Source organism: Streptomyces sp. NPDC002125 (genome assembly GCF_053593715.1).
In genome coordinates, this window is sequence record NZ_JBSFDD010000003.1 from 113,994 (window position 1) to 171,664 (window position 57,671).

The 57,671-nt window shown below is 71.3% G+C and carries 47 protein-coding genes and 4 tRNA genes (2 of these 51 cut by a window edge); 27 read left to right on the forward strand and 24 right to left on the reverse strand.

Annotated features, from left to right (window positions below; genetic code table 11):
• The 7 genes from ACWCQM_RS06340 to ACWCQM_RS06370 all read right to left on the reverse strand — a co-directional run.
• Positions 1 to 1,218, reverse strand: the 5' portion of a protein-coding gene (locus ACWCQM_RS06340) for an MFS transporter (RefSeq protein ID WP_450914164.1). It extends 303 nt beyond the left edge of the window; only the first 1,218 of its 1,521 coding nucleotides appear in the window; it begins with the start codon at positions 1,216 to 1,218; its stop codon lies off the left edge, out of view.
• A gap of 183 nt (positions 1,219 to 1,401) precedes the next feature.
• Positions 1,402 to 3,567 carry an ArnT family glycosyltransferase gene (locus tag ACWCQM_RS06345; protein ID WP_450914165.1) on the reverse strand — a complete coding sequence of 722 codons (2,166 nt, stop codon included), beginning with the start codon at positions 3,565 to 3,567 and terminating at the stop codon, positions 1,402 to 1,404.
• Positions 3,564 to 4,868, reverse strand: a complete 1,305-nt coding sequence (locus ACWCQM_RS06350; protein ID WP_450914166.1) for a glycosyltransferase — start codon at positions 4,866 to 4,868, stop codon at positions 3,564 to 3,566. Before ACWCQM_RS06350 ends, ACWCQM_RS06345 begins: the two co-directional genes overlap by 4 nt.
• Before the next feature lie 26 nt (positions 4,869 to 4,894).
• The gene (locus ACWCQM_RS06355) at positions 4,895 to 6,649 is read right to left on the reverse strand and encodes a HAMP domain-containing sensor histidine kinase (protein ID WP_450914167.1); all 1,755 of its coding nucleotides are present in this window, start codon (positions 6,647 to 6,649) and stop codon (positions 4,895 to 4,897) included.
• Between the two features lie 4 nt (positions 6,650 to 6,653).
• Positions 6,654 to 7,391 carry a response regulator transcription factor gene (locus ACWCQM_RS06360; protein ID WP_450914168.1) on the reverse strand — a complete coding sequence of 246 codons (738 nt, stop codon included), beginning with the start codon at positions 7,389 to 7,391 and terminating at the stop codon, positions 6,654 to 6,656.
• An 80-nt stretch (positions 7,392 to 7,471) separates the two neighbouring features.
• Positions 7,472 to 8,359, reverse strand: coding sequence for an amidohydrolase family protein (locus ACWCQM_RS06365; RefSeq protein ID WP_450914169.1), 888 nt, complete (start codon positions 8,357 to 8,359; stop codon positions 7,472 to 7,474).
• A 54-nt stretch (positions 8,360 to 8,413) separates the two neighbouring features.
• Positions 8,414 to 9,301: a DUF2797 domain-containing protein gene (locus ACWCQM_RS06370; protein ID WP_450914170.1), complete on the reverse strand. Its 888-nt coding sequence runs from the start codon at positions 9,299 to 9,301 to the stop codon at positions 8,414 to 8,416.
• 165 nt (positions 9,302 to 9,466) lie between these two features.
• Between ACWCQM_RS06370 and ACWCQM_RS06375 the strand changes: the two genes are divergently transcribed.
• From ACWCQM_RS06375 to ACWCQM_RS06400, 6 genes are all read left to right on the forward strand, one after another.
• Complete coding sequence (locus ACWCQM_RS06375; RefSeq protein ID WP_450914171.1) at positions 9,467 to 10,207, forward strand: LppU/SCO3897 family protein; 741 nt, start codon at positions 9,467 to 9,469, stop codon at positions 10,205 to 10,207.
• Between the two features lie 106 nt (positions 10,208 to 10,313).
• A complete protein-coding gene (locus ACWCQM_RS06380; RefSeq protein WP_450914172.1) occupies positions 10,314 to 10,700 on the forward strand; it encodes a hypothetical protein in 387 nt (128 codons plus the stop codon).
• A 99-nt stretch (positions 10,701 to 10,799) separates the two neighbouring features.
• The gene (gene sigJ / locus ACWCQM_RS06385; RefSeq protein ID WP_450914173.1) at positions 10,800 to 11,744 is read left to right on the forward strand and encodes an RNA polymerase sigma factor SigJ; all 945 of its coding nucleotides are present in this window, start codon (positions 10,800 to 10,802) and stop codon (positions 11,742 to 11,744) included.
• A 106-nt stretch (positions 11,745 to 11,850) separates the two neighbouring features.
• Entirely contained in the window at positions 11,851 to 13,047 is a 1,197-nt protein-coding gene (locus ACWCQM_RS06390; protein ID WP_450914174.1) for an NAD(P)/FAD-dependent oxidoreductase, read from the forward strand.
• A gap of 243 nt (positions 13,048 to 13,290) precedes the next feature.
• Positions 13,291 to 13,452 (forward strand): hypothetical protein, encoded by a 162-nt coding sequence (locus ACWCQM_RS06395; RefSeq protein WP_267074644.1) that lies wholly within the window; start codon positions 13,291 to 13,293, stop codon positions 13,450 to 13,452.
• 149 nt (positions 13,453 to 13,601) lie between these two features.
• Positions 13,602 to 14,066 carry a hypothetical protein gene (locus ACWCQM_RS06400; protein ID WP_450914175.1) on the forward strand — a complete coding sequence of 155 codons (465 nt, stop codon included), beginning with the start codon at positions 13,602 to 13,604 and terminating at the stop codon, positions 14,064 to 14,066.
• Positions 14,067 to 14,213: 147 nt separating this feature from the next.
• Here the strand turns inward: ACWCQM_RS06400 and ACWCQM_RS06405 are convergent.
• Together ACWCQM_RS06405 and ACWCQM_RS06410 are read right to left on the reverse strand one after the other, a co-directional pair.
• A tRNA-Arg gene (locus ACWCQM_RS06405) sits at positions 14,214 to 14,286 on the reverse strand.
• Positions 14,287 to 14,493: 207 nt separating this feature from the next.
• Positions 14,494 to 14,584: transfer RNA gene (locus tag ACWCQM_RS06410), tRNA-Ser, on the reverse strand.
• Positions 14,585 to 14,950: 366 nt separating this feature from the next.
• Here ACWCQM_RS06410 and ACWCQM_RS06415 point away from each other — a divergent pair.
• Entirely contained in the window at positions 14,951 to 15,421 is a 471-nt protein-coding gene (locus ACWCQM_RS06415; protein ID WP_450914176.1) for an SSI family serine proteinase inhibitor, read from the forward strand.
• 413 nt (positions 15,422 to 15,834) lie between these two features.
• The gene (locus tag ACWCQM_RS06420) at positions 15,835 to 20,037 is read left to right on the forward strand and encodes a PAS domain-containing protein (protein WP_450914177.1); all 4,203 of its coding nucleotides are present in this window, start codon (positions 15,835 to 15,837) and stop codon (positions 20,035 to 20,037) included.
• Between the two features lie 232 nt (positions 20,038 to 20,269).
• On the opposite strand, the gene ACWCQM_RS06425 is transcribed toward ACWCQM_RS06420, so the two are convergent.
• The 3 genes from ACWCQM_RS06425 to ACWCQM_RS06435 form a co-directional block, all read right to left on the reverse strand.
• Positions 20,270 to 21,916 (reverse strand): long-chain fatty acid--CoA ligase, encoded by a 1,647-nt coding sequence (locus ACWCQM_RS06425; RefSeq protein ID WP_450914178.1) that lies wholly within the window; start codon positions 21,914 to 21,916, stop codon positions 20,270 to 20,272.
• A gap of 236 nt (positions 21,917 to 22,152) precedes the next feature.
• Positions 22,153 to 22,707, reverse strand: a complete 555-nt coding sequence (locus ACWCQM_RS06430) for a SigE family RNA polymerase sigma factor (protein WP_450914179.1) — start codon at positions 22,705 to 22,707, stop codon at positions 22,153 to 22,155.
• Positions 22,708 to 23,073: 366 nt separating this feature from the next.
• Positions 23,074 to 23,385 (reverse strand): hypothetical protein, encoded by a 312-nt coding sequence (locus ACWCQM_RS06435; protein ID WP_450914180.1) that lies wholly within the window; start codon positions 23,383 to 23,385, stop codon positions 23,074 to 23,076.
• 419 nt (positions 23,386 to 23,804) lie between these two features.
• Here ACWCQM_RS06435 and ACWCQM_RS06440 point away from each other — a divergent pair, with 419 nt between their 5' ends.
• The gene (locus ACWCQM_RS06440; RefSeq protein ID WP_450914181.1) at positions 23,805 to 24,686 is read left to right on the forward strand and encodes a bifunctional DNA primase/polymerase; all 882 of its coding nucleotides are present in this window, start codon (positions 23,805 to 23,807) and stop codon (positions 24,684 to 24,686) included.
• A gap of 103 nt (positions 24,687 to 24,789) precedes the next feature.
• Here ACWCQM_RS06440 and ACWCQM_RS06445 read toward each other — a convergent pair.
• Together ACWCQM_RS06445 and ACWCQM_RS06450 are read right to left on the reverse strand one after the other, a co-directional pair.
• Positions 24,790 to 24,876, reverse strand: a tRNA-Ser gene (locus ACWCQM_RS06445).
• Positions 24,877 to 24,937: 61 nt separating this feature from the next.
• The gene (locus ACWCQM_RS06450; RefSeq protein WP_450914182.1) at positions 24,938 to 26,401 is read right to left on the reverse strand and encodes a S1C family serine protease; all 1,464 of its coding nucleotides are present in this window, start codon (positions 26,399 to 26,401) and stop codon (positions 24,938 to 24,940) included.
• 197 nt (positions 26,402 to 26,598) lie between these two features.
• On the opposite strand from ACWCQM_RS06450, the gene ACWCQM_RS06455 reads away from it, so the two are divergent.
• From ACWCQM_RS06455 to ACWCQM_RS06465, 3 genes are all read left to right on the forward strand, one after another.
• Positions 26,599 to 27,426, forward strand: a complete 828-nt coding sequence (locus ACWCQM_RS06455; protein WP_450914183.1) for a glycerophosphodiester phosphodiesterase — start codon at positions 26,599 to 26,601, stop codon at positions 27,424 to 27,426.
• A gap of 140 nt (positions 27,427 to 27,566) precedes the next feature.
• Positions 27,567 to 28,172, forward strand: a complete 606-nt coding sequence (locus ACWCQM_RS06460; protein ID WP_450914184.1) for an ATP-binding protein — start codon at positions 27,567 to 27,569, stop codon at positions 28,170 to 28,172.
• A gap of 125 nt (positions 28,173 to 28,297) precedes the next feature.
• The gene (locus ACWCQM_RS06465) at positions 28,298 to 29,263 is read left to right on the forward strand and encodes a DUF5926 family protein (RefSeq protein WP_450914185.1); all 966 of its coding nucleotides are present in this window, start codon (positions 28,298 to 28,300) and stop codon (positions 29,261 to 29,263) included.
• A gap of 810 nt (positions 29,264 to 30,073) precedes the next feature.
• Here the strand turns inward: ACWCQM_RS06465 and ACWCQM_RS06470 are convergent.
• Positions 30,074 to 30,757: a bifunctional DNA primase/polymerase gene (locus ACWCQM_RS06470; protein ID WP_450914186.1), complete on the reverse strand. Its 684-nt coding sequence runs from the start codon at positions 30,755 to 30,757 to the stop codon at positions 30,074 to 30,076.
• A gap of 600 nt (positions 30,758 to 31,357) precedes the next feature.
• Between ACWCQM_RS06470 and ACWCQM_RS06475 the strand changes: the two genes are divergently transcribed.
• Together ACWCQM_RS06475 and ACWCQM_RS06480 are read left to right on the forward strand one after the other, a co-directional pair.
• On the forward strand, positions 31,358 to 32,782 hold the full coding sequence (locus ACWCQM_RS06475; protein WP_450914187.1) for a PP2C family protein-serine/threonine phosphatase: 1,425 nt from the start codon (positions 31,358 to 31,360) through the stop codon (positions 32,780 to 32,782).
• A 98-nt stretch (positions 32,783 to 32,880) separates the two neighbouring features.
• Positions 32,881 to 34,344, forward strand: a complete 1,464-nt coding sequence (locus ACWCQM_RS06480) for an aminopeptidase P family protein (protein ID WP_450914188.1) — start codon at positions 32,881 to 32,883, stop codon at positions 34,342 to 34,344.
• A 48-nt stretch (positions 34,345 to 34,392) separates the two neighbouring features.
• Here ACWCQM_RS06480 and ACWCQM_RS06485 read toward each other — a convergent pair whose 3' ends face one another.
• Positions 34,393 to 34,983 (reverse strand): ATP-binding protein, encoded by a 591-nt coding sequence (locus ACWCQM_RS06485; RefSeq protein ID WP_450914189.1) that lies wholly within the window; start codon positions 34,981 to 34,983, stop codon positions 34,393 to 34,395.
• 259 nt (positions 34,984 to 35,242) lie between these two features.
• Between ACWCQM_RS06485 and ACWCQM_RS06490 the strand changes: the two genes are divergently transcribed.
• From ACWCQM_RS06490 to ACWCQM_RS06530, 9 genes are all read left to right on the forward strand, one after another.
• Positions 35,243 to 36,046 (forward strand): hypothetical protein, encoded by an 804-nt coding sequence (locus ACWCQM_RS06490; RefSeq protein WP_450914190.1) that lies wholly within the window; start codon positions 35,243 to 35,245, stop codon positions 36,044 to 36,046.
• Positions 36,047 to 36,148: 102 nt separating this feature from the next.
• Positions 36,149 to 36,886 (forward strand): YcnI family copper-binding membrane protein, encoded by a 738-nt coding sequence (locus ACWCQM_RS06495; protein ID WP_450914191.1) that lies wholly within the window; start codon positions 36,149 to 36,151, stop codon positions 36,884 to 36,886.
• Positions 36,887 to 36,924: 38 nt separating this feature from the next.
• Positions 36,925 to 37,581 (forward strand): SCO family protein, encoded by a 657-nt coding sequence (locus ACWCQM_RS06500; RefSeq protein WP_450914192.1) that lies wholly within the window; start codon positions 36,925 to 36,927, stop codon positions 37,579 to 37,581.
• Positions 37,578 to 38,024, forward strand: coding sequence for a copper chaperone PCu(A)C (locus tag ACWCQM_RS06505; RefSeq protein ID WP_450914193.1), 447 nt, complete (start codon positions 37,578 to 37,580; stop codon positions 38,022 to 38,024). Before ACWCQM_RS06500 ends, ACWCQM_RS06505 begins: the two co-directional genes overlap by 4 nt.
• Positions 38,025 to 38,038: 14 nt before the next feature.
• On the forward strand, positions 38,039 to 40,042 hold the full coding sequence (locus ACWCQM_RS06510) for a copper resistance CopC/CopD family protein (RefSeq protein WP_450914194.1): 2,004 nt from the start codon (positions 38,039 to 38,041) through the stop codon (positions 40,040 to 40,042).
• Positions 40,043 to 40,047: 5 nt separating this feature from the next.
• Complete coding sequence (gene efeB, locus ACWCQM_RS06515; protein ID WP_450914195.1) at positions 40,048 to 41,382, forward strand: iron uptake transporter deferrochelatase/peroxidase subunit; 1,335 nt, start codon at positions 40,048 to 40,050, stop codon at positions 41,380 to 41,382.
• A 158-nt stretch (positions 41,383 to 41,540) separates the two neighbouring features.
• Positions 41,541 to 42,476: a prephenate dehydratase gene (gene pheA, locus ACWCQM_RS06520; protein ID WP_450914196.1), complete on the forward strand. Its 936-nt coding sequence runs from the start codon at positions 41,541 to 41,543 to the stop codon at positions 42,474 to 42,476.
• Positions 42,477 to 43,181: 705 nt separating this feature from the next.
• Positions 43,182 to 44,459, forward strand: a complete 1,278-nt coding sequence (gene serS, locus ACWCQM_RS06525) for a serine--tRNA ligase (protein ID WP_450914197.1) — start codon at positions 43,182 to 43,184, stop codon at positions 44,457 to 44,459.
• A complete protein-coding gene (locus ACWCQM_RS06530; RefSeq protein ID WP_450914198.1) occupies positions 44,456 to 45,271 on the forward strand; it encodes an HAD family hydrolase in 816 nt (271 codons plus the stop codon). The genes serS and ACWCQM_RS06530 overlap by 4 nt, the downstream gene beginning before the upstream one ends.
• 205 nt (positions 45,272 to 45,476) lie before the next feature.
• Here ACWCQM_RS06530 and ACWCQM_RS06535 read toward each other — a convergent pair.
• From ACWCQM_RS06535 to ACWCQM_RS06560, 6 genes are all read right to left on the reverse strand, one after another.
• A tRNA-Ser gene (locus ACWCQM_RS06535) sits at positions 45,477 to 45,563 on the reverse strand.
• 259 nt (positions 45,564 to 45,822) lie between these two features.
• The gene (locus ACWCQM_RS06540) at positions 45,823 to 46,515 is read right to left on the reverse strand and encodes a hypothetical protein (RefSeq protein WP_450914199.1); all 693 of its coding nucleotides are present in this window, start codon (positions 46,513 to 46,515) and stop codon (positions 45,823 to 45,825) included.
• A gap of 295 nt (positions 46,516 to 46,810) precedes the next feature.
• Complete coding sequence (locus ACWCQM_RS06545; protein WP_450914200.1) at positions 46,811 to 47,530, reverse strand: ABC transporter permease; 720 nt, start codon at positions 47,528 to 47,530, stop codon at positions 46,811 to 46,813.
• Positions 47,531 to 47,560: 30 nt separating this feature from the next.
• Positions 47,561 to 48,472: an ABC transporter ATP-binding protein gene (locus ACWCQM_RS06550; protein ID WP_450914201.1), complete on the reverse strand. Its 912-nt coding sequence runs from the start codon at positions 48,470 to 48,472 to the stop codon at positions 47,561 to 47,563.
• Positions 48,469 to 49,377, reverse strand: coding sequence for an ABC transporter permease (locus ACWCQM_RS06555; RefSeq protein ID WP_450914202.1), 909 nt, complete (start codon positions 49,375 to 49,377; stop codon positions 48,469 to 48,471). Before ACWCQM_RS06555 ends, ACWCQM_RS06550 begins: the two co-directional genes overlap by 4 nt.
• On the reverse strand, positions 49,367 to 50,380 hold the full coding sequence (locus ACWCQM_RS06560) for an ABC transporter ATP-binding protein (RefSeq protein WP_450914492.1): 1,014 nt from the start codon (positions 50,378 to 50,380) through the stop codon (positions 49,367 to 49,369). The genes ACWCQM_RS06555 and ACWCQM_RS06560 overlap by 11 nt, the downstream gene beginning before the upstream one ends.
• A 390-nt stretch (positions 50,381 to 50,770) precedes the next feature.
• On the opposite strand from ACWCQM_RS06560, the gene ACWCQM_RS06565 reads away from it, so the two are divergent.
• Positions 50,771 to 52,549: an SDR family oxidoreductase gene (locus ACWCQM_RS06565; RefSeq protein WP_450914203.1), complete on the forward strand. Its 1,779-nt coding sequence runs from the start codon at positions 50,771 to 50,773 to the stop codon at positions 52,547 to 52,549.
• Between the two features lie 352 nt (positions 52,550 to 52,901).
• On the forward strand, positions 52,902 to 53,441 hold the full coding sequence (locus ACWCQM_RS06570; protein WP_450914204.1) for an RNA 2'-phosphotransferase: 540 nt from the start codon (positions 52,902 to 52,904) through the stop codon (positions 53,439 to 53,441).
• 36 nt (positions 53,442 to 53,477) lie between these two features.
• On the opposite strand, the gene ACWCQM_RS06575 is transcribed toward ACWCQM_RS06570, so the two are convergent.
• Positions 53,478 to 53,768 carry a hypothetical protein gene (locus ACWCQM_RS06575; RefSeq protein WP_450914205.1) on the reverse strand — a complete coding sequence of 97 codons (291 nt, stop codon included), beginning with the start codon at positions 53,766 to 53,768 and terminating at the stop codon, positions 53,478 to 53,480.
• A 196-nt stretch (positions 53,769 to 53,964) separates the two neighbouring features.
• On the opposite strand from ACWCQM_RS06575, the gene ACWCQM_RS06580 reads away from it, so the two are divergent.
• Positions 53,965 to 54,876 carry an LLM class flavin-dependent oxidoreductase gene (locus ACWCQM_RS06580; protein WP_450914206.1) on the forward strand — a complete coding sequence of 304 codons (912 nt, stop codon included), beginning with the start codon at positions 53,965 to 53,967 and terminating at the stop codon, positions 54,874 to 54,876.
• A gap of 223 nt (positions 54,877 to 55,099) precedes the next feature.
• Positions 55,100 to 55,942 carry a Cof-type HAD-IIB family hydrolase gene (locus ACWCQM_RS06585; protein ID WP_450914207.1) on the forward strand — a complete coding sequence of 281 codons (843 nt, stop codon included), beginning with the start codon at positions 55,100 to 55,102 and terminating at the stop codon, positions 55,940 to 55,942.
• Positions 55,943 to 56,046: 104 nt separating this feature from the next.
• Here the strand turns inward: ACWCQM_RS06585 and ACWCQM_RS06590 are convergent, their stop codons facing one another.
• A protein-coding gene (locus tag ACWCQM_RS06590; RefSeq protein WP_450914208.1) for a sensor histidine kinase crosses the window boundary here: on the reverse strand, positions 56,047 to 57,671 show its 3' portion. Its footprint extends 82 nt past the window's final position; the window shows 1,625 of its 1,707 coding nt (coding positions 83–1,707); its start codon lies beyond the right edge, outside the window; its stop codon occupies positions 56,047 to 56,049.

Consider the following 57,671-nt stretch of genomic DNA (forward strand, 5'->3'; position numbering starts at 1 on the left):
CCCGGCTCCCACTCCCGCCTTCTCCCGGGGGATGGCGCTCATGATCGCGTTGGCCATCGCGGGCATGGCGAGCGCGACGCCCGCTCCCATGACGACCAGGCCGAGCAGCATTCCGCCGTATCCCCGGCCGCCCAGCAGCGCGATCGCGGCGAGGCCCGCGGCCAGCAGGCTCATCCCGGTGGCGATAGTGGCGGGCGTGCCCGTCCGCCCGACGATCCGGGCGCCGATTCCCGTGAGGTTGAGCGCGACGACGGTCAGGGCGAGCGGCGCGGTGCGCAGTCCGGCCTCCAGCGGCTCGTAGCCGAGCACGAACTGAAGATGCTGGGTGAGCAGGAAGAGTGAACCGGTCATCCCGAAGGCGACGAGGATCGCACCCGCGACCGCGCCGGTGAACCGCTGGTTGCGGAAGAAGTGCATGTCCAGCATCGGGTGGGGAACGTGCAGCTCCCACAGGACGAACCCGGTGAGCACCGCGACCCCCGCGAAGGCCGTCAGCAGGACCTGGCCGGAGCCCCAGCCGTGCTCAGGGCCGGAGATGATCGCGTACACCACGGCGGCCATGCCGATGGTGGAGAGCAGCGCCCCGAACAGGTCGGGGCGGTCACCGCTGGGGTTCCTGGACTCCGGGACGAGCCGGACGACGGCGATCAGGCCGACGACCGCGACCGGGATGTTGATCAGGAAGATCGCACCCCACCAGAAGTGGTCGAGCATCGCGCCGCCGAGCAGCGGACCGGCGGCGAAGCCCAGGGAGTTGACGGTGGACCAGATCCCGATCGCCTTCACGCGCTCGGTGTCGTCGAAGATCTGGACCACCACGGACAGCGTGGTCGTGATCAGCAGCGCGCCTCCGACGCCCATGCCCGCGCGGGCGGCGATCAGCTGCCCCGAGGACTGCGAGAGTCCGGCCGCGAGCGAACCGACGCCGAACACCACGAGGCCCGCGACCAGCATCTTCTTGCGGCCGTAGCGGTCCGACGCGCTGCCCGCGGTGAGCAGCAGGCCCGCCTGGACGAGGGAGTACGCGTTGATCATCCACTGCACATCGGCGGTGGAGGCGTCGAGTTCGGCGGTGAGCGAGGGGATCGCGACGTTCAGGACGGTGTTGTCGAGCAGCACGGTGAGCTGGGCGAGACAGATGACTCCGAGGATCAGCCAGCGCTGCGCATGGCCGCCCCCGGGGGCGAGGTCCTTCTGCTCGGCGGCGGTCGCGGTCATGCGGGCTCCTGGTTCCAGTGCGCTTGTACGGTGTACAGGACTGTTCCCGTACACCGTATGGCACTTCCTGTACGCCGTACAACATCTTTGAAGCGGCGCCGGCACCGGGCACGGCAGAGGGCGGTGGTCCGGGGTTCGCCCCGGGCCACCGCCCTCTCGTCGCCGTGGGACGACGTCCGCTCCCTACGCGGCGCTCGTCGGCTGGGTGAGGTCGTAGAAGGTCGCGCTCCCGACCGTGACCTCCTTGAAGTTCTCCTCCACCCACGAGGAGATCTGGGACGAGGTGCCCTCGCCGCCCATCCCGCCGCCCATGCCGCCGGAGATGAAGTAGTGGATCTTCTCCTCCTCCACGTACTTCTTGAACTGCGCGAGCGTCGGGGACGGGTCGCTGCCGTTGAATCCGCCGATCGCCATCACGGGGTCACCCGTGGCGAGCTGGTAACTCGCGGCGTTCTGCGAACCGATGGCCGCCGCGGCCCAGGTGTAGGCGTCGGCGTTCTGCTTCAAGAGGGTCTTGGCCTCGGAGTCGACGGAGGCGCCGTTGAGCAGACCGCCCATGCCTCCGCCGCCGCCCATGCCTCCGCCGCCGCCCATGCCGCCTTCGCCCGTGCCGCCGCCGGGCATACCGCCCTGCTTGCCGCCCGGGGCCTGGCCCTGACCGCCGCCCGGGGCCTGGCCCTGGCCGGGTGTCCCGCCGCCGGGGAAGCCACCGCCCTGGGAGTTGCCCGGCGCCTGGCCGCCGCCCTGCTGCGTGCCCTGGCCGGGAGGCTGCATGCCGCCGCCGGGGCCACCCTCCCTACCGCCACCACCGCCGGGACCGCCCATGCCCCCGCTCGACGGCCCCGCTGTGACGATCGAACCCTGGTGCCCGGTGTTCAGCGTGCTGACCGTGTACGCCGCCGGCCCGGCCAGCGAGGCCGCGAGGCCCAGCCCCAGCACTCCGAGCGCCAGCGCGCGCCCCAGCCGTGCGGCGAGCAGCAGCCCCGCCGCGGCCAGCAGACCGCCGATCAGGACGGCCCAGCGCAGCCAGGGGAAGTAGTCGGGCGTGCGCCCCAGCAGGACGTACGACCAGACAGCCGTCACCGCGACGGTCGCGCCGAGCGTGGCACCCGCCCACCACGTGGCCCGCTCCTCCCACAGGACCGTGGCACCCATGCCCACCAGCGCCGCGATGTAAGGCGCCAGCGCCACCGTGTAGTACTGGTGGAAGATGCCGGCCATGAAGCTGAAGACGAGCGCCGTCATCAGCAGCGAACCGCCCCAGGCGAGGAACGCCGCGCGGGCCGTGTCGGTCCGCTTGGCCCGCCGGGTCAGCCAGACCGCGGCGACCAGCAGGATCAGCGCGGCGGGCAGCAGCCACGAGATCTGGCTGCCGATCTCGGAATTGAACATCCGGCCGATGCCGGTCTCACCCCAGCCGCCGCCCTGGCCACCGCCTCCGCCGACGCTGCCGGTCTCCTCGCCGTTGATCCGGCCGAGTCCGTTGTATCCGAAGGTGAGTTCCAGGAAGGAGTTGTTCTGCGAGCCACCGATGTACGGGCGCGAGGAGGCGGGCCACAGCTCGACGATCGCGACCCACCAGCCACCGGAGACGATCATCGCCAGCGCGGCCAGGCCGATCTGCCCGAACCTCTTCCGCACGGAGACCGGCGCGAACACCGCGTACAGCACGGCGAGCGGCGGCAGGATCAGGAACGCCTGGAGGGTCTTCGAGAGGAACGCGAGGCCCACCGCGACGCCCGCCCAGACCAGCCACTTCGTACGGCCGCCCTCCAGGGCGCGCAGCACGCAGTACACGGTGACGGTCATCAGGAGCGCGAGCAGCGCGTCCGGGTTGTTGAAGCGGAACATCAGCGCGGCGACCGGGGTCAGCGCGAAGACCGCCGTCGTGATGAGCCCTGCGGCGGCGCTGAAGCGGCGGCGCACGGACGCGTACAGGACGCCCGCCGTGGCGACGCCCATGAGCACCTGGGGCGCGAGGATCGCCCAGGAGCTCAGGCCGAACATCCGCACCGACAGGGCCATCGGCCAGAGCGTGGCCGGGGGCTTGTCGACGGTGATCGCGTTCGCGGAGTCCAGCGAGCCGAAGAAGAAGGCCTTCCAGCTCTGGCTGCCGGCCTGGACGGCCGCGGAGTAGAAGGAGTTGGCATAACCGGAGGCGCTCAGATTCCACAGGTACGCGAGCGCGATGACCAGCAGCATGCCGAGGAAGGCGGGCCGCGCCCACCGCGGGTCCTCGGGCCTGCCCCTCAGGACGCGCCGCAGCGGCGGCTCCCGGCGGCCCGCGGCGTGCGCGGGCGGGGCCGGGGGCGGGGCCTGGAGAGGGTCGGAGTGCGTGGCGGCGGTCATCGGACGTTCCTCAGTTCGTGTGCGGAACCCTTGCGGGCGTCCCGGTGGTCGGAGCGCCGGTCGGGGAAGACCCAGGCGCGGAAGAGCAGGAACCGCAGCACCGTCGCCGCGAGGTTGGCCGCGATCAGCACGGCGAGCTCGGTGCCGTGCGAAGCCGCTCCGGACGCCGTGCCCAGCGCGGCGAGCGAGCCGCTGGTGAGGGCCAGGCCGATCGCGAAGACGACGAGCCCCTGGGCCTGGTGGCGCACCGCGCCGCCCCGGCCGCGTACCCCGAAGGTGAGCCTCCGGTTCGCCGCCGTGTTGGCGACGGCGGAGACCAGGAGGGCCGCGCCGTTGGCGATCTGAGGGCCGGCTCCGAGCCGGAAGAGGGAGTACAGGGCGAGGTAGACCAGGGTCGAGAGCGCGCCCACGACGCAGAAGCCGACCAGCTGCCTGGCGAGTCCGCGCGGCACCCCGGGCACGGCCCGGTCGCGCGGGTCGTCCCCGAAGGGCCGCGCCAGCCGGTCGAGCGGCAGCGCCCCGGTGGCCAGGGCCCTGCCCACCCGCCAGACGCCCTTGAGGTCGTCGGTCGCGGTCCTCACGATGTGCACGGTGGAGTCGGGGTCGTCGACCCAGTCGACCGGCACCTCGTGGATGCGCAGTCCGGCACGCTCGGCGAGCACCAGCATCTCGGTGTCGAAGAACCAGCCGGTGTCCTCGACCATCGGCAGCAGGCGCTGCGCGACCTCGCGCCGTATGGCCTTGAAGCCGCACTGGGCGTCGCTGAACCGGGCGGACAGCGAGGAGCGCAGGATGAGGTTGTAGGCCCGCGAGATGAACTCCCGCTTCGATCCCCGCACCACCCGCGAACTCCGGGCCAGGCGCGAGCCGATGGCCAGGTCCGAGTGGCCCGAGATCAGCGGGGCGACCAGCGGCAGAAGCGCGTTGAGGTCGGTCGAGAGGTCGACGTCCATGTAGGCGAGGACCGGGGAGTCCGAGTGGGACCAGACGGTCCGCAGGGCCCGCCCCCGGCCCTTCTCCTCCAGCCGGTACGAACGCACCTCGGGGATCAGGGCCGCGAGCCGGGCCGCGACCTCGGGCGTCCGGTCGGTGCTCGCGTTGTCCGCGACGGTGATCCGGAAGCCGTAGGGGAACATGCGCGCCAGGTGGTCGTGCAGGCGCAGTACACACGTTTCGAGGTCCTTCTCCTCGTTGTAGACGGGGACCACCACGTCGAGTACGGGAGCGCCGGCAGCGCCGACCGCTGCGGCCAGGAGATGTTCCCGGGCCGGCAGGGTGCTCCAAGGAGTGTCGGTTCGCATGACACAGACACTCGCCAACCCCGCTGTCACATCCGTGTGCTGAGCCTGTGGTCCGTCTGTGAGTGCGCGGCGTGGGCACCCCCGAGGCTGTTTTCCCAGGTCACAGGGGTGCCATGGGCAACATTCCCCCAGCTTCCGAAGGCGTCGGCACGGCTGTCCGCCGGCTCTTCCACGGCCTCGCCCCCGTAGACCGCGTCCGCGGGCAGATGGACGGCGAACACCGTGTTGCCGGGAACCGAACGCACCTCGGCCAGTCCGCCGTGGGCGGTGACGACCGCCTGCACGATGGCGAGGCCGAGCCCCGTCGATCCGGCGTGCCGGGAGCGCGAGGCGTCGCCGCGGGCGAACCGCTCGAAGACACGCGGCTGAAGCTCGGGCGGAATGCCCGGCCCGTTGTCCTGGACCTCCAGGGTCACCCAGGGCACCTCCCGCCGCGCCTGGCGCAGCCGGACCGTGACGGTGGTCCCGGGCGGTGTGTGCGTACGGGCGTTGGCCAGGAGGTTGACCAGCACCTGCTGGATCCGGGTGGCGTCCGCCCGTACCGTCGTGGGCACTTCGGGCAGTTCGAGCCGCCAGTGGTGGGTCGCCCCGGACGCTCCGTCGGGGGCGCGGTCGGGGGCGCGGTCGGGGGCGCGGTCGGGGGCGCGGTCGGGGGCGCGGTCGGGGGCGCGGTCGGGGGCGCGGTCCGCGACCCGGGCGTCGCTCACCGCGTCGATGACCAGAGGTGAGAGATCGGTGCTCTCGTACGAGAGCGGCCGTCCGGCGTCGAGCCGGGCCAGGAGCAGCAGATCCTCGACCATGCCCGTCATCCGCTCCGCCTCGGACTCGATGCGCCCCAGGGCGTGCCGGGTGTCGGGGCCGGCGTTCTCCCGTCCGCGCCGGGTCAGTTCGGCGTATCCACGGATCGAGGCCAGCGGCGTACGCAGCTCATGGCTGGCGTCCGCGACGAACTGCCGGACGCGCATCTCGCTCTTCTGCCGCGCGTCCAGGGCCGAACCGACATGGCCCAGCATCCTGTTGAGGGCCGCGCCGACCTGGCCGACCTCCGTGCGCGGATCGGCCTCGGTGTCGGGGACCCGCTCGAAGAGGGCGACCTCACCGCTGTGCAGGGGGAGTTCGGAGACCCGGGTCGCGGTTGCGGCCACCCTGCGCAGCGGACGCAGGGCGACACCGACCATCGCGGCACCGGCGATCCCGGCGGCGATGAGCCCGGCCGCCGTCACACAGACCTCCACGAGGATCAGGGTGTTGAGGGCTCCGGTCACCTCGGCGGTGGGGATGCCGACGAGGAACGTCGTGCCGTTGCCGGCCGAGACCGCCTCCACGCGGTAGCCGCCCAGTCCGGGCAGCTCGACGTCGCGCGCCCCGCCGTCCACCGTGGCCCCGGCCGACTCCAGGGCACTCTCCTGGGCGTCGGTCAGGGACTCCGCGCTCTGCCGGGCACCCGGCCCGCCGTCCTTGAGGTACTTCGACTCGGTGACGGCACCGTCCACGGCGACGGCACCGACCGTCTTGAACGGCTGGCCGCCCATGCCGATGAAGTCCAGCGGATCGTCGTCCCTGAGGGCGCCGGGGGCGAGCCCGGCCTCGGCCGGAGCCCCGATCTTCGCCCTCATGGCGATGTCGTGGAGCTGGTTGTCCAGCTTCCCGTACATGTACTCGTGGAAGGCGATGGCGGTGACCGAACCGATCACGGCCGCGACCACCGCGATGAGCGTCACCGCGTACACGACGAGCCGGGTCCGCAACGTCCAGGGGCGGCGCGTGCTCCTCCCGCTCACGGAGTCACTCACCCGGCTTGATGAGATACCCCGCCCCGCGCCGGGTGTGGATCATCGGGGAGCGCCCCGCGTCGATCTTCTTGCGCAGGTAGGAGATGTACAGCTCGACGACGTTGGCCTGGCCGCCGAAGTCGTAGTTCCAGACCCGGTCGAGTATCTGCGCCTTGCTCAGCACCCGGCGCGGGTTGCGCATCAGGAAGCGAAGCAGCTCGAACTCGGTCGCCGTGAGGTGGATCGAGTCGTCGCCCCGGCTCACCTCGTGGCTGTCCTCGTCGAGCACCAGGTCACCGACGACCAGCGTCGACTCGCTGCGCACCGAGGCCGTGCCGGAGCGGCGGATCAGCCCGCGCAGCCGTGCCACGACCTCCTCCAGGCTGAACGGCTTGGTGACGTAGTCGTCGCCGCCCGCCGTGAGCCCGGCGATCCGGTCCTCCACGGAGTCCCGCGCGGTCAGGAACAGCACCGGCACATCGGAGAGCTCGCGCCGCAGCCTGCCGAGCACGGCGAGCCCGTCCATGTCGGGGAGCATCACGTCGAGGACCACCGCGTCCGGGCGGAAGTCCCGCGCCGTACGGAGCGCGCCGGCACCGTCCCCGGCGCTGCGCACCTCCCACCCCTCGTACCGCAGGGCCATGGAGAGCAGCTCGGCGAGCGGAGCCTCGTCGTCCACGACCAGGACGCGCACGGGGTTGCGGTCCGGCCTGAGCAGTTCGGTGCGCCCCTGGGGCGAGGTCATCGTCATGGCTCAACCCTGTGAGACGGCCGTGAGAGAGGCCTTTCCCTTACCTGTGAATTTCCTGAGAAACGCCCTTCTCCGGCGTCTCACCCCACCCGGAACAGCTCACTCGCGTTCCCGTGGCAGACCGCCCGCAGCCACGCGTCGCCCAGCCCCAGCCGCTCCAGGGCGCGCAGCTGGTGGACGTACGGGTACGGAATGTTCGGGAAGTCCGTACCGAGGAGAATCCGGTCCCCCAGATCCGCGAGTCGCCCGCGCTCACCGGCCGGGAACGGTGCGAGGTCCTCGGTGAAGTCCGTGAAGGCCATGGTCGTGTCGAGGCGCACGCCGGGGTACGCCTCCGCCAGCGCCAGGAACTCCGCGTACTCCGGCATCCCCATGTGCGCCACCACGAGCCGCAGCCGGGGATGCCGGGACAGCAGCCGGGCGATCGGCTCCGGCCCCGTGTGGGCGCCCGGCGCCGGACCGGAACCGCAGTGCGTCACCACGGGGACCCCGGCCTCGGCCAGCAGCCCCCACACGGGGTCCAGAAGCGGATCGTTCGGGTCGTACGCCCCCACCTGGAGGTGCGCCTTGAAGACGCGCGCCCCCGCCTCGACGGCCTCGCGCACATACGCCTGGGCGCCCTCCTCCGGGAAGAAGGTCGCGGTGTGCAGACAGTCCGGCACCCGGTCCGCGAACCCGGCCGCCCAGCCGTTCAGCCACGCGGCCATGCCGGGCTTGTGCGGATAGATCATCGAGGTGAACCGGAGCACGCCGAACGAACGCAGCAGGGCGAGCCGGTCGTCCTCGTCCTTCCGGTAGGCGATCGGCCACTCCATGCCGGTCAGCGGGCCCACCGAGTCGAAGTACGCCCACACCTTGCTGAGCACCCGCTCCGGCATGAAGTGCGTGTGCACGTCGATGATCCCGGGCAGCCCGATCCCTTTCCAGAACCGCACGACATCGTCGCGGTCGCGGTCGTCGCCGCTCATCCACCCCTCCTGCCTCGTGGTCCGGGAACGCTCCCGGCGGTCCGGGCGACGATCTCAGAACAGCCCGTCCTGCACGCCACCGGCCCCCACGGCCGCGACCGGCACGCTGATCCCCTCCCGCGCCCCGGCGGCCACCAGGTCCCAGCCGGTGATGAGCCGGGTGTCCAGCACGACGACCTCGCCGTCCACCGTCTCCAGGTGCAGATCGGGCCCGGCCGCCGCCACCAGCCGCCCGGACACCACCCCCGTGTCGGCCAGCCCGGTCACCACCCGCGCCGCCGGACGCGCGTCGTCGAGCCCGAACACCCCGGCGTGGTCGACCGCGTGGAAGGGCAGCCGCTCCAGCGCCTCCGGCCATCCGGCCCCCTCCAGGGCCGCGGCCCGCCCGTACAGCCCCTCGATCTCGGCGGCCCTTTCCGCCGCCCCGGGCAGCTCCGCCCGCACCGCCCGCTTGCGCGCGTACGGGATGCGGTCGGGCACCCCGAGCGCCGAGCGCAGCAGCTCCTCCGTGCGCCGCGCGGCCATCAGCGGACCACGCCCCAGCCAGCTGAACACCACGGCCCCCTGCTCCCGCAGCCGCGCCGCGTCCCGGGCCTCGCCGGTGATCCCGACCTTGACCATCCCCGGACCGAACCAGGCCAGATAGACGCGGTACGTGCGCGGGTCGTCGGCGATCGTGTCGGCGGCCACCGAGTGCGCCCGGTCCAGCCGCGCGCACTCCGCGCACCGCGCCCCCGTGCTCCGCACCGGCACCACGGCCCCCACCGGACACGCGTTGCCGCGCGCCCCCACGCAGTGCCGCTCCCCCTCCGCGCGGAACCCGAGCTCCGTCCCGTACGCCAGCACGCTCACCCGTCCCCGCCCGGCGCCCTCGCTCCGCGCCCACCTCAGCACGGGCCCGTCCTGCGGCCAGCTCAGCCCGGCGCACCTCCAGCCACCCATGTCGTTCTCCTCCGCGGATGTCAGCGGCGGGGGCCCGCCGTTCGCGCGGATGGACGGTGGTCCGTGATCGCGCTCTGTCCCGGCCAGCGTAGAACTCCAGCATTTCTAGAGTGAAATTCTAGAAAAGCCATCCAATTCAGCGCACCACAGGTCCACACTGACCCCGTGTCCTTACCGGAGATCACCCTGTCGCTCACGCCGAGGCAGGCGGCCGACGGCGCTGTCGTCACCGTTCCCCTGCCGACCGGCGACGCCCGTATCCGCATCCCGCCGACGACGGACGGCGATCTCGTCCGGGCCCAGGTCGACGGCGTGGAGGTGATCCTGCGCATCCGGGTCTCCGGGCCGTCGAACGCCGTCAGATGGCTGGCCGTGCTCGGAGTCGCCGCCGCGTTCGTGGCCGCGGTGGTACTGCTCAACGGGGTCGACGACGCGAGCAGCGACGTGGCCACCCCGTCGTCGGGCTCGTCGGCGTACGCGTCCGAAGACCCGTTCAGCGAAGACCCGTACACCGAGGACCCGTACACCGAGGACCCGTACACGGAGGAGCCTTCCGCCGAGGTGACCGACGACACGGAGGACCCGTACACCGAAGACCCGTACACCGAGGACCCGTACGACACCGGGGCCGAGGAGCCCGACCCCTACGAGTCCGGGACCTGCCTCAACGGCACGCTGCCCGACTCCACGACCGCGCAGGAGGTCAGTGGCGTCGACGAGGTCTCCTGCTCGGCCTCCGACGCCCACTACCAGGTGATCCAGACGATCCCCGGCACCTCGGACATGAGCAGCTGCAATTCCAACTCCCGTACGCAGTACGCGTTCTCGTACCGCTACACCCTCAACGGCGCGACCCTCAACGAATACGTGTACTGCCTGGTCGGCCTCGGCTCGTACGCACGCTGACGCGTCCGGGAGCGCTGCCGCGCGGCGATTCCTGCCTGAAGTACTCAGACACGGTCGAGTACATGAGCTCCGGCCCGCCGCGCGGCCGGCCGGAATGCTTTGACCCATGCGAACACGACTTCGAAACGCCGCCCACCAGCCGTGGGCGATCCTGGTGACCGCCCTCACGACGCTCGCGCTGTGGGCCGTCTGGCTGGGCTGGGACCAGCACCGCGACACGCACCCCGACGGCTCCACCACGGGTCCGTACGAGGCATGGCAGGTGATCGGACTCGTGCTGACCCTGCTGGTCCCGCTGTACTGGGCGGCGTCCCGGCAGAACATCGCGGGCTCCGTGCTGGGCATCACGGCCGGCCTGGGCCTCGCCTCCTTCTACGACTGGTCGGACGACGCCAGCGGTCTCTTCGCCGTCGGCGTGGTCATGCTCATGGTGGCGAGCCTCGTCACGACCACCGGCGTCTCCGTCGGCGTCGCCGCCGTGAAGCGACGGTAGAAGGACGGGGCGCGTGACGGGCTCACCACCAGGCCCGCCGGCACGGCACCGGCTCACCACCAGGCCCGCCGGCACGGCACGGGAGCTAAAATCCGGTCCATGGCTCTGACCATGAACGACATGGACCGGTTCAAGGCATCCATGCCCCGCCTGGAAGCCATCGCCTACCGCCTCCTCGGCTCCGCGAGCGACGCCGAGGACGCCGTGCAGGACACGTTCCTGCGCTGGCAGGCCGCCGACATCGACCGCATCGAGGTCCCCGAGGCCTGGCTGACGAAGGTCCTCACGAACCTCTGCCTCAACCAGCTCACCTCGGCCCGCGCCCGGCGCGAGAGCTACGTGGGCCAGTGGCTGCCCGAGCCGCTGCTGGAGGGCGACCCGATGCTCGGCCCCGCCGACACCGCCGAGCAGCGCGAATCCGTCTCGTACGCGGTCCTCACCCTCATGGAGCGGCTCTCCCCCAACGAGCGGGTGGTGTACGTGCTGCGGGAGGCCTTCGACTACCCGCACCGCCAGATCGCGGAGATCCTCGACATCACCGACGCCTCCAGCCAGCAGATCCTCCACCGCGCCAAGAAGCACGTCACCGAGGGGAAGGCCCGCACCGAGATCGACGAGGCCGCTGCCCGGCGGATCGTCGAGGAGTTCCTCGCGGCGGCCACCAGCGGCCGGACCGAGCCGCTCGTACGGCTGCTCACCGCGGACGCCATCGCGATCGGCGACGGCGGCGGGAAGGTCCCTGCCCGCGCCAAGGCGTTCGAGGGCGCACGCGCGGTCGCCACGTTCATGCGCGGCCTGTTCAAGCCGAGCAAGGCCAAGCGCGCCCTCACCGGCGGCCCCGCCGACATGTACGCCACGACCGCCAACGGCGCCCCCGCCGTGGTGGCCGTCGTCGACGGCAGGGTCATCGGCATCGTCTGCCTGGAGGTCACCGCCGACGGCATCTCCGCGTTCCGCAGCCAGGTCAATCCCGACAAGCTCGAACGCGCGACCGCGCTGTGGGCAGCGTCGGAACACGGAGAACCCCTGCTCAGCGCCTTCTGACGACTGCGCGACGTGCCCGTGTGACCTGCTTCACATCCCGTACCTGTCAGGAATCGGCGGGCTGCCCGGTTCAAGGGGCACAACCGCGCGAGACAGGAGCAGGGACATGCCGCACCGCATCATCGTCCTCGGAGCCGGATACACCGGAGCCATCGCCGCAGGCCGCCTCGCCAGGCGGCTGCACAGCGACGACGTCTCCATCACCCTCGTCAACGCAGAGCCCGACTTCGTCGAGCGGGTCAGGATGCACCAACTGGCGGTCGGCCAGGACCTCGTGCCCCGGCCCTTCAGCGAGATGTTCGCGGGCACCGGCGTCGAGCTGCGGCTCGCGAAGGTCACCGGTATCGACGCCGACCGCAGGACGGTCGCCGTCGACGGCACGGACGGCGCCGAGGTCCTGGAGTACGACAGCCTCGTGTACGCCCTCGGCAGCGGCTGGAACGCACAGGGCGTCCCCGGCACCGAGGAGCACGCCCACGAGATCGCCGGCCGCCCCGGAGCACTCCGGCTGCGCGAGCGCCTGGCCGGTCTGGACGCCGGGCAGACCGTGCTCGTCGTCGGCGGCGGCCTCACCGGCCTCGAGGCCGCGACCGAGATCGCCGAGGCCCGCCCGGACCTCGACATCGCCCTCGCCGCCCGCGGCGGACTCGGCGACTGGCTCTCGCCCAAGGGCCGCGCGCACGTGCGGAAGGTCTTCGGCAAGCTCGGCATCACCGCGCACGAGCACACCGAGGTCACCCGCGTCGAGCCCGACCACGTCACCACCGCCGACGGCACATCGCTCCCGGCCGCGGTCACCCTGTGGACCACTGGCTTCGCGGTCCACCCGATCGCGGAGGCCACCACCCTGGAGGTCTCCGGGACGGGCAGGATCGTGGTCGACTCGACCATGCGCTCGGTCTCGCACCCCGACGTCTACGCCATCGGCGACGCGGCCCTGGCCATGGGCCCCGGCGACAAGCCCCTGCGGATGTCGTGCGCCTCGGGCGTCCCCGCCGCCTGGCAGGCCGCCGACGCCCTCGCGGCACGCCTGACCACGGGGAAGACCCCCACCACAGCGCCCCGCTACTTCAACCAGTGCATCTCGCTGGGCCGCAGGGAGGGCCTGATCCAGTACGTCACGGCCGACGACCGCGCCGTCCGGGCAGCCCTGACAGGCCGGCTCGCCGCCGTCTACAAGGAACTGATCTGCAAGGGCGCGGCCTGGAGCGTCGCCAACCCCCTGCTCGGCCTCCCGGCCCGCCGCCGCCGGATCGCACAGGACCAGCCCCGCGAGACCACCCCCGCGGAGGCGGCGGCCTGACCGTGCGGGCCTCCACCCATGAGGACCGGCAACGCGGCCCCGGTACCCGGCAGATGGGCTGCCACCCGGGCCGGGGCCTCGGTGCCCCGCCCGAGCACGGCCGAACGGGCCACCCGGTCCGGGCCGGACACCGCCGCGCACTCGGACCGGACGCGGCCGAGCGCGCGGCCTCCGGCCTGATGTGCACTCGGCCTGGCGCGATCCGGGGTCTCCCTCTGTACGGACGGCCGCTAAGGTCGCGGCATGGGGGGACTGGACGTCAAACTGCGGCTGAAGCCGTGCAAGTGGTGCAAGCGGCCGATCAAGCAGGGCCGCTGGTGGCGCCCGAAGCGGTACTGCAACCGATGGCACCAGGTGAAGTACCGGGTCGTGGACCTGGTCAACAACGTGCTGGACGGTCTCTAGGCGCTCAGCCCTACGGTCTCTCGGCACCCCGGCCTTCTGATCCGTATCGCCGGATGTGACCGCGGGGTGGCGGTGGTCGAGCCGAACCTCCCGACCGCCGGCCATGAGCCCCTGGTCACCGGAGACCGCGGACTCATAGTCTCCGGGCCATGGAATGGACAGCGTTGGTTGCCACAGTGGTGGGTGCGGTCATCGGAGTGGGCAGCACGCTCGCTACCGACCGCGTGCGTTGGCGCCGGGACACGGGCGAGCACGACAGAGAGACCCTGCGCACGGTCTCCGCCCAATTCCTGGAGGCCCTGACCGAGGCGCGCGATGCGATAAGCGATGCCAGCCGCTCGGGGCACTTGCCTCCGGATGAGCGGGCCGAGCTCGCTCGCGCCAGCACCCTGGCGCACGGTGTGCACGCGAAGCAGTACCAACTGGAGCTGCTGGCCGCGCCGGACGTGGCCCAGTCCGCCAGGGACACCGCCCACCAGTTACTCCTTTACCGAGACACGGTGGTCGCCGGACATGTGCGTGATGATCCCGAGTGCGCACAAGTACGGCGCGACTTCCGGGAGGCGCGCCAGAAGCTCATGACCGCCATGCGTTCTTCCCTGAGCCGCCCCTGAGCACCTTCGACCCCGCGCCTGGCGAGCCGCCCGACGCGATGGGCGGCACCGGCTGCCACGGCTGCTGTACGTCGCTGCTGCACGCCGCCGCTGTACGGACAACGCGAGAGGCCCCCAGGATGTCTCCTGGGGGCCTCTCGCCTGCTGTGCACTCGGCAGGATTCGAACCTGCAACCTTCTGATCCGTAGTCAGATGCTCTATCCGTTAAGCTACGAGTGCGTGTTCCTCGGCCTGGGCCTCGGTCCCGCCCCCCGGGTTTTTCTCCCCGGTCGGCGTTGCGAGAACAACATTACATGACCTGCGCCGTGACGCGAAATCCATTAGCCATACGACCCCTGACCTGCGAAAACACACCTCAGGCGCTGGTTTCCCGCCCCCTGGGACGACCGAAGCCCCGTGCCGGGGGCACGGGGCTTCGGGATCTTGCGGAGGCGGAGGGATTTGAACCCTCGATGGGCTTTAAGACCCAAACCGCATTAGCAGTGCGGCGCCATAGACCGGACTAGGCGACGCCTCCAGCACACCTCGCGCGAGCGCGAGTGGTGCGTGCAGATGATGACACAGACGAGCGTGCTGTCACCAATCGCCGCCCACGGTACTAGGCAGGTGGGCGGCGAGGCAAAGCGCCCTGCGGCGGGCCGCGCGAACGCCGGCGGCCACGTGAACGGCCGGCGGGCCGCGCACACGGACGGGCCCCGCGAGCGGCCCGCCGTTCCGGTCGGCCCTCCATGAGTTGCGCAACGTGCGGGCGCAAGGAGCGTTAGAGAAGGCGAGGGCTCCGCCCTCGGTCCGTCACCCCGTGTGCCCGGCGCGCGTGCTCCCCCGACGCGTACCGGAGCAGACCGGCGTGCCCCAAGGCGCGCCAGAACAACAGGAGCCCCGCATGCTGCGCCGTCTCACCCTCACCGCCGTCGCGTCCCTCGCCGCGCTGTCCGCCGTCGCGCCCGCCGCCACGGCCGCGGCCCCCCTCGTACCGCTGCCTCCCCTCCCCCTGCTCCAGGGCGACTGGCCGACGGCGCAGGACACGCGGACCAAGCTGACCGTGACGGTCTCGGAGTCGGGCAACCCGGCGGCCGACGGCACCTTCGAGCTGGAGTGCGGACCGGCGGGCGGCAGCCACCCTGCCGCGCAGCGCGCCTGCGACCTGCTGGACGAGGCCGCGGAGTCGGGTGACAACCCCTTCGTGGCGACGGACCGCAACGCCATGTGCACCCAGCAGGCCGGCGGACCGGCCGCCGCCCTGGTCCAGGGCACCTGGCAGGGGGAGACCGTCGACGCGCGGTTCAGCCGGGCCAACGGCTGCGAGATCTCGCGCTGGAACAAGCTCGTGCCGGTGCTCCCCTCCGCGAGGTAGCCGGTCCGGCCATCCGCCAGGCAGCCGGTCCGGCCATCCGCGAGGCAGCCGGTCCGACTCCGCCGTGTAGCCGGTTCGGCGGGGCGTGCGCCGGGACTTCGGTCTGGCCCGGACGGCGCGTACGGGGGCGCATACGGATTTGCCCCAGGTACGTACCTGCCGGGTTCCAGGCGTAGTTCGGGCATTTCCAGGCATACGCCTGAATGCATCGGCGCACGTCACAGGGGGCGCTCGCGGTCACAGCACGGGCCACCGGCGTACACCGTGTGCACAGAACCTTGGTGAGAGCTCCCCCTCATCCGCCGCCCGACATGCGCTCCCTGCCTTTAGACTCCTCCAGTGACAGCCTGAGGCCCGAGGGGCAGGATGGGGCCCGCTGTCGGCAAGGTGGGTATTCAGGGAGGAAGCGTCTCGTGAGCAGCAGGCCATCCCGAGGCGCTGCTCGCCTCGCAGCCATACTCGACGCCCTTCCGGACGGGCTCCTGCTCGTCAACTGCAACGGCACGGTCGTCAACGCCAACACCATCGCCCTCGAAATGTTCGAGACCCCGGGCACCGCGCTCGTGGGCCGCGGGCTGCTGGATCTGCTCCCGGAGTTCGACTCCAGGCTGATCCCGGGGTCGATGCGCAGGCCGGACGCTGCGGACGAGCAGGGCAGGACCAAGCCGACGCGGATGACCGCGCGCCGTACCGACGGCACCGAGTATCCCGTCGAGGTCACCAGCGCGGCCCTGGACAGCGGCCAGGCCGGGTACAACGACATCCACTCCAGCTACACCGGCGACGAGCTGCTGATGCTCGTCGTACGGGATCTCTCCGGCACCGTCGACACCGAGGCCGAGCTGGCCCGTTCGCAGCGGCAGACCGAGATGATCCTGCGGGCCGCCTCCGAGGGCGTCGTCGGCACGGACACGGAGGGCCGGGTCGTCCTGGTGAACCCCGCCGCCGCCCAGATCCTCGGCTTCCGGGCCAGCGACCTCGGCGGCAAGGAGCTCCACCCGCTGATCCTGCACTCGCGTGCGGAGGGCGAGCCGTTCCCGTACGAGGAGTCCCCGCTCGCCGACACCCTGAAGTCCGGCCGCAAGCACCGGGTGCGGGGACAGGTGCTCTGGTCCAAGAGCGGTGCCCAGGTGCCGGTCGACCTGACGACCGCGCCGGTACGCGACGGGGACCAGCTGGTCGGCGCCGTCATGACGTTCACCGACCGCAGGCCCTACGAGGAACTGACCGAGCAGCACACCGGCGAGGTCTCCCGGCTGACCGAACGCCACGCCGCGGAGATCGCCGAGCTCACCGAGGCCCACCGCGCCGAGGTCACCCGGCTCACCGAGAAGCACGCGGCCGAGACGGCCGACCGCACCGAGCGGTACGCCTCCGAGCTGGAGGAGAAGACGGAGCGCCTCGCCGATCTCGGCGAGCGGCACGCCCAGCTGACCGCCGTTCTCGGCGAGTCCCTGCGCGGGCCGCTGGAGGAGCTGCGCGGCGAACTCTCGACCCTCGCGGCCGACCCGGCCGGCCAGCTGTGGCCCGAGGCCAACCAGATCCTGCACCACCTCGCCGCGGGCTACGCGCGTATGACGACGCTCGTCGACAACGTCCTCAGCTACCAGCGCCTGGACAGCGGGAGCGAGGAGCTCGTCAAACACCCGGTGCTGCTCGACTCGGTGGTGACCGCCGGTATCGACGGCGCGGTCGAGCTGATCGGTCCCGGCCGCGCCCAGTTCGCGGTGCACGCGCCGCCGATCGAGGCCGAGGTCGACGCGGGACGGCTGATCACGGCGCTCGCCCATCTCGTCGCCGACGTCGCCGGTGTCGACTCGACCGGCAAGGCCCGGCTGATGCCGGGCGGCGGTTACGTCGACTCGACGGTCGTGGTGGCCGCCGCGCAGCGGGGTGACGTCGTGCGCATCGAGGTGCGCGGGCCCTTCGCCGGGGGTGACCCGGTGCATGTGCCGATCGTGCGCGGGATCGTACGGGCGCACGGCGGGGTGCTCCAGACCCACGAGATGCCGGGCATGAGCGGCAGCGCGTACGTCCTGGAGGTGCCGATCGGTACGGGTTCCGGGACGATCGCTCCGGTGCCCGTGCCGGAGGCCGTACCCGAGCCGGCGCCGGAGACGGTGGCCGAGTCGGCCGCCGCGCCGGTGGCCGGGGAACCCGTCGTGCCGGTGGCCGAGGAGCCCGTCGTGCCGGAGGCCGCGCCCCAGCCCGCGCAGGGCGGCCGGCGCAGGGCGCGCAGGGCGTCGACGGACGCGTTCCTGGACAGCCCCCTGGACCCGGCCTCGGCGGCCGGGGACACCGCGGCGGCGGAGCCGACCGGGCGTCGCAGGGCTCGCAGGGAGACCCCGGCACCCCAGGAACCGCAGCAGGAGCAGCAGCGCGAGCTGGAGCTGACCCCGCCTCAGCGCGGCGAGGGGTCGGGCCGCAGGCGCGGCAGGCCCAGCCCCGCCGAGACGGGCGCCCCGGCCGACCAGCCCCGGCAGGCCCTGGCGCTTCCCGCGGCGGGCCAGGCCCCCTCCGAGGGTTCGGTCGTCACGGCGGCCGAGGGTGCGCAGGGCGGCGGCCGTCCCCAGCGCGGGCAGACGGTGCCGCCCCAGGGCGTGCCGCAGAACGCCGCGCGGACCGGGCGTCAGGGCGGCGGCCAGCCCGCGCTGCCCGCGCTCGCCTCGTCCGAGGCCCAGGCGGAGCAGCCGGGGCAGGAGCAGCCGGCTCAGCAGCCCGGCGGCCGGCGCGCCCGCCGGGCCCTGGCCGCGGCGCAGGAGCGCGCAGCGGCGGCCGAGAACACCGGGCCCCGTACGGCGTTCGCGCTGCCGCCCGCCGCCGCCGACCGGATTCCGCCGGTGGCCCCGGGGTCGCCCGTCGTGGCCCCGTCCCCCGACACGCCTCCGGTCCCGGGCTCGCCCGTCGTGGCCCCGTCCCCCGTCACGCCTCCGGTCCCGGGCACCGCCCAGCAGGCCGCGCCTGGCCCCCAGCACGTCCCGGCGAGTCCTCAGCAGATCCCGACGGGTCCTCAGCACCTCGCGCCCGAGGGCGGTCCCCGGCATCACGCGGCCGATGACGGTTCGCTGCCCGAGCGCCACGACGCCGTGCGGACCGCGCCGGACGCGGACCACACTCCGCCGCAGCCGCACCCTCTGCCGTCCGGCCGCCGCAGGGGACGGCCCGCCGACGTACCGGAGCCGCAGGCCGGGCCGGGGCACCCCGTGCCCGGGCAGCCGCTGCCCGCGGTTCCTCCGCAGCCCGACTGGGCGCAGTCGGGCACCTCGGGGCAGGGTCTGGCCGCGCTGGTGCACGAGGACGACGTGGCTCCGGACGAGTCCTGGGCGGGCCCCGGCAGCACCACGCACACCACGGGCACGGCCGCCCCCGCCGGCCCCTCCGGTCCCGTACCGACGCCGGACGCGCACCCGGCCGACGCCGACGTGCCCTCCCCCGCACCGGACGCGCGGCGCCAGCCGCTGCCGGCCGAGGCGCCGATGCCCGCGTCCTCGGACTCGACCCAGGGCCGTGCCTTCAGCGTCCGGACACTGGGGCAGGGCGTGCCCTTCGCGCAGCACCTCGCACATCAGCAGAACCAGACGCTCGGCGGTGCCGGGCGGCGCCGTAAGCTCGCCGCCCCGCCGGAGGCCGAGCGTCAGACCCCTGCCGCGGCGGCTCCCGTACCGCCGCAGCCCGTCACGGGTCCTGTCCCGCCGCAGCCCGGTGGCACCCAGGGGAGCACCGTGCAGGGCTCCGGCTCGGGCCGGCTGATGTCCGCTCCCGCGTCCGAGGGGCGCTCGTACGCCATAGGAGCGCCCGACGAGGGCGCGGAGGGTCCGGAGCCGCTGGACGGCCCCGGTGGTGCCGTCGAGGTCGCCAACCGTCCGCAGCCGCAGCCCGTCGACGACGAACTGCCCCCGGAGCCCCTGGACAACCCGCGCAGGCTGCTCGTCTGGCCCGCCCCCGACGTCTCCACCCAGCAGGCGCTGAGCGACCGCGGCTACCGTCCGGTGATCGTGCACTCGCGCGAGGAGGTCGACGCCCAGATCGCGGCGTTCCCCGCCGCCCTGTTCGTGGACCCGCTGACCGGGCCGATCACCCGTACGGCGCTGCAGTCGCTGCGTCAGGCCGCGGTGGCGGCCGAGGTCCCGGTGCTCGTGACGGCGGGTCTGGGGCAGGCGACCCGGGAAGCGGCGTACGGCGCCGACCCGGCCGTGCTCCTCAAGGCGCTCGCTCCGCGCGACAGCGACCAGCATCCGCCACGGGTCCTCGTGATCGAGGAGCACGAGGAGATCGCGCTGGCCCTCACCGAGACGCTGGAGCGGCGCGGCATGCAGGTCGCACGGGCTTCCGGCGACACGGAGGCCGTCGATCTCGCGACGCGGATGCGGCCGAACCTGGTCGTGATGGACCTGATGCAGGTGCGCCGCCGCCGCGCCGGGATCATCGACTGGCTGCGTGCGAACGGCGCGCTGAACCACACTCCGCTGGTCGTCTACACCTCGGCCGGGATGGAGGAGTCGGACCTTCCCATGCTCGCCTCGGGCGAAACGGTGCTCTTCCTCGCCGAGCGCTCGACGAGCGACGAGGTGCAGTCCCGGATCGTGGATCTCCTGGCGAAGATAGGGACGAACTGACGGCAGGACGTCACCGGACGCCTTCGACAAGGGCGGTACGGGCTCTTCGCGTACGACGAGCGCGGTACGGGCTCTTCGCGTACGACGAGCGCGGTACGGGCTCTTCCGACACGACGAGCGCGGACGGGCTCTTCCGACACGACGAGCGCGGACGGGCTCTTCCGACACGACGAGGGCGGTACGGGAAGATCCGTACCGCCCTCGTCGTGTGCGGCGCCCGAAAGCGCCCGGTTCAGAGCTGGGTGACGTCGAGCTCGCCGTCCGCGTACTGCTTGCGGATCACCTTCTTGTCGAACTTGCCCACGCTCGTCTTCGGCACGGCGGGGACGATCGTCCAGCGCTCGGGCAGCTGCCACTTGGCGACGGACTGGGCGAGGAAGGTCCTCAGCGCGCCGTAGTCGGCGGTGGCACCCTCCTTGAGCACGACGGTCGCGAGGGGGCGCTCGCCCCACTTCTCGTCGGGGACGGCCACAACCGCGGCCTCGGCCACATCGGGGTGCGCCATGATCGCGTTCTCCAGGTCGACGCTGGAGATCCACTCGCCGCCGGACTTGATGACGTCCTTGGCCCGGTCGGTGAGCGTGAGGAAACCGTCGGGGCTGATGACACCGACGTCGCCGGTCTTCAGCCAGCCGTCCTCGCTGAACTTGTCCTCGGGGCGCAGCTCCCCACCGTCCGCGCCGCCGTAGTACGCGGCGGCGATCCAGGGGCCCCGGACCTCCAGCTCACCCGCGGACTCGCCGTCCCACGGCAGGTGTTCGCCTCCGGGGCCGGCCAGCCGCGCCTCGACACCGGCCGGGAAACGGCCCTGGGTGACGCGGTAGGGCCACTCCTCCTCGGCGGTCAGTCCGGCGGGCGGGTTGGACATCGTGCCGAGCGGCGAGGTCTCCGTCATGCCCCAGGCGTGGCAGAGGCGGACACCCAGCTTGTCGTACGCCTCCATCAGGGAGGGCGGACACGCGGCGCCGCCGATGGTGACGTTGGCCATCGAGGTGAGGTCGCGCGGCTTGGCGGTGACCTCGGCGAGCAGCCCCTGCCAGATGGTGGGGACGGCGGCGGCGTGGGTCGGGCGCTCCCGCTCGATCATGTCGGCGAGCGGGGCGGGCTGGAGGAAGCGGTCGGGCATCAGCATGTTGATGCCGGTCATGAACGTCGCGTGGGGCAGCCCCCAGGCGTTCACATGGAACTGGGGCACGACGACCAGGGTCGTGTCCTTGTCGGTCAGCGCCATCGACTCGGCCATGTTGACCTGCATGGAGTGCAGATAGATCGAGCGGTGGGAGTAGACGACGCCCTTGGGGTCGCCCGTGGTCCCGGAGGTGTAGCACATGGCCGCCGCCTGGCGTTCGTCCAGCTCGGGCCAGTCGTAGGAGGTGGGGCGGCCCGCGATCAGCTCCTCGTACTCGTGCACCCGGGGCGCGACGCCTTCGAGCGCGGAGCGGTCGCCGGGGCCGGCCACCACCACGTGCTCGATGGAGGGGAGGTGGGGGAGCAGCGGCGCGAGCAGCGGCAGCAGCGAACCGTTGACGAGGACGACCTTGTCGTCGGCGTGGCCGACGATCCAGATCAGCTGCTCGGCGGGGAGCCGCAGATTGAGCGTGTGCAGCACGGCGCCCATGGAGGGGATCGCCAGATACGCCTCGACGTGCTCAGCGTTGTTCCACATGAGGGTGGCGACCCTCTGATCGCCGTCGATCCCCAGCTCGTCGTGCAGGGCGTGCGCGAGTTGAGCGGCACGCCTGCCGATCTCCGCGAAGGTTCGCCGGTGCGGCTCCGGTTCGCCGGTCCAGGTCGTCACCTGCGACTTCCCGTGGATGGTCATCCCATGGTTCAGGATGCGGGTCACAGTCAGCGGTACGTCCTGCATGGTGCTCAGCACGGCGTCCTCCCGGTGGGCGCTACGTGGCAGTAAGGGTGCGCTGATTCTGCTCACATACCACGCGGTATGTCACTACTTCCGGGAGTACGAATCAGCGTCGGCCGCCAGAAACCGGGCTTCGGAGCGGCCTTCGAAGAGCCACTGAAGGGCTGCGGAGGGCTCGGAACGGGCGTCACCGGGCGCCGGGGGGGCATCATCGGGCGCCGTGGGGCGTCTTGGGGGGCGTCATGCGCGTCTCAGCGGACCGGGCTGAGCTCCGGGTCCTCGCGGAGTTTCCCGAGCGCCCGCGACACGGCGCTCTTCACCGTACCGACGGAGACCCCCAGCACCTCGGCCGTCTGCGCCTCGCTGAGGTCCTCGTAATACCTCAGGACGACCATGGCGCGCTGGCGGTCGGGGAGCTTGAGCACGGCCCGCCACATCGCGTCGTGCAGCGTCTGCTGCTCTGCGGGATCGGGCGCCGGCGCGGCCTCTTTCTCCGGCAGCTCCTCGCAGGCGAACTCGTCGACCTTGCGCTTGCGCCACTGGGAGGTGCGGGTGTTCACCAGGGCGCGGCGGACGTATCCGTCCAGGGCCCGGTGGTCCTCGATCCGCTCCCAGGCGACGTACGTCTTGGTGAGAGCGGTCTGCAGCAGATCCTCGGCATCGCTCGGATTCGCGGTGAGGGAGCGGGCGGTACGCAGCAGCACGGGCCCCCGCGCCCGTACGTACGACGAGAACGACGGATAGCGGCGGTGTCCGGCGGCAGCAGCGGCCGCCCTGGAGGCGCCGGTGCAGACTGGCGTGGTCATGGCTCCACGCTAGGAGCGGACACGGACGAGGGGATCGGCCCCAGGTCCCGAAGCCACGTCCGCCTCAGGGTGTAGGGGTGGGGCGGTCCTCACCTCCTGAAGGTGGAGGGGCGACACACCCTCCTTCAGGGTCCCCGGCCCCGGACCTCAGGGTCCGCACCTCCGGGACACCCCTCCCACCTCCTGGGTCAGGCCCCGGAGCCGGGCCCCTCATCCCCTGGGACTACTCCCGCCCGTACGGAAGTTCCCGGGCTGCCCGGCTCGGGGCGCTCGGCCCCGGGCACCCCGGGCTGTCCACCTCCGCACGGAAGCGGCCCGTGTGCCGGCGACGGGACTCCCGCCGGCGCACGGGCCAACCCCCTCAGGTCACCAGAGCGGCGAGAAGGTCACCGAGTAGATGCGGGTCGACTGGTCGATCACTGTGAAGGCCGAGCCGTTCACCTGGGCCGAATTGCTGTGGTTCGACGCGCCGAAGCCGACGGCCTGCTGCTGCGACGTGGATGAATTGCCGGAGTTGTTCCCACCGACACCGCCGGACCCGATGGTCGCCACCGCCGCGTTCGATCCGTCGTTGGCGAACGAACCGTTGTCCGCCACCGCGATCCCTCCGAACAGCGCGACGGTGAGAGGCAGAGCGGCAACGGCGGCGAGAGTGCGAGCGGTACGGGTACTTGCCATGTCAATTTCCTCCAGGAACCGTGAATGCGGCTTGATACGGCTGGTTCCGAAGCAGTTGGCCGACCGCCTCGGTGCTGGTCACGACGTCGCGGAAGCAGAACTGCCCAGCGCATCCCGGGCGAATCGCCCGTGATCCGCGATTCCCCCGTAGGTATGAGGAACACCTGATAAACCCCTCGGACCCGCAGAAGCGTTCCACCGGAAGCCACACGGAGCCGCCGGGTGAGGAGCCCTCAGCTTCCGGCCGAGGATTCACCGATTCAGGCCAGGAGCCGCCCAATTCCGCCCGGGGAACCGCCCAATTCCGGCCGAGGAGCCACCCGGTTCCGGCCGGGAGGGCGCCGGAACCGCCGACAGGGCCCCAGGAGGACCCCGGGAATCCCCTTCCCTTCTTCGAACGCATGTACGAAACTGAGCGTATGGCCATCACCGACCGGCAGACCGCCACCCTGGCCCTGGCGCACGCGCTCTCCGCCGCCGAGCGCGGGCTCCCCGTCTTCCCGCTGTCCGCCACCAAGCTCCCCGCCCTGCGCTCGCCCCACCACGACGAGGACCCACCCGTGCAGTGCCGGGGCGCCTGCGGGCTCCCCGGCCACGGTGTCCACGACGCCACCACCGACCCCGCCGCGATCCGCGCGCTCTTCGCCGCCGCCCCCAGGGCGACCGGGTACGGCATCGCCTGCGGGCGCGCCCCGCACCGCCTCATCGGCATCGACCTGGACATCGACACCACGCACGGCAACGACTCCGTCGCCGCCCTCCAGCACCTGGCCCTCCAGCACCTGTTCACCATCCCGGCCACCGTCACCGTGCTCACCCCGAGCGGCGGCCGGCACCTCTGGCTGACAGGGCATTCCGGCGTCCCGGTGCCCAACTCCGCCAGCCGTCTGGCGCCCGGCATCGACGTCCGCGGGGCGGGCGGCTACCTGGTCGGCCCCGGCTCGGTCACCACCCACGGCCGCTACCGGCTCGCCCCCGGCACGGCGCATCTGTCCCCCGCACCCTGCCCCCGCGCCCTCCTGCGCCTGCTCACGCCCCCACCGCGCCCGCACCGGTCCTCCGGCCGGGCCACTCCCGCCCGGCAGGGCGAAGGGCTGGTCCAGTTCGTACGGGCGGCGCATGAGGGCCAGCGCAACACCCGGCTGTTCTGGGCGGCCTGTCGCGCGTACGAACACGGCTTCGGCGACGCCCTCGCGGACGCCCTCACCGACGCGGCGCTCAGCACGGGTCTCACGGAACAGGAAGCACGCGCCGCCATCGCCTCCGCCGCCCGCCTGACCGCACCACGCCGTACACCCTGATCACGCGGGACGCTCTCCCGGCTGCACGGGGCCGCACCCGGGGCGCCCCAATGCCCATGACGACGGCCCCCGACCGTCTCCCCGGTCGGGGGCCGTTCACCTGCGGTGGGTGTGGGATTTGAACCCACGGTGACATCGCTGCCACGACGGTTTTCAAGACCGTTCCCTTAGGCCGCTCGGGCAACCCACCCCGCATCCCGCCCTGTCCGGTGTCGCCCGGTCCGGCGTGATGCGTGGAACAGCCTAGCCGGTCAGCTGTCGCCCTTGCGCTCGCCCAGGGTGAGTTCGGCCGTCGCCGTCTTGCCGTCCCGCTCGTAGGTGATCGTGACCTTGTCGCCCGGCTTGTGGGTCCAGATCTCGCCGATCAGGGTCGGTCCGCTCTCGACCGCCGTGTCGTTGAACTTGGTGATCACGTCGCCGGCCTTGAGCCCCGCCTTCGCCGCCGGGCCGTCCGGAGTGACGGCCGGGGTGCCGCCCGCGCCCTCGTCCGAGATGACGGCGCCGCCGGTCTTCTCCTCCATCGTCACCGTCGCGCCGATCACCGGGTAGACCGGCTGGCCCGTCTTGATCAGCTGCTCCGCGACGTTCTTCGCCTGGTTGACCGGGATGGCGAAGCCGAGGCCGATGGAGCCGGCCTGGGACTGGCCCGCGCCGCTGCCGCTGGTGGACTGGATGGCCGAGTTGATGCCGATGACCGCGCCGCCCGCGTCCAGCAGCGGGCCGCCGGAGTTGCCCGGGTTGATCGAGGCGTCGGTCTGGAGGGCGCTCATGTACGAGTTGTTGTTGCTCGAACCGTCGCCGGAGGCGACCGGGCGGTCCTTCGCGCTGATGATGCCGGTGGTGACCGTGTTGGAGAGGCCGAACGGCGCGCCGATCGCGATGGTCGAGTCACCCACCGCGACCTTGTCCGAGTCGCCCAGGGCCAGCGGGGTCAGTCCGTCCGGGGCGTTCTTGAGCTTCAGCACGGCCACGTCGTAACCCTGGGCCCGGCCGACCACCTCGGCGTCGTACTTCTTGCCGTTGGAGAACGTCGCGGTCAGCTGTCCGCTGTCCGCCGCGGAGGCCACCACGTGGTTGTTCGTGAGGATGTGGCCCTCCTTGTCGTACACGAAACCGGTGCCCGTGCCGCCCTCGCCGTCGCCGGACTGCGCGTCGATGGTGACCACGCTGGGCAGCGCGCTCGCCGCGACGCCCGCGACGGTGCCCGCCTCGCGCTTGAAGTCCTTGGGGCTGTTCGAGGCCGAGACCGTGGTCGACCCCGAGGAGCTGCCGTCGTTGCTGTCGGCGGCCCAGTAGCCGAGGGCTCCGCCGACGCCGCCCGCGACCAGCGCGGCCACGGCCACGGCGGCGACCAGCCCGCCGGCACGGCGCTTGCGGGGGTGCTCGGGTTCCGCGTGCGCGGGGGCTCCCCAGGCAGGCGGGCTGCCCCCGTCGGCGTACGAGGGAATGGCCGGCGGGGGCGGCGGCCAGCCGGCCGAGGCGGCCGGGGGCTGCTCCGGAGCCGGCGGCGCGTACGGGTGCTCGTCGTGGGCGTGCCCCGCGCTCTCCTGGTACGCCGGAACCTGGGCCGTCGGTGCGTCCGTGTGGGCGGCCGGAGGGGTTTCCGGGGCGGGCGGGGTGCCCTCGGGAGCGGCGGCCGGCACGGGAGGCGCGGTCGGAACAGACGGTACGGACGGAACCGCGTTGTTCTCGTTGCCCTCGTTCTCGGTGCTCACAGCTCTTTACTCCTCGGTTCCACTCGGCATTCGGCAAGAGATCCGCTGTGCACGTGTCTGCAGTCAGCTTTTCCCACAGCACGTCAGGCCACTGTAAGCAGGACCTGTGCATCCGCACACCAATCTTTACATCAGGCAAAACGGTCCTACGCAACAAGGTGTCGGCGCCCGACGCGTCGCGGTGACACCATGTCGCAGTGACCCACGCTCGCCTACCCTCCGAACAGCCTGCCATCCAGGTCATCGCCCACCGCGGGGCGTCGGACGACGCCCCCGAGCACACCCTGGCCGCGTATCGGAAGGCCATCGAGGACGGGGCGGACGCCCTGGAGTGCGATGTGCGCCTCACCGCCGACGGACAGCTCGTCTGTGTGCACGACCGCAGGGTGAACCGCACGTCGAACGGCCGCGGCGCCGTCTCCGCCCTGGAGCTGGCCGATCTCGCCGCCCTCGACTTCGGCTCCTGGAAGGACCGCGAGGAGTCCCCGGACTGGGACCCGGTCCCGGGTGAGCTCACCTCCGTACTCACGCTGGAACGCCTCCTCGAGCTGGCCCACGACGTACGGGCCACCGGCCGGCCGCTGCAGCTGGCCATCGAGACCAAGCACCCCACCCGCTGGGCCGGCCAGGTCGAGGAGCGGCTGCTCGATCTGCTCAAGCGGTTCGGCCTGGACGACCCGCCGGCCGGTGAGCCCTCGCCGGTACGCGTCATGAGCTTCTCCGCGCGCTCCCTGTACCGCGTCAGGGCGGCCGCCCCGAATCTGCCCACGGTCTTCCTGATGCAGTTCGTGTCGCCGCGGCTGCGCGACGGTCGGCTTCCCGCAGGTGCGCGGATCGCCGGCCCGGGGATGCGGATCGTACGCAATCACCCCGCGTACATCGAGCGCCTGCACCGCGCGGGCCACCGCGTGCACGTGTGGACGGTGAACGAGCCGGAGGACGTGGAACTCTGCGCACGCCTCGGAGTGGAAGCAATCATCACCAACCGCCCCAAACAGGTGCTGTCACAACTTGGCCGTTCTTAACATCAGTTACCGGGGGTGCACCGGCGCATTCGCTCCGCAATCGATCGTTACGAGTGCATCACTGACAGGGCTTTGGCCGGTTTCCGGCGCAGTCCAGGGGGGCATCCAATCCCTGGCGTGGGGCAAAGGAGGTCTCGGGGGTGGCGTTTGTGGTGGCACAGGAAGTGCCCACGTCGTCGAGCATGGCCGTACCCCATGGCCCTGCGGGCGTGGGGCGGGCACGGCGCTGTATGCGCGAGCAGCTGCGCAGCAACGGGGTGTCGGACACCGTGGTCGACGACGCTGTACTGATCCTTTCCGAGCTCCTCAGCAATGCCTGCCGGCACGGCAGACCGCTGGGGCAGCACTCGGACATGGGTGACGGCGACGTCCGCGCCGCGTGGCGCGTGGACAGAGGAGGCGACCTGACCGTCGAGGTCACGGACGGCGGAGGGCCGACCAGGCCGGTCCCGGCCACACCGTCGGTGACCGCACGTGGCGGGCGCGGTCTCAACATCATCAGCGCGCTGGCCCAGGAGTGGGGCGTGCGCGACGACACCGCGGGCGAGGTCACCGTCTGGGCCCTGGTCTCCACGGACCACGGAAGCCCGGGCTTCCCCGCCGCCGCGCCGGGACGCCCGGCACCCGCGCAGCGCGAGCGGGGCGGGCTGGAGGGACTGGGCGGACTGAGCGGATTCGGCTCGCTGGACGGGCTGGACCTCGCCGAGGCACTGGACGCGCTCGACGCCTTCGACGACGCGGGCTGAGAGCGAAACGGGCGCGGTGCGGCGGGGCGGGTCACGAGCCGCCGCGGCGTGTGTGCCCCGGCGGCGACGGGGGCGGCTAGGCTCGCGCCCGAGACCGCACTTTCGCAATCGGGAGATCGCCCACCATGGCCAAGAAGCGCCCTCAGACCAAGGCCGGGAAGCCGCAGCTCAAGGATGGTGAAATCCCGGTCGTAGGGGCTCGTGAGCCCTGTCCGTGCGGTTCGGGCCGCCGCTACAAGGCGTGCCACGGGCGCGCCGCGGCCCAGGCCGTGACCGAGCTGGTCCAGCGTCCCTTCGAGGGACTCCCCGGCGAGTGCGACTGGATCGCCCTGCGCGAGCTGGTCCCCGCCGCCACCGTCGAGCTGACGCTCAAGGGCGGCCTTCCCGAGGGCGTTCCGTCCGTGACCCTCGCGACCGTACTTCCGATGGCGTGGCCCGCGCTGCGCCGTGACGACGGCTCCGTCCTGCTCGCCCTGCAGAACGACACCTCCTCGGGCGACCTCAGCCGCGACCTCGCGGACACCCTTCAGCGCGCCTTGGAGGCGGAGCCCGGTTCGCCCGTCACCGCCCGCCGGGTACCCGCCGACGGCCCGCGGCTGCAGGATCTGCTCGACCCCGAGGGGGCGTTCGAGCCGGTCGTGCACTCCGGTTTCGAGTTCTGGGTCCCGGACGCGGAGAACGCGACACCGGAGGTGTCCGCCTCCCTGGAGCGCGCCAACGCCGCGGCCATCCCCACCACCCTGCTCTCCGGCGTGGACGCGGCCTACTGGTGCGAGACGCCCGAGAAGAACCACCTTCGCTGGGTCATGCCGCACCCCGAGGAGCAGCTCCTCGACGCCCTGGCCCGGCTGCACGCGGCGGGAACCTCCTCGCTCGGCGAGGGCACCCGTCTGGTGGGCTCGTTCCGTGCCCACGGTCTGATGGTCCCGGTCTGGGACCTGCCGAGCGGGATGGGCGCCGAGGAGTGCGAGAAGCCCGCGGCGGAGTTCGCCGAGCGGCTCGCCCAGGCCCTGGCGACGGACGCCCCCCTCACGGGCGAGGAGCGCCGTGCGCGCGGAGGGCTCACCAACCGCCAAGTGACGCTCAGCTGACAGTGACGAGACCCGGGGCGTTGTGGTGACTCCCGTCACAGCGCCCGTACTCGCCGGTAAATACCTGTCCGAATAGGCGAGATCGAATTTGCTCACGGCAGATCTCTTGTTACGGTTCTTGAAGCCCGGTCGCTGGTGCATCCCCCGTCGCCAGCGGCCGGGCGTCCTCGTTTCCGGAGCACGGTCTGCCGGGGCGCACGCCGGAGCGCGCAGAGGATCGAGGACCTGCGGCTACCACCAGGCCCCGTCCCCGCTCCAGCCTCCCGCACCCGCACCGCCAGGGCTCACGCCACCGTCGGCCCCGGTGAGCTCCCCACCTGCCGGTCCGTGCGGAGCGGCGCGCGCCCTGAGCATCAGCGATGCGAGGCCGTTCGCTTTCGGACAGAAATCCGGTCCGCGGACCGCGCCAGGTAATGCGCCACCAACGCCTCGGAAAACATTCACGCCGGCATCACCACGCGCACCATTTCCGCAATCTGCGGAAAGGTCGTCAGAAGATGCGACGTCAGCGGCTTTTGCCTCTCGGGCAATTGTGACACGCTCCTGACCGCTCACGCATTCGAGCTTCCGCCTGTTCATGCGTCACGCGCTCATGCGTCACGCGCTCAGGCGTCACGCGTTCGCGCGGAACTCGGGCGGACCCACACCCTTGCGAGTGAGCCGCCCGTTGTTCCCACGTCTTCGCGCCTGCCGCGCACCGGCGCCCGGCCCGACGGCCACGCGGCGCCCGAGCCGGCCGCCCTTCCGTACGCGAGCCGACCGCCATCCCGCACGCGATCCGTGCCACCTCAGCACGCGAGCCGTCTCGCCTCAGTACGCGAGCCGGCTGCCGCCGTCCGGAGCGCTGTTGCTCGCCTCGACGAGCGCGTCCAGGACGGACTCCACATCGGGAAGCCACGGCGCGGCATCCCCGGCCCCGGGCGCGCGCTCCCAGCGCACCTGCCCAGTACCGATCTCGGAAGGGGGCAGCACGAGATAGCCGCCCTCCCCGTGGAACCGCAGGGAGCTGGGCACCCAGTCCTTCGCGTGCAGCAGCTCACCGAGCCGCTCCAGGGTGTACGGGGCGACCAGCAGCGACCACCTGGTCGGCGTCGCCACCACGGGGCCGAGCCGCAGCCCCATTCCGTCGAGCGCGGCCAGCGCTCTGGCACCCGCCACGGCGGGCAGGCTCAGCGCGCAGGGCGCCCGGTCGCCGGTCGCCAGGACGACGGGGGCGGCGGGCCGGTTGGTCCACCACCAGCGCACCATGCGCGCGTCGGTGGTCGCCGCGAGGAGACCGGGATCGAAGGGGTGTGCGCCGGGTACGGCGCACTCGGGGTCGGGACAGGCGCAGTCACGGCCGCGTTCGCCGCGTACGCCTGTCGTCGCCAGCCCCGCTCCGGGGAGCACGGGCCATTTCCAGGCGGTGGCGCAGGTCAGCGCCGCTTCGAGCCGGGCGGAGCTTGCCTTGCGCCGGGGCCGGTGCCTGCGTCGCCTTCCGAGGATCTCGCGCATGAGCGCTCGTTCCTTTCCGTTGAACGCCGAGGTCCACATCACACCACGTGTTCGTTACACCACGTGTGCGTCTCTTCGCTGTGCGTGCTTGCTCATCGGGTTTGCGGTACGGACGAGTAGTCGGTGCCGAGCGTGAGCCGAGCAGAGCAGAGTGGAACCGAACAGAATGGAGCTGAGCCGAGTCGAACAGAGTTGAACCGAGCCGAGTCCAGTCAAAACATCGCGCGGTCGGCGTGCGCATCGCGCGTGCCGTCCCTTGTGCATCCCCGCCACTCGGGGGTGGGCAGGCGGCCGTCATCAGTGAGGACGTTCGGGCGCGCTGTCGGGTTCCTGGGCGGTCACAACTGCCCCTGGCCGTCCAGGATTACGTACCCAGCATGCCCGGGATGACGCTCCCTCCGGCATTTCACCCCGAGGGTGCCCCCTGTCGAGCACGCCCAGTCGACCGCAAATAGCCGCCCGGGGGTGCATTTTTTGGCCAAGTTAACACCGCCCCGGACACCATAAATATCGTAAGGACAATGCTGGACATCACCTTACTTGTGCGTGTAGATGTGGGTGCGTGTACATGTGGTTGCACCGATAGCGGCGCAGAACGACATGGGGGTTTGCGATGCTATTCGACACAAAGCACCGGTCGGAAAGCCGACTGCCATGAGCGCCCCACATCTTCCGAAAGTGGCTGGAATCGATCCCATGGTTCCCGTTTCAACGCACACTCCCGTGTCTCCGGAGGGTGCGCTCTCCGCGCCGGGAGCCTTCATCCAGGACCGGCTGGCGGGCTGGGTCTCCGACCTGACCACGCTGCACGAACTCACCGAGCGTCTGGCCGGAACGAGCACCCTGGACAGCGCCCTCCATGAACTCCTGAGCGCCGGAGCCGCCCTCGTCGGAGCCGGCCGCGGGTTCCTCGTCCTCGAACCCGCCGACGGCGGCGGGCCGTGCCGCACGATCGGGCTCAACCTCAGCCACGCCGAGCTCGGGCACATCGAGACGGTCCCGCGCCGCGCCACCCCGTACGGCCTCTTCCTCGACGGCCACCCGGACACCGGCGCCCCACTGTCCAGCCCCGACATCCTCGGCGACGCCGAGCTGGATCCCCGCGCCCGCGAGGTGGCCGCCCGGACCGGGTACGCAGCCAGCTACGCGCTGCCCCTCTTTGCCGGGACCGCCGGGCGTCTCGGCGTGGCCGTCTGGCTGTACGACGAACCGGCGGAACCGCTGGAGCGCCAGCGGCATCTCGTCGGGGTGTACGGCCGCTACGCCGCGGAACACCTGGCCCGCCTGCTCGAACTGGAGCGCGCGAGGGCGGACGCCGCCGTCATCGCCGAGGAGCTCTTCCCCAGCAGGCTCCCCAGGATTCCCGGAGTGCGGCTGGCCGCCCGCCACCGGGCCGCACCCGAAGGTGGCGGCGACTGGTACGACGCGCTGCCCCTCCCGGACAACGCGCTGGGTCTGGCCGTCGGCTCGGTCGGCGGCTCCGGGCCGACGGCCCTGGCCGCCATGGGCCGGCTCCGCGCCGGGCTGCGGGCCTACGCCGTGATGGAGGGCGAGGACCCCGTCGCCGTACTCTCCGACCTCGAACTGCTGCTCCGGCTGACCGAGCCCTCACGCGCGGCGACCGCCCTCTACGCATACTGCGAGCCCGACCGGCGCTCGATCGTGTTCGCCGGGGCCGGACACACCCCGCCGCTGGTGATCGGCGACCGGCGCACCGAGTTCGTGGAGACCACGCTCTCCGCCCCGCTGGGCATGCTGTCCTGCTGGGAGGCGCCGAGCGTGGAGTTCACGCCCCGGGCAGGAGAAACGGTGCTGCTCTACACCGACGGGCTGCTGCGCATCACCGGCGACTCCATGGACCGGGCGTTCGCGCGGCTGCACGCGGCTGCCGCCGGAGTGCCGAAGGCGGTGCGCCAGGACCCCGGAGCCGTCGCGGACCACATCCTGAACACCGTCCTGCCCGGCGGCCAGGGCCTGAGCGACGGCACCGAGGACATCGTCGTCCTGGCCGCGCGCTTCGACTGACGGCCGCACCGGAGCTGTAAGAGGTCTTCCGGCCCTGGGCCCCCTTCCGTACGCCCGTACGATGGAGGGGGCCCAGTGTCGTACAAGGAGGACATGACGTGTCTGACGCGCTCATCCCGGAAACCCCGGAAGAAGCCGAAGCAGAGCCGATCAAGCAGCGGAAGAACGGCCTGTACCCGGGCATTTCCGATGAGCTCGCCGAGAACATGAAGTCCGGCTGGGCCGACACCGAGCTGCACGGCCTGGAGCCGATCGCCCAGGCCTCGCACACCGCCGCCCGCCGCGCCGCGCTCTCCGCGCGCTTCCCCGGCGAGCGGCTCGTCGTGCCCGCGGGCAACCTGAAGACCCGCTCCAACGACACCGAGTACGCCTTCCGCGCCTCCACCGAGTACGCCTACCTCACCGGTGACCTGACCCAGGACAGCGTCCTGGTGCTGGAGCCGTCCGGCGACGGACACGAGGCGACGGTCTATCTGCTGCCCCGCTCCGACCGCGAGAACGGCGAGTTCTGGCTCGACGGCCAGGGCGAGCTCTGGGTCGGCCGCCGCAACTCCCTCACCGAGGCCGAGCAGCTGCTGGGCATCCCGGCGAAGGACGTCCGCGAGCTTCCCGCCGCGCTGGCGGAGGCCACCGGACCGGTGCGCAACGTCCGCGGCCACGACGCCGGCATCGAGGCCGCCCTGACCGACAAGGTCACCGCGGAGCGCGACGAGGAGCTGCGCGTCTTCCTCTCCGAGGCCCGTCTGGTCAAGGACGCCTTCGAGATCGCCGAGCTGCAGAAGGCCTGCGACGCCACGGCACGCGGCTTCGAGGACGTCGTGAAGGTCCTCGACAAGGCCGAGGCCACGAGCGAGCGCTACATCGAGGGCACCTTCTTCCTGCGCGCCCGCGTCGACGGCAACGACATCGGCTACGGCTCGATCTGCGCGGCCGGCCCGCACGCGACCACGCTGCACTGGGTCCGCAACGACGGCGCGGTCCGCGCCGGCGAGCTCCTGCTGCTCGACGCGGGGGTGGAGACCAACGAGCTCTACACCGCCGACGTGACCCGCACGCTTCCCATCAACGGCACGTTCACACCGCTCCAGCGCAAGATCTACGACGCGGTGTACGAGGCCCAGGAGGCGGGCATCGCGGCCGTGAAGCCCGGCGCCGCCTTCCGCGACTTCCACGACGCCGCGCAGCGGGTCCTCGCCGAGAAGCTGGTCGAGTGGGGCCTGCTGGGCGACCTGACCGTCGAGAAGGTCCTGGAGCTGGGCCTCCAGCGTCGCTGGACGCTGCACGGCACCGGTCACATGCTCGGCATGGACGTCCACGACTGCGCCGTCGCGCGCACCGAGGCGTACGTCGACGGCATCCTGGAGCCCGGGGTCTGCCTCACCGTCGAGCCCGGGCTGTACTTCCAGGCCGACGACCTGACGGTGCCCGAGGAGTACCGGGGCATCGGCGTCCGGATCGAGGACGACATCCTCGTCACCGAGGACGGCAACAGGAACCTCTCGGCCGCGCTGCCGCGCCGTGCCGACGAGGTCGAGGCATGGATGGCCGGCCTCAAGGGCTGACGACGCCGGCGCGGGCGACCGCGCCGGGAGCGCCGGAGGGCGCGCCGCTCAGGACACCATGAGCAGCGCGCCCTCGCGCCATTTCAGGACCTTGTCGAAACTCACCACGGCACCGTGCCCCGGACGGTTGCCGAAGTGCACGTGATCGGCGAGCTCCTCGATCAGGTGGAGTCCCCGGCCGCTCTCGGCCGAGGCCGGAGGGTGAGGGCGCGCCACGCGCGCGTGCGGTGCGTCGGCCGCCGGCTGGGCGGCGGACGGCTGCGGATCCGCCGGACACCCGGCGGACGACTGTGCGGCGGTGCGAAGCGTGCGCCGGGCGGGGAAACCGGGCCCCGAGTCGGCGACTTCGATACGGCATTTCTCGCCGTCCAGATAAGCGGTGACCCGGTACTGCCCGCAGGCGCGTCCGGGCTGCTCGCCGCCGGGGAGTCCCGGGCCGACGGCTCCGGCCCCACCCGCGTCCTGTCGGTCGCCGCCGTGTTCGACGGCGTTCGCACAGGCTTCGCTGAGCGCGACCGAGAGGTCGTAGGAGATGTCCGGATCCACCCCCGCGGTCTCCATGGTGCCGAGCAGAAAACGACGGGCGAGCGGGACGCTCGCAGCTTCGCGCCGCAAATGGAGTGACCACCACATGCTCATGCTCCAGCCTCCTGGCTGCGGCTCGACATACCGTTACGTATTGCCTCGTTGAGCGCTTCGTAAGCACGTATCCGCTGTGACAGCGCTCATTCGGCGGATGCGAATATTCCGTTCGCCGGTGTATGTCCGGCGCGAAACGGCGCGCGGGGCGCCCATGAACAGGCGCAACACCGTCCGATCACTCCCCGATGGGGACGGATGCCGACCTTCCGGACCTGCCGTACGGGGACGGGGTGCCCAGTGGGATGATGACCCGGCCATGTCTACGCCTGTCGCACGCGCCGGAGCCGGTATGCGGCTCATGAGGACCGCGGTGTTCACCGCGGTCTGCGTCGTGCTCGCCGCCGCGGGACACGGTCTCGCCGGGGGCATGGGGGTCTCCGGATGGACCCTGCTCGCCGGTTTCCTCGGCGTCTTCGCCGTCGCGGCGACGCTCGCGGGACGTGAGCGGACCCTGCTCTCGATCACCGCCGCGCTCGCGGCCGGACAGATCGCCCTGCACGTCCTCTTCGGGCTCGGACGGCACACGGCCGTCGGCTCGGCGCCCGGTGGGGACGACTCGCTGGTCCGGTTCGCCGCCGGGCTCGTATGCGGCGAGCGGCCCGGGCAGTTGAGCACCGGTGACGCCCATCGCATCGTGACCGCCGCGGGCATCGACCCGGGAACGGTCTCCCAGGGCCACACCCACCTGGCTTCCGCGGCCGACCCCACGGTGCTGGCCACCCTGGTGTCCTGCCTGCCCAGCCTGGGGATGTTCCTGGGGCACCTGCTCGCCGCCCTCGCCACCGGCTGGCTGCTGCGCCGCGGTGAGATCGCGCTCTTCCGGCTCGCCAGGCTCTCGGCCCAGGGCGGACGGCAGCTCGCGGCCGGGGCCAGGCTCCGGGCACTGCGTGCGGCCATGGCACTCGTACGCGCGCTGCGTGCGGGACTTCCGGGGCGGCCCACGACCGGGCCGCGCCGTCCCCGTACCGCCGTGGACGCTCCGGCGCCCGCCTGCGGGGACCCTCTTCAGCACATGGTGATCAGGCGCGGGCCGCCGCCCGTATACGTACGCGCAGCCTGACGCGGCGCCTCCCCCGGGAACCCGGTGACGAGGTGGCCGTGATGCCGTCGCGCTTCCGCGCGCCGGACCACCTTCCTCGTGCCCTGTGGAGTGATTCCTGCCATGAACGTTTCCCGCATCGCCCTCGCCGGCGGCGTCGCCGCGTCCACCGTCCTGCTGCTCGCCGGCACCGCCTCCGCTCACGTCAGCGTGCAGCCGCAGGGGGAGGCCGCCAAGGGCGGCTACGCCACCGTCAACTTCAAGGTCCCCAACGAGCGCGACAACGCCTCCACCGTCAAGCTCGAGGTCAATTTCCCCACGGACCACCCGCTGGCGTCCGTCAGCCCGCAACCGGTGGCCGGCTGGAAGATCGAGGTCACCAAGAGCAAGCTGGCCGAACCGCTCGACGTGCACGGCAAGAAGATCAACGAAGCCGTCTCCAAGGTCACCTGGACCGCGGACGGCAGCGGGATCGCGCCCGGCTTCTTCCAGCAGTTCCCGCTCTCGGTCGGGCAGCTGCCCGAGGACGCCGACCAGCTCGTCTTCAAGGCGCTCCAGACGTACAGCAACAAGGAAGTCGTCCGCTGGATCGAGGAGCCCACCGAGGGTGGCGAGGAGCCCGAGAGCCCGGCCCCCGTCCTCGCGCTGACGGCCCCGGCGGCCGACGCCCACGGTGCCGCCGCCGCCGCCGACGACAAGAGCGGTGAGGCCGCGACGGCGAAGGAGACGACGGCGTCCTCGGACGACACGGCCTCCTCCACGAGCGACAGCACCGCCCGCGTCCTGGGCATCGTCGGCATCGTCATCGGTGTCGCCGGCGTCGCCTTCGGCGTGCTCGCCGGCCGCCGGCGTGCCGCCTGACCCCACCCACCGCCACACAGACCAGGAACCAGTTCTCCATGCACAGCAAGAAGAAGGTGCTGGCCGCGGCGCTCGTCGCCGTGGCCGCACTGACCCTGTCGGCCTGCGGCAGCGGCGGCGACTCGGCGGACACCTCCGTCGCCGAGGTCTCCACCGAGACCGATTCCAAGCCCGCGACCGTGCTCGACCAGCCGTTCACCAAGCCGGACCTCGTCCTCACCGACACCCACGGCAAGAAGTACGACCTGCGCGAGCAGACCAAGGGCAAGCCGGTACTGATCTACTTCGGCTACACCAACTGCCCCGACGTGTGCCCGCTGACCATGAGCAACATCGCCATCGCCAAGCGGGCCCTGCCCGCGGCCGACCAGGAGAAGCTCCAGGTTGTCTTCGTCACCACGGACCCCGAGCGGGACACCCCCGCGTCACTGGGCAGCTGGCTGAAGGCGCAGGACCCCGACTTCACCGGCCTCACCGGCGACTTCCCGACCATCCAGGCGGGAGCACGGCAGATCGGCATCGGCATCGACGCTCCGAAGAAGGAGAAGGACGGCACGATCGTCTCGATGCACGGCGCCCAGGTCATCGCGTTCTCCCCGAAGACCGACAAGGGGTACGTCCTCTACAGCGAGGACACCACGGCGGAGGACTACACAAAGGACCTCCCCAAGCTCATCGAGGGGGAGACCCCGTGAACCGCCGTACCGCCGTCGCCGGCGCCCTGGCCCTCACCACCGGGCTGGCGCTGACGGCGTGTTCCTCGGTCAGCTCACCGCGACTGGAGGTGACCGGGGCGTTCATGCCGCAGCCCGTCAGCGACATGGCGGCCGGTTTCCTCCTCGTGAAGAACAGCGGCGGAGCCACCGACCGGCTCACCTCGGTGACCAGCGCGCTCTCGGACCACGTCTCCATCCACGAGACGCGGAACCAGACCATGCGGATGGTCTCCTCCTTCGAGGTGCCGGCCGGTGGTGAGCTCGACCTGGAACGCGGCGGCAGCCACATCATGTTCAGCGACCTCAAGAAGCAGCCCAAGCAGGGAGAAACGGTCTCCGTGGAGCTGCACTTCGAGAAGGCCGAACCCATCACGGTCGACATTCCCGTGAAGGAGACCACCTACAACCCGAAGAAGCAGTGAGGTACTGACACCCCATGACAGCCACCGCCCCGCGCTTCGGGCCCTCCCCGATACGACGGCCGCTCGCCGCGGTCGCGCTCCTCGCCGCGCTGATCAGCCTGCTGTTCGGCATGGTGCTGGCGGGCGCGAGCCCCGCGTCCGCGCACGCCGCCCTCACCGGGAGCGACCCGCAGGACGGGGCGGTGGTCGCCACCGCCCCCGAGGAGATCAGCCTCACCTTCTCCGAACAGATCGCCATGGGCGACGACTCGATCCGGGTCCTCGACCCGAGCGGGAAGCGTGCCGACGCCGGCGCTCCCCGTGACCTGACGAGCGGCGGAGCCGTGCGGTACGGAGTCCAGCTCCACAGCGGGCTGCCCGACGGCACGTACACCGTGGCCTGGCAGGCCGTCTCCGCGGACAGCCATCCGGTCGCCGGTGCCTTCACCTTCTCGGTCGGAGCGCCCTCGGAGACGACGGTGGCGCTCCCCTCCGGCGAGGCGGGTGGCGGTCTCGTCGGGGCCCTCTACGGCACCGCGCGCTACGCCGCGTACGCCGGCTTCATCCTGCTCGCGGGCGGCTCGGCCTTCGTGCTCGCCTGCTGGCAACGGGGGGCGGGCGCACGGCCGCTCCAGCGTCTCGTCGTACGCGGCTGGATCACGATCACGGCGGCGACGCTGGCCATGCTGCTCCTGCGCAACCCGTACACCGGCTCCGGCAAGCTCACGGATGCCTTCGACCTCGACGGCCTGCAGGCCGTGCTCGACACCAAGCCGGGGGCGGCGCTGGTCTCCCGGCTGCTGCTCCTGGGAGCCTCCGCGCTCTTCATCGCCGTCCTCTTCGGGGCGTACGCCAAGCGCGAGGACCAGAGGGAGAAGAAGGACCTCACCTTCGGCCTCGCCACAGGCGGTGCGGTCATCGCCACCGGGATCGCCGGTACGTGGGCGCTGGCCGAGCACGCGTCCACGGGTATCCAGCCGGGCATCGCGATGCCCGTCGACGTGCTCCATCTGCTCGCCGTCGCCGGCTGGCTGGGCGGACTCTCCGCGCTGCTGGTCGCGCTGTACCGGACGCCCGACATCACCGGCGACGCCGTACGGCGGTTCTCACGCCTGGCGTTCGGCAGTGTGCTCGTCCTCGCGGCGACCGGGCTCTACCAGTCCTGGCGGCAGGTCGGTTCGTGGTCCGCGCTGACGGGCACCCGGTACGGGCAACTGCTGCTCCTCAAGGTGGCGCTGGTCGCCGTACTCGTCGGGGTGGCGTGGATATCCCGGCGGTGGACGGGACGTCTGACCGAGCGCGCCGGGGCGGGGGAGCCGGTCGTGGCGGACGTTCCGGAGGACGTAGCGGACGTGGCGGACGTGGCGGACGTACCGGAGGACGTAGCGGACGCGGCGGACGTTCCGGAGGACGTGGCGGACGACCCGGCCGAGGAGGAGACGCCCGGCGAGGAGGTCGCTCCGGAGCGGGCCGCCCAGCTCGCCCGGCAGCGCGCCGTCCTGACGGCGACGAAGGAGAAGCGCGCCCGCGACGCCGATCCGGACCGTGCCGGGCTGCGGCGTTCGGTGCTGGTGGAGACGGGCATCGCCGTGGTGCTCCTGGCCGTCACGACGATCCTGACGTCCACCGAACCCGGCCGCACCGAGGAGGAAGCGGCCCGCGCCGGCACCACGGCGACGGCCGCGCCCGTGACCGGCGGGCAGGTGAACCTGACCATTCCCTTCGACACCGGCGGCCAGAACGGCAAGGGGACGGTGCGCCTGGACATCACGCCCGGCGGAACCGGCTCCAACAGCGTGCACCTCTGGGTCGACGGGCCCGACAACAGCCCGCTGGACGTCCCCGAGGTGAAGCTCGCCTTCACCCTGGAGTCCAAGGACATCGGCCCGCTGCCGGTCGTCCCGGACCGCCTCACCGAGGGGCACTGGACGGCGAGCAACGTACAGATCCCGATGGCGGGCGACTGGAAGGTCGCGGTCACGGTGCGGACGTCGGACATCGACCAGACAACCATCGACAAGAACGTGAAGATCGGCTGAGCAGGGTGAGCAAGAAGAAGGACGCCCCCACGGGGCGCGGCACCGCGGACGCCACCCGTCGCGACGGCTCCGGTCCGGACGGCGGCGGGCCCGGCAAGACCGGGGAGGTCTCCCGGCGGCGGCTGATCGGCACCGCGGGAGCGGCCGGTGCGGCAGGACTCGTCCTGGGCGCGGCCGGCGGCGCGGGCGGCTACGCCGCGACCCGCGACGACGAGCCGGCCGCCCTGACCACGGTCGGCTCGACCGAGGCGATGTTTCACGGGAAACATCAAGCGGGGATCACCACTCCGCTTCAGGCCCGCGGGCACCTGGTCGCCTTCGACCTGGCGGCCGGTGCGGGGCGCAAGGAGGCCGCCGCCCTGATGCGCCGCTGGTCGGCCGTGGCAAAAGCGCTGATGGCCGGGGAACAGGCGGAGAGCGGCAGGGGCCACGACACCGGAGTGGCCCTGGACGCCGGGCCCTCCTCCCTGACCGTCACCTTCGGATTCGGACGTACCTTCTTCACGCGCACCGGCCTGTCCGACCGTCGGCCGGCCGCGCTCGACCCGCTGCCGGCCTTCTCCTCCGACCAGCTCGACGCCAAGCGCTCCGACGGTGACCTCTGGGTGCAGATCGGTGCGGACGACGCGCTCGTCGCCTTCCACGCGCTGCGCGCCCTCCAGAAGGAGGCCGGCTCGGCCGCCCGGGTGCGCTGGCAGATGAACGGCTTCAACCGCACCCCGGGCGCCACGGACCGGCCGATGACCGCACGCAATCTGATGGGCCAGGTCGACGGCACCAACAACCCGAAGCCGGCCGAGAGCGACTTCGACGAGCGGATCTTCGTGCCGTCCGGCGGTTCGTCGGCGGACTCCTGGATGGCGGGTGGTTCTTACGCCGTCGTACGCCGGATCCGCATGCTCCTGGACGACTGGGAAGAGCTCACGGTCAAGCGCCAGGAACAGATCATCGGCCGGCGGAAGGCGGACGGTGCCCCGCTGAGCGGTGGCTCGGAGACCACGGCGATGGACCTGGACAAGGCGGGGCCTGACGGGAAGCTGCTGATCGCCGGCAACGCCCACGCCCGGATCTCCTCCCCGGAGAAGAACGGTGGCGCCGCGATGCTGCGCCGCCCGTTCTCGTACCACGACGGCATCTCGGACGACGGCACCCCGGACGCCGGACTGCTCTTCATCTGCTGGCAGGCCGATCCGTTCAAGGGCTTCATCCCCGTCCAGCGCAAGCTCGACCGGGGGGACGCGCTCTCCCCGTTCATCCGGCACGAGGCGAGCGGTCTCTTCGCCGTACCCGGGGGCGCCGCGGCCGGGGAGTACGTGGGGCAGCGCCTGCTGGAGGCCTGAGACACCCAGGGCGGGCGTCCTCCTGTGGAGCGACGTGCGCCCGGCGGGCAGTCCGGTCGAGAGGGAGGGGTGCCCGGCGCGGGCAGGCGTACGGGGACGCGTGCGGGTGGTGGTGCGAGACGTACGGCCGGGATGCCGCAGGCCTTTAGGGTGACCGTATGTCAGCCACGCGTTACGCCTATCTCGGCCCTGAAGGCACCTTCACCGAGGTGGCCCTCCGCACCCTCCCGGAGGCCGCCACCCGCGAACTCGTCCCGATGGTCTCGGTGCCGGCCGCGCTGGACGCGGTACGCAGCGGGGAGGCGGCGGCTGCGCTCGTCCCCATCGAGAACTCGGTCGAGGGCGGGATCAGCGCGACGCTCGACGAGCTGACCACCGGCGAACCGCTGATGATCTACCGCGAGGTGCTGCTCTCCATCACCTTCGCGCTGCTGGTCCGCCCCGGCACGAAGCTGTCGGACATCAAGACCGTCACCGCGCACCCAGCCGCGCAGCCCCAGGTACGGAACTGGATGGCGGCCCATCTGCCCAACGCCCTGTGGGAGTCGGCGGCCTCGAACGCGGACGGTGCCCGGCTGGTCCAGGAGGGGCGCTACGACGCCGCCTTCGCCGGTGAGTTCGCCGCGGCGACCTACGGGCTGGAACCACTGGTGACGGAGATCCACGACGCGGAGAACGCCCAGACCCGCTTCGTGCTGGTGGGTCGCCCGGCCAGGCCGTCCGCGCCCACGGGGGCCGACAAGACCTCCGTGGTCATCTGGCTCGGGGACGACCATCCGGGCGCCCTCCTCGAACTGCTCCAGGAGTTCTCCGTCCGCGGGGTCAACCTCATGCTGATCCAGTCCCGGCCCACCGGCGAGGGCATCGGGAACTACTGCTTCGCCGTGGACGCCGAAGGACACATCGCTGACCGCCGGGTCGGCGAGGCTCTGATGGGGCTGAAGCGGATCTGCCCGAATGTGCGCTTCCTGGGTTCGTACCCGCGTGCCGGGGTGACGCCCGACGAGGTGAGGGCGCTGCGGACCGGTACGTCGGACAGGGACTTCTCGGAGGCGTCCGACTGGCTGGCCCGGAGCCAGGACGGCCGGATCTGACGCACTGAGGCGAAGGCTGAGCCCCGGGGAGCCGAACGCATGGCGCCGACAGCCGAGCACCGGAGTTGACGCCCTCGCCGGAGGGGTGGGCCCGGGACGGAAAGGCTTCCAGGGGCGTATCCACCCACCCGGAAAGCCGGTCCTATCGTCGGATTGCCGTTTCACGCGGAGTTATCCACAGGGCAGGGGGTCCCCCTGGGGACAAGTCGACACCGCAACACGACATGGTCGACAAATCGCCCAGGTAGCCCGGATCCCCCAGGGCGCCACAGCTCCCCCCGTGTCACTCCAATTCCGTAGATCAACTCTTTGGAACGAGGAATACCCACCCGAATGAGTGCGTGGGCGAGGTTTGAGTAGCGAATCCCTGCCCCATCAGGCCGGTTTCGGAACGATCTCTTCCGGCATCCACAGACCTTCTTCACAGCCTGTGGATAACTAATTGGATCACGCAACACCTGTGGACAACATGCTCCCGCCGGGGCCCTCAACTCCCCGCGCACGCACCGATGATGCACGTGGCGCGTCAAACCGTAGATGCGCTTGTTCCCTTTTCGGGGCGATGCGACCCTTTTATTGACGATCGCCACCACCCGCCCCTGCCATGATTCCGCCCAGGATTATTGATTCCGGCAATTCGGGCAAAGCGCCACGCTCATCGATATCGGGTCGAGCAGCGGACGGCCGCACCGGTAGCCTTGAGGGGTGATTGACCTTCGCCTGCTCCGTGAGGACCCCGACCGTGTTCGCGCCTCCCAGCGCGCCCGTGGAGAGGACGTCGCGCTCGTCGACGCCCTGCTCTCCGCCGACGAGCTGCGCAGGTCGTCCGGCGTCCGCTTCGACGAACTCCGCTCCGAGCAGAAGTCGCTCGGGAAGCTGATCCCCAAGGCCACCCCCGAGGAGCGCGCCGAGCTCCTCAAGAAGGCCGATCAGCTGAAGGCCGAGGTCAAGGCCGCCGACGCCGCCCAGGACGAGGCCGACGCCGAGGCCAAGCGCCTGCTCCTGCTCCTCGGCAACGTCGTCCACGAGGACGTCCCGGTCGGCGGCGAGGAGGACTTCGTCGTCCTGGAGACGCACGGCACCCTCCGTGACTTCGGCGCGGAGGGCTTCGAGCCCAAGGACCACCTGGAGCTCGGCGAGGCGCTGGGCGCCATCGACATGGAGCGCGGCGCCAAGGTCTCCGGATCGCGCTTCTACTACCTCACGGGCATCGGCGCCCTGCTGGAGCTCGCCCTGGTCAACGCGGCGATCGCGCAGGCCACCGAGGCCGGTTTCATCCCCATGCTGACCCCCGCGCTGGTCCGCCCGCGCGCCATGGAGGGCACGGGCTTCCTCGGCCAGGCCGCGGAGAACGTGTACCACCTGGAGAAGGACGACTACTACCTGGTCGGCACGTCGGAGGTCCCCCTCGCGGCGTACCACATGGACGAGATCATCGACGCCGACAAGCTGCCCCTGCGGTACGCCGGCTTCTCGCCCTGCTTCCGCCGCGAGGCGGGCACGTACGGCAAGGACACCCGGGGCATCTTCCGTGTGCACCAGTTCGACAAGGTCGAGATGTTCTCGTACGTCGACCCGGCGGACGCGGAGGCCGAGCACCGCAGGCTCCTCGACTGGGAGAAGCAGTGGCTCACGGGTCTGGAGCTGCCGTTCCAGGTGATCGACGTCGCCACAGGTGACCTGGGTGCTTCGGCCTCGCGGAAGTTCGACTGCGAGGCGTGGATCCCGACCCAGGGCAAGTACCGCGAGCTGACCTCCGCGTCGAACTGCGACGGCTTCCAGGCGCGCCGGCTCTCCGTCCGTATGCGGGACGGCAAGAAGGTCCAGCCGCTGGCCACGCTGAACGGCACGCTCTGCGCCGTACCGCGCACGATCGTGGCGATCCTGGAGAACCACCAGCTGCCCGACGGCTCGGTGCGCGTGCCGGAGATGCTCCGTCCGTACCTGGGCGGCCGCGAGGTCCTGGAACCGGTCTCCAAGTGACCTTCCCGTACAAGCTCGTCGCCACGGACCTCGACGGCACCCTGCTCCGTGACGACCACACGGTTTCCGAGCGCACCCGCGAGGCGCTGACCGCGGCCACCGCGGCCGGCGCCGCGCACATCGTCGTGACCGGACGAGCGGTGCCCTGGACCCGGCACATCCTGGACGACCTGGGCTACGAGGGCCTGGCCGTCTGCGGCCAGGGCGCGCAGGTCTACCACGCGGGCGAGCACAAGCTGCTGACCTCCCTGACCCTGGACCGGCAGCTCGCCGGGCTCGCGCTGTCCAAGATCGAAGCGGAGGTAGGGCCGCTCGCGCTGGCGGCGAGCCGGGACGGGCTGGAGGGCGAGGTGCTCGTCGGCCCCGGCTACCAGGTGCTGGAGGGGCCGCTTCCGACGCGCTCCATGGACGACCCCGCCGAGATGTGGACCGCTCCGCTCAACAAGGTCTACATCCAGCACCCGGAGCTCGACGACGACGCCCTCGCCGGGGCGGCACGGCAGGCCGTCGGCAGCCTGGTGAACGTGGTCATGGCCGGCCCGGGTGTCGTGGAGATCCTGCCTCTGGGGCTGAGCAAGGCGACCGGCCTCTCCCTGGCCGCGCGCCGGCTGGGGCTCAAGGCGTCGGACACGGTGGCGTTCGGCGACATGCCGAACGACATCCCCATGTTCGGCTGGGCGCAGCACGGCGTGGCGATGGCCAACGCCCATGACGAGCTGAAGGCCGTGGCGCACGAGATCACCGCGTCGAACGAGCACGACGGCATCGCTGTGGTGCTGGAGGAGTTGCTGAGGACGGCCCCGCGCTCGTAGGGCTGGGCGGGCTTCGCTGGTCGCTCGGCGCTTGCCGCTTGTGGCTTGGCGGTTGGCGGTTGGCGGTTGGCGGTTGGCGGTTGGCGGTTGGCGGGGGCATGGTCGGCGCTGCGGGTCGGCTCTGCACTGCGGGCCGCGGGCCGGCTCTTCGGGCCGGTTCCGGTCGGCGCTTCGGGCCGGTTCCGGTCGGCGCTTCGGGCTGCGGCGGAGGATGCGCGGATCGAACGCGCGCGGGGTTCGCGCCCCGACGACGGCTTAGCAAGCCGCTGCCTTACCACTCGGCCAATCCTCCGGGAGGTGGCCCGCGCGATGTGCGGTGAGGGCCACCCGGGGTCCTGCGGGCAACTGCGCGGGCAGCTGATGAAGCTACCGCGGTGCCGGCTGCGGACCACCCTGTCGGGAACACGACGGACTTGGACTCCTGGTCATCGCCGCGCTCCTCTCCCGGTCCTGGTGAACGGCGTGTTCGTCTCCGCGCCGTCCCCTCAACTCTGCCCCAGGACGGCGTCCGAGGACCACCCATTTACGCGGTGGCCCCCGGACCCGGACCGTCAGCCGCTCGTACGGCGGCTCAGGTCTCTCAGCCGGCGAGCCAGATCGTCCATGCGGGCGTCGAGCCGGATGACGTCCTGCGAGACGTCGGTCAGCCGGACACTGACGCCACCGATGAGCTGGTGGGTGACGTCCAGCTTCCGGTCCAGGGAATCGAACCGTTGCGACATCCGGCCGAGCACGGGCCCGAGCTCCTGGAGCGCGCTCCCCACATCGGCGAGACAGCCCTCGATACGGGTGACGCGCCGGTCGAGCGATACGTAGGAGGCCCTGAGGTCCTCCTCGGCGTCGAGCAGGTGGGTCCGGACGCTGCGCGCGATATCGCTGTCGCGAAGAAGCATCGCAATGTTGAGCACGGTCCTACGCGTGTAGAGGCGGAGTTGAGTGGCTGCCTGTGGATAACTTTTCACCTCCTCCCCCTTCCATAGCGACATCGTGTCGCTATGGAAGGACCGCAGCTCAGCGCCTCGCAGCACCCTCATTCCATTGCTGACCAGCTCGTCCTGATGCCGGTCGGTGAGCCTCCTGACAGAGGCTGTGGATACTTCGAAGTACCCAGCCACCTCCTCTGTGCGAAGGTGAATTCCATCAGGGAGCATGACAAGGCTCTTCACCTTGTCGAGGACTTCGACGCGCCCCATCTGCTCGACCCGGAGGGCCTGGGATTCGAGCAGGGCGACTTCCGTGGGCATGGGTGTGCCTCTCGTGCGTGGGAAGAGCAAGGAGAGCCCTGTCCCCGGGCTGCGAGGGCGGAGGACGCTCACGGTTGCCACTCATTCGATGACCGGCCGGGCGGGCATCGCCTCACCCCTGCCGGCATTCCCCTGATTCACGAAAGCTCGACGCCACGGATTCCAGTTGCCTCCACGCACCCGGCACAACGAGCCGATAACCGTACAGTCACGCGTATACACCCCCACACGGAACAACCCCCGTCCGGCGGACGGGAGTTGCGCGAGCCAAGGACCGTTCCCACGAGGGCCGGTCTCACTCCTCGCCGGCGAGCTTCAGCCCCCTCAGCTTCTGGCCCGCGTACCACGTGGCGACGACCGTGACACCGATCAGCAGGACCGTCGCGAGCGGCAGGCCGACGTCCGCGGTGACCAGGCCGTCCCCCGCGACCTTCTCGGCGACCGAGAGGGACCACTGCTGCACGCTGAGCGTCCTGGCCCCCGGCACCAGGCTGCCGAAGAGCGCCTCCCACACCAGCGCGTACACCAGGCCGAAGACCACCGCGTGCCGGCTGACCGTGCCGAGCAGCAGGAACAGCGCGCTGTACGCGATCGAGGCGACCAGCGCCGCGATCGTGTAGGCCACGGCGATCTGTCCGCCGTTGCCGTTGAGGATCAGACCCGCGACGAACGTCGGCAGTGCCGAGAAGAGCATCGTGACGGCGACGGCGACGATCAGCTTGGTGAAGATGATCGTGGGGCGCTTCACCGGCTTGGCCAGCAGATAGACGATCGAACCGTCGTCGATCTCCGGCCCGATGGCGCCGGTCCCCGCGATGACACCGATCAGCGGCACCATCGTGGCGAGGGCGAATCCGCCCAGCACACCGGAGGCGACGCCGTCATCGGCTCCGGCGAACGCCCGTACCGCCACCGAGATGGCCACCAGCAGGACGGGCAGGACGAACAGGATGGCGGCCCGGCGCCGGCCGAGCAGGGCCCGGTAGGTGAGCCGGGCGACTGTGGGGTCGTACATGACGCTTCACAGCTCCTTTCAGGCCACTACTCAGGCCGCTACGAGATAGGAAAAGACCGATTCGAGGGACTCGTCGGACGGGGAGACGGTCAGCAGCCGGATGCCGTGTTCGCGTGCCACCCTCGGCAGCAGCGTGGTGAAGCGTCCGAAGTCGACCGCCTGGATGCGCAGGGCCTGTTCCGTCACGTCGACCTCGATGCCCGCCGTCGACGGGTCGGCGATGAGCGCGGCCGCCAGGGCCCGGTCGTCACTGGACCGCACGAGATAGCGGTGCGGCCGGTTCGTCATCAGCCGGCGGATCTTCCGGAAGTCGCCGGACGCGGCGTGACGGCCCGCGACGATCACCTCGATGTGCGAGGCGAGCTGCTCGACCTCCTCGAGGATGTGCGAGGAGAAGAGCACCGTGCGGCCCTCCGCGCCCATGCGGCGCAGCAGATCCATCAGCTGCATGCGCTGGCGCGGGTCCATTCCGTTGAACGGCTCGTCGAGCAGCAGCACCGAGGGATCGTGGACCAGCGCGGACGCCATCTTCACGCGCTGGCGCATGCCCTTGCTGTACGTCGAGATCTTGCGGTCCTGCGCGTGCTCCATCTCGACCGTGGCCAGCGCCTTCGCCGCCGCCGCGTCACCCAGGCCGTGCAGCTCCGCGTTGGCGACGACGAACTCGCGGCCGGTCAGGAAGTCGTACATGCCCTCCCGATCCGGCACGATCCCGATCGCCTTGTAGACGGCCTCGTTGCGCCAGATCCGGCTGCCGTCGAGCGTCACCGTGCCGGTCGACGGTTCGAGGAATCCGGCCATCATGTTGATCAGCGTGGACTTCCCGGCTCCGTTGGGGCCGAGCAGGCCCGTGACACCGGGGCCCACGGTCATGCTCACGTCGTTGACGGCGACCACATTGCCGAACCAGCGGGAGGTGTGGTCGATCTCGATGGTGGTCACAGGCCGACCCTCCGGTAGCGGCGCATCAGTACGGCGTACGAGCCGGCGACGAGCGCGAGGACAACGAGCAGATAGACGACGCCCGCTCCGGCTCCCGGCCCCTCACCGCCGGGGAACGCGGAGACGGCACCGAGGAACGCGGTCTGCACTCCGTCGATCAGCGTGATGGGGGAGAACAGCCCCAGCCAGGTGATGGCACCGGGCGAGTCCGTCTGCCAGGCGATCGCCTGGACGGTGGAGACGGCCCCGTAGGTGATGGTCAGTACGGCGATCACGGCGGCGACCCCGAATCCCCGGCGCGGTGTCAGCGCGGCGACGACCAGTCCGAGCCCGGCGAACAGTACGGAGAGCAGCGCCACCGAGACCATCCCCTGCCCGAAGCCCTTGGTCTGATCGGCGAAGTCGAACTTCGCCAGCAGCGCGCCCACGTAGAGGATGACGAGGGGCAGCCCGGTGAGGATGAGCAGCGCCGACGCCATCGCCGCGTACTTCGCGAGCACGTAGTCGACGCGCTCGATGGGCCGCGAGAAGTACAGCGGCACGCTCTTGAAGCGGAGGTCCCGGGACACGGACTGCGGCGCCTGGGAGGCGATGAACAGTCCGATCACGGCCTGCAGATAGATCGCGAAGTCGGTGTACTTGATGGGCAGTTTCGTCATGTTCGGCGTCGCGATGGCGACGGCCACGAGGATCAGCGCCACCAGGCACATCACCCCGCACAGCAGCATCGGCAGCACCTTGGACTTCGCGGACCTGCCCAGCCCGAACGAGCCCCGCAGGGACTGCGAGTAGAGCGACCGGCGGGCGTAGGCCCGGCCCAGCCGGGCGCCGTCGTAGGAGCGGTATCCGATGTTGTGGATCCGGGAGGTGTCGCTCCCGGCCGCGGTCCCGGTCTCAGTGCTCATCGCGACCGCTCCCCTTCTGCTGTACGGCGCCCGCCGTCGCGGCCATGGCCGCCTGGGGTGCCTCTTCGGTACGGAAGACCTCGGCGATGCGGTGGCGGCGCTGTTCCATCCGGACGAGCCCGAGTCCGAGTTCCGCGACGCTGTCGCGGACCATGTCGTAGGTCTCCTCGCCCGTCGCCTCCACGAGGAGAATGTGACCGGCTCCCGGCAGCCCCTCCGCGTCGAGTCCGTCGTGGCCGACGAGCTTGACCCCGGCGCCGGTGAGGACCTCACGCAGGGCGCCCGTGCCGTCGGGGTGGGCGTCGCTGTCGGTGACCTCGACCGCCAGCGTCGTGGTGGTGCGGGTGAAATCGCTGGTCGAACTGGACCGCAGGAGCGTCCCGCCGTCGATGACGACGACGTGGTCGCAGGTCCGCTCCAGCTCCCCCAGGAGATGCGAGGTGACCAGCACCGAGATGCCGAAGTCGGTGTGGATGCGCCGGATCAGACCGAGCATCTCGTCGCGCCCGACGGGGTCCAGACCGTTGGTCGGCTCGTCGAGGAGGACCAGCTTGGGGTCGTGGACCAGAGCCTGGGCCAGCTTCACCCGCTGCTTCATCCCGGTCGAGTAGCCGCCGATGGGCCGGTAGCGCTCCTCGTACAGACCGACGTGGCGCAGCGTGTCCGCGGTGCGCTCGCGCGCCGCGGTCGGCGGCAGCCCCGACATCCGCGCCATGTGGACGACGAACTCGGTCGCCGACACATCAGGGGGCAGACAGTCGTGCTCGGGCATGTATCCGACCCGTTCCCGGATCGCGGCGCCCTCGGTGGCGACGTCCAGCCCGAGCACCGCGGCCCGGCCTTCGGTGGCGGGGGACAGACCCAGAAGGATCTTGATCAACGTGGACTTGCCGGCCCCGTTGGAACCCACCAGGCCGGTCACGCCCGGTCCGATGTCCAAGGAGAGCCGGTCAAGAGCGGTCACCCTCGGGAACCGCTTGCTCAGGCTTTCGATTGCGATCACAGTCACGTACTCGACGGTAGTGGCGCGCGCCACAGGAGTCGTCAGACCAGACGGTTGTATCCGAGTCCGACTCCAGGCGTACGGACCCGTAGGGGGACCCCATGGAGGGGGACACGGGGCCGTGGCCTGTCCACAGGAAGCTGAGGGACGAGGCCGTGGCCTGCCCTCGGGACGCTGAGGGACGAGGCCGTGGCCCGTTCTCGGGACGCTGAGGGACGGTGTCCACAGGGACAGGGCCGGACATGTCCACAGGACCCGGTGGAACATGCCCACCCGCCGTTGTCCACAGGTTCGGGGCATCCCTTGACGCGGCCGCCCGCCGGTTGCCACATTCGTCGGTGTCACGTTACGGACGCGTACCGCAACGCCGGCACTGGACGAGGAGGCGGCGTGGACCTGCGAGGCGCGCGTGAGCGCTGGGTGAGTACGGGCGGAATCGAGCTGTGCGTGGCCGAGTTGGGCGACCCGGCACAGCCGACGGTGGTGCTGGTGCACGGCTACCCGGACAGCAAGGAGGTCTGGTCCGAGGTCGCGGGACGACTGGCGGACCGGTTCCACGTGGTGCTCTACGACGTGCGGGGGCACGGTCGCTCGACGACCCCGAAGCCGCTGCGCGGGGGCTTCACCCTGGAGAAGCTGACCGACGACTTCCTCGCCGTCGTGGACGCCGTGAGCCCGGATGCCCCGGTCCACCTGGTCGGCCACGACTGGGGCTCCGTCCAGGCATGGGAGTTCGCGACGGTGGAGCGGACCAGGGGCCGGATCGCCTCGTTCACCTCGATGTCCGGTCCGTCCCTGGACCACCTCGGGCACTGGGTCAAGAAGCGGACGTCCCACCCGGGCCCCCGCCATGTGGGCCAGTTGCTCGGCCAGGGCGCCAAGTCCTGGTACATCTACGCACTGCACACGCCGGTCCTTCCTGAGCTGGCCTGGCGCGGCACCCTCGGCCGCCAGTGGCCGCGCATCCTGCGGCGGATGGAGAAGGTGCCCGCCGACGGATATCCGACGGCCTCGCTCCCCCAGGACGCGGCCCACGGCGCCTGGCTGTACCGCGACAACATCCGCTCCCGCCTGCGCCGGCCACGCCCGGACGCGTACGCCCATGTGCCGGTCCAGCTGATCACTCCGACCGGTGACGCGTTCCTCTCACCGGTGCTCTACGACGAACTGGACCGGTGGGCGCCGAGGTTGGTCCGCCGGTCCCTTCCGGCCAAGCACTGGATTCCGCGCACCAGGCCAGATCAACTGGCTTCCTGGATCACTGACTTCCTCCTCGCGGAGGAGGCAGGCCAGGGCGAAGCCTCCCGTTCCGGCACGGAGGCCGGGAAGGCGACCGGTCCCCATGCCGAGCGCTTCGGCGGGCAGTTGGTGCTGGTGACGGGAGCCGCCTCGGGCATCGGGCGGGCCACCGCTCTGTCGTTCGCCGCGGCGGGCGCGCGCGTGGTGGCCGTCGACCTGGACGCGGAGGGCGCGGCACGTACTGCCGAGTCGGCGCTGGCGGCCGGAGCGACGGACGCGTGGGCCGAAGTGGTCGATGTCGGCGACGAGAAGGCGATGGAGCACCTCGCCGAGAAGGTCGCCACGGAGTACGGAGTCGTCGATGTCCTGGTGAACAACGCGGGTATCGGTCTGTCGGGCTCCTTCTTCGACACGACCGCCGAGGACTGGCGGAAGGTGCTCGACGTCAACCTGTGGGGAGTGATCCACGGCTGCCGGGTCTTCGGCAGCCGGATGACCGCCCGAGGCCAGGGCGGCCATATCGTCAACGTCGCCTCGGCGGCGGCGTATCAGCCGTCACTCGCCCTGCCCGCGTACAGCACGTCCAAGGCCGCGGTGCTGATGCTCAGCGAATGCCTCCGCGCCGAACTGGCCGGGAAGTCGATCGGCGTCAGCGCGATATGCCCGGGCTTCGTCAACACCGGCATCACCGCGACCGCGCACTTCGCCGGCGCCGACGAGACCGAGGAAGCGCGGCTCCGCGAACGGACGGCGAAACTCTACGCACGCCGCAACTACCCGGCCGAGAAGGTGGCCCACGCCATCCTCGAAGCCGTCGTGCACAACAGGGCAGTTGTGCCGGTGACACCCGAGGCCCGGGGCGCGCGCCTGCTGTCGCGGTTCAGCCCACGCGTACTCCGCGGAGTGGCGCGGCTGAAGCCACCGCTGTGATGGGAGGCGGCGGTTCGGTGATGCCGCTTCGCAACACGCCCTGAACGAGGTGTGCATGGACTGCTCTGACCGGTTCGGCCAACAACTTCCCTGCGTCTTTGCTGACTTGGCGCTCACGCCTTTCCCGCAGGGGTGTTGAGCTACCACTATCGAAGCATTCCGCCCATATCACCCTAAGCCTATAGAAGTTAGCTAAATGCCGTAAACCACAAGCCACTTGTCCACAGAATCGCCAAAAGGCCTGTGGATAAAGTGAGTTGGCTGTGGATCAAACCTCGGAGCGAAAATGAATGCCGGGAACGTCGAGTGAAATCCGGGTGCGCCGGGAGGCGTGGCGCGGGACTCTGACGGGATGGACGAAAGACGCACCGTCAAGGTGTCCAAATACCTGTCGAAGCATCTGCGGCATCAGCCGGACCGGCTCGGGATCACGCTCGATGCCCAAGGCTGGGTGGAGGTGGACGAGCTGCTGCGGGCGTGCGCCCGGAACGGCTTCACCATCACCCCGGAGGAGCTCGACCACGTCGTCGCCGCGAACGACAAGCAGCGCTTCGCCGTCGAGGGCGGCCGCATCCGCGCGAGCCAGGGCCACTCCGTCACCGTGAACCTCGGCCTGCCCCCGGCCGTGCCGCCGCCGTACCTCTACCACGGCACCGTGGCCCGGGCTCTCGACAGCATCCGCTCCGAGGGGCTGCGGCCCATGAATCGTCACCACGTCCACCTCTCGCCCGACCGCGCGACAGCTGTGCGCGTCGGCGCCCGGCGGGGCGTACCGGTAGTCCTCTCCGTGGACGCGGGGGCCATGCACCGGGCGGGACACCTCGTCCACGTCAGCGACAACGGGGTGTGGCTCACCGACTCCGTGCCTCCGGCCTTCCTGCGCCTGCGCTGACGGCCCCCGGCCGCCCTGCTCCGACCTTGTGGAGCATCAGCGCCGCATGCCGCCGAGGCCGGTCCTCAGGTCTTCGAGGTTCATCACCGGCTGCAGGCTGATCTTGGAGTTCACGTGGAACAGCGGCTCCAGCAGCGGCGGCATCTGAGCGGAGTCCTGCATGTCGAACACCATCAGACAGGTCCGCTGACCGTTCTGGACGGTGAAGTACGACGCCTCGGGCTTGAGATGCTCCACGACCTCCTCGATGACCTTCGGCATGGTTCCGTCGGACACGGCCTGGTTCGCGGTCTCGGTGTCCATCTGCGCGGTGAGCAGCATCCTCATGGCGACCCTTCTTCCTGCGAACCACCACCGGCGCCGTGCACACACGCGCGGGCAGGTCCGGCGGGGTTCCACTCCAGCGTCGCCCCGGCCTCCTGCCCCGGCAACCACTGCCACCCGTCCTGGGCGGCGTTCCCTCCGAGCCTGACGCCCCTGGTGGCCCACGGGGCCCGCCGGCCCTCACCGTAGAGTCGTCGTCATGACCTCCTCCCGCCGACTGAGCACCGTGATTCTGCCCATCCACCGCTGGAACGACGGTGGCCGAGCCCTCTGGGCGCGCGCCGAGGAGCTGGGCTTCCACGCCGCGTACACCTACGACCACCTGGCGTGGCGCACCTTCCGGGACCGCCCGTGGTTCGGGGCGGTCCCGACCCTGACCGCCGCCGCCGCGGCCACAGAGCGGCTCCGCCTGGGCACCCTCGTCACCTCGCCCAACTTCCGGCACCCGGTGACGCTCGCCAAGGACCTCATCACGCTGGACGACGTGTCCGACGGCCGGATCACCCTCGGCATCGGCGCCGGGGGCAACGGCTTCGACGCCACGACGCTGCGCCCGGTCGGTGAGGAGCCGTGGACGCCGCGGGAGCGCGCCGACCACTTCGACGAGTTCGTCCCGATGCTCGACCGGCTGCTCCGGGAGCCCTCGGTGACGCAGGAGGGCACGTTCTACGCCGCGAACGAGGCCCGGAACATTCCTGGTTGTGTGCAGCGGCCCCGGCTGCCCTTCGCGATCGCCGCCACCGGGCCGCGCGGGCTGAAACTCGCCGCCCGGCACGGCCAGGCGTGGGTGACCACGGGCGACCCGAAGCTCTTCGAGGCCGGGACCCCGGAGCAGTCCGTGGCCGCGATCCGGAACCAGATCAGCCGGCTCGGCGCGGCCTGTGAGGAGACCGGGCGGGACGTCGGTGAGCTGGACAAGATCCTGCTCACCGGTTTCACCCCGGACCGTCCGCTCCAGTCCTTCGACGCGTTCGTGGACTTCGCCGGCAGGCACTTCGAGCTCGGCTTCACCGAGATCGTCATCCACTGGCCGGTGCCCGACTCCGTCTTCACCGCGGACACCGAGCTGTTCGAGCGGATCGCCACCGAGGGCACGGCCCAGCTCGGCTGACCTCTCCGGTCGACCCCCTGGGCGGCTCTCCGGGCCGGGCGGCGAACCGTCCCGGCCCGGGCGTCCGACACTTCGGCGAGGGCTGCCGGCCGCTTCTGCCCCGGTAAGCACGCCTTCGCGCCGTCGGCATATGCCGAAGTCATGTTCCGCAGTTCAGAGGCTCGCGTTCTCAGATGTGCGCCCCTCTGCACGCCCGTGCGACTCCGTACGGGAGAATGACCGGGTGACCTCAGCTTCCGACTCGCCTCTGCCTGCCGTGACACGTCTGATCGCCACCGACCTGGACGGCACCCTGCTGCGCGACGACAAGACCCTGTCGGACCGTACGACCGCCGCCCTCACGGCAGCCGAGGAGGCGGGGATCGAGGTCTTCTTCGTCACCGGCAGGCCGGCCCGCTGGATGGACGTCGTCAGCGCCCACGTCCAGGGCCACGGCATGGCGATCTGCGCGAACGGGGCCGCGGTCGCCGACCTCCACGACGGCCGCCTCCTCAAGGTCTACCCGCTGGACCGCGACGTCGCCCTGGACGTCGTGGGCGTCCTGCGTGAGGCCGCCCCCGGTGTGTCGTTCGCCGTCGAGCTGGCCACCGGCATCCACTACGAGCCGGCCTACCCCCCGTTCCACATGGACCCGGGTGCGACGGTCGCCGTGGCCGAAAAGCTGCTGTACGAGGAGGTCCCCGGCACAGGCGCCCCGGTCCTGAAGGTCCTCGCCCACCACCCCGAGCTGGCTCCGGACGCCTTCCTCACGCTGGCCCGCGAGACCGCCGGGGGCCGTGCGTCCTTCACCAGGTCCAGCCCCACCGCGCTCCTGGAGATCAGCGGCCTTGGAGTCTCCAAGGCACGCACACTCGCCGCGTGCTGCGCGGAGCGCGGCATCTCACCGGACCAGGTGGTGGCGTTCGGGGACATGCCCAACGATGTGGAGATGCTGAGCTGGGCGGGCGCCTCCTTCGCCATGGGCAACGCGCACCCCGCCGCCCGGGCCGCCGCGTCCGGGGTGACGCTCAGGAACGACGAGGACGGTGTCGCGGTCGTCATCGAACGGATCCTGGCCGCGCGCTGAGGCTTCGGGCGGCTGAAGGCACAGGCAGCTGACGTCACGGGCGGCTGAGGCCACGCGCCGAAGCCGACGGCGCCGGGACACACGCGGCAGCGCTCCCCGCACGGTCAGAGCGGGACCTGCCAGGTCACCGTCGTACCGCCGCCGTCCTCCCCCGTGCCCGGCCCGAACCAGCTCGCGCCGCCCAGGGATTCCGCGCGCCTGGCGAGGTTCCGCAGACCGCTGCGCCGCCCCCCTTCCGGGATGCCCACCCCGTCGTCCGCGACCGTGAGCCGTACCGCCTCGCGACCGTCCGGCAGAACAGCGGTGGCGTCCACCCCCACATCGACGCGTGAGGCCTGCGCGTGCCGGAAAGTGTTGGACAGCGCCTCGCGCAGGGCCGCGATGAGATTCTTGCCCGCGAGCTCGCCCACGAGTGAGTCGATGGGACCGAGGAACCGGTGCGAGGGCATGAACCCCAGGGGCACCGCCGCCATGTTGATCTCCCGCAGTACCCGCGTCCTGAACCCGGCCGGCGCCTCGGCGGGCTCCTGCTGCAGCGCGAAGATGGCGGTGCGGATCTCCTGGATGGTCACGTCCAGTTCGTCGACGGCCCGTCCGACACCCTCCCGGACCGCGGGTACGGGCGAGCGCCGCTGCGCCCCCTCCAGCATGATCCCAGTGGCGAACAGACGCTGGATGACGAGGTCATGAAGGTCTCGGGCGATCCGGTCCCGGTCCTCGTAGACGGCGAGCCGCTCCCGGTCCCGCTGGGCCTCGGCCATCTTCAGCGCGAGCGCCGCCTGCGCAGCGAAGTGGGTGGCCAGGAGCCGCTCCGTCCGGGTGAACGACCGTCCTCCCCTTCGCCGCGGAATGGCGAGCGCGCCGAGCACCTGGCCGCCGCTGCGCAGGGGGAGCAGCATGTGCGGGCCGAACCGGTTGGCCAGCCTGGTGATCATCCGGGGGTCGGTGGCCGGGTCGTCCAGAAAGACCTCCTCGCCCCTGAGGAGCGCGGCCACCACGGGGCTCTGCGGCGGAATGATCACCCCGAGGGACGCGGACGGCTTGTCGCCCGCGACGGCGACGATCTCCAGGCCCCCTTCCTCGGCGGGGAGCAGCACGATTCCCGCCTCGGCGTCGGCGAGGCGCATCGCCTGCTCCGCGACGACGGCCAGTGCCTCGTCCGCGTCCCCGCCCGAGAGGAGAGCGGTGGTGACAGCGACCGAGCCGTTGATCCACCTCTCACGCTGCCTGGCCGCCTCGTACGTACGCGCATGGCCGATGGCGATCCCCGCCTCCGTGGCGAGCACCCGCAGCAGCTGCAGTTCGGCGTCGCCGAACGCCTCACCGCCCTGCTTCTCCATCACATAGAGATTGCCGAAGATCTTGCCCTGGACCCGGATCGGAACACCGAGGAACGTCCGCATCCTCGGGTGGCCGGGCGGGAAGCCTGCGAAGCGCGGGTCGGCCTCCAGATCCTCCAGCCGGATGGAGACGCCCTCCTCGATCAGGGCACCCAGCAGCCCGGTGTGTCCGTCGGGCGGGCGGCCGACCGCCTCGGCGGTCCCCTCGGGAACGCCATGGGAGACGAAGTCGCGCAGGCTCTCACCGGGCTTGTCGACGACCCCGATCGCCGCGTAGCGAGCACGGGCGAGCTCGGCCGCCGTCTCGCAGATGCGCTCCAGGGTGGAGTGGAGCTCAAGCCCTGTGCCGACGGACTTGGTGGCCTCCAGCAGCGCGGGGACACGGGCGG

Coding starts and splice junctions, on each gene's coding strand:
- ACWCQM_RS06395 (WP_267074644.1), top strand. CDS start 13,291: ATGGGGGGACTGGACGTCAAACTGCGGCTGAAGCCGTGCAAGTGGTGC.
- ACWCQM_RS06390 (WP_450914174.1), top strand. CDS start 11,851: ATGCCGCACCGCATCATCGTCCTCGGAGCCGGATACACCGGAGCCATC.
- ACWCQM_RS06575 (WP_450914205.1), bottom strand. CDS start 53,768: ATGAGGATGCTGCTCACCGCGCAGATGGACACCGAGACCGCGAACCAG.
- ACWCQM_RS06345 (WP_450914165.1), bottom strand. CDS start 3,567: ATGACCGCCGCCACGCACTCCGACCCTCTCCAGGCCCCGCCCCCGGCC.
- ACWCQM_RS06495 (WP_450914191.1), top strand. CDS start 36,149: ATGAACGTTTCCCGCATCGCCCTCGCCGGCGGCGTCGCCGCGTCCACC.
- sigJ (WP_450914173.1), top strand. CDS start 10,800: ATGGCTCTGACCATGAACGACATGGACCGGTTCAAGGCATCCATGCCC.
- ACWCQM_RS06365 (WP_450914169.1), bottom strand. CDS start 8,359: ATGAGCGGCGACGACCGCGACCGCGACGATGTCGTGCGGTTCTGGAAA.
- ACWCQM_RS06540 (WP_450914199.1), bottom strand. CDS start 46,515: ATGCCCACGGAAGTCGCCCTGCTCGAATCCCAGGCCCTCCGGGTCGAG.
- ACWCQM_RS06465 (WP_450914185.1), top strand. CDS start 28,298: ATGGCCAAGAAGCGCCCTCAGACCAAGGCCGGGAAGCCGCAGCTCAAG.
- ACWCQM_RS06415 (WP_450914176.1), top strand. CDS start 14,951: ATGCTGCGCCGTCTCACCCTCACCGCCGTCGCGTCCCTCGCCGCGCTG.
- ACWCQM_RS06580 (WP_450914206.1), top strand. CDS start 53,965: ATGACCTCCTCCCGCCGACTGAGCACCGTGATTCTGCCCATCCACCGC.
- ACWCQM_RS06475 (WP_450914187.1), top strand. CDS start 31,358: ATGGGGGTTTGCGATGCTATTCGACACAAAGCACCGGTCGGAAAGCCG.
- ACWCQM_RS06360 (WP_450914168.1), bottom strand. CDS start 7,391: ATGACGATGACCTCGCCCCAGGGGCGCACCGAACTGCTCAGGCCGGAC.
- ACWCQM_RS06370 (WP_450914170.1), bottom strand. CDS start 9,301: ATGGGTGGCTGGAGGTGCGCCGGGCTGAGCTGGCCGCAGGACGGGCCC.
- ACWCQM_RS06380 (WP_450914172.1), top strand. CDS start 10,314: ATGCGAACACGACTTCGAAACGCCGCCCACCAGCCGTGGGCGATCCTG.
- ACWCQM_RS06570 (WP_450914204.1), top strand. CDS start 52,902: ATGGACGAAAGACGCACCGTCAAGGTGTCCAAATACCTGTCGAAGCAT.
- ACWCQM_RS06440 (WP_450914181.1), top strand. CDS start 23,805: ATGGCCATCACCGACCGGCAGACCGCCACCCTGGCCCTGGCGCACGCG.
- ACWCQM_RS06510 (WP_450914194.1), top strand. CDS start 38,039: ATGACAGCCACCGCCCCGCGCTTCGGGCCCTCCCCGATACGACGGCCG.
- pheA (WP_450914196.1), top strand. CDS start 41,541: ATGTCAGCCACGCGTTACGCCTATCTCGGCCCTGAAGGCACCTTCACC.
- ACWCQM_RS06485 (WP_450914189.1), bottom strand. CDS start 34,983: ATGAGCATGTGGTGGTCACTCCATTTGCGGCGCGAAGCTGCGAGCGTC.
- ACWCQM_RS06555 (WP_450914202.1), bottom strand. CDS start 49,377: ATGAGCACTGAGACCGGGACCGCGGCCGGGAGCGACACCTCCCGGATC.
- ACWCQM_RS06490 (WP_450914190.1), top strand. CDS start 35,243: ATGTCTACGCCTGTCGCACGCGCCGGAGCCGGTATGCGGCTCATGAGG.
- ACWCQM_RS06435 (WP_450914180.1), bottom strand. CDS start 23,385: ATGGCAAGTACCCGTACCGCTCGCACTCTCGCCGCCGTTGCCGCTCTG.
- ACWCQM_RS06545 (WP_450914200.1), bottom strand. CDS start 47,530: ATGTACGACCCCACAGTCGCCCGGCTCACCTACCGGGCCCTGCTCGGC.
- ACWCQM_RS06470 (WP_450914186.1), bottom strand. CDS start 30,757: ATGCGCGAGATCCTCGGAAGGCGACGCAGGCACCGGCCCCGGCGCAAG.
- ACWCQM_RS06350 (WP_450914166.1), bottom strand. CDS start 4,868: ATGCGAACCGACACTCCTTGGAGCACCCTGCCGGCCCGGGAACATCTC.
- ACWCQM_RS06430 (WP_450914179.1), bottom strand. CDS start 22,707: ATGACCACGCCAGTCTGCACCGGCGCCTCCAGGGCGGCCGCTGCTGCC.
- ACWCQM_RS06400 (WP_450914175.1), top strand. CDS start 13,602: ATGGAATGGACAGCGTTGGTTGCCACAGTGGTGGGTGCGGTCATCGGA.
- ACWCQM_RS06500 (WP_450914192.1), top strand. CDS start 36,925: ATGCACAGCAAGAAGAAGGTGCTGGCCGCGGCGCTCGTCGCCGTGGCC.